Below are 53,761 nucleotides of genomic sequence, written 5' to 3'. Positions count from 1 at the left end.
ACCACCACCTCCTGCTCCAGTAAAAGGTAGCGGTTCTGTTGAAGCTGACCGGCCTCGGACTGGATCTTCCAGACACCATCGCCCCCCTCTGGGTAGAGCAGGTACACGGGTCGGGCGAACTCGGTCAAGGCGTCATCCTGGAAATGCTGCATTTGGTCGGCTGCGATCTCCGCATTGAGTCGGCCGCTGCTGTCGTAGGCGCGGGTGCGCAGACTTCGAGCGATGAAGTCGGGTTCGGTTTCCGGGCTGAGCACCGTCTGGTCGCTGCCCGTATTGAGGGAGCGCCAGTAGAGACCGGCGGCCATGGTCAACAGCAGCAGCCCGGCCAGCAGCTCTCGCTTCATACGGACATGCCCTTGGCGTCGGCCAGTTTGCCTTGGGCTTGGAGCAGCAGATCGCAGAGCTCACGGACGGCGCCGAAGCCTCCGGGCAGCTGGGTCAGGTAGTGGGCATGGGGACGCAGCGCAGGGTGTGCATCCTGAACCGCCACCGCGAGTCCAACCTGCTGCATGACGGGTAGGTCGACCAGGTCATCGCCAATGTAGGCGCACTGCTCGTCCTCCACACCCAGTTGTTGCTTGAGGGTCTCATAAGCGGAGAGCTTGTCCTCGCATCCTTGGATGATCTGCTGCACCCCCAGCGCGGACATCCGCTGTTGGACGATGGTGGAGCGTCGTCCGGTGATTACCGCCACCGGGATGCCGGCATGCTGTATCGCCTTAACACCGTAGCCGTCGCGGGTGTGGAACGCCTTGAGCTCCTCGCCATCATTGCCCAGGTAGATACGGCCATCGGAGAAGACGCCGTCGACGTCACAGATCAGCAGACGGATCGACTCTGCCCGCGCCAGAATGTCGGCGCTGACCGGGCCATAGAGGGTAACAATGGGTTCCATTACAAGACTCCCGCTTTCAGCATATCCATCATATTGAGCGCCCCTTCCGGTTTGCCGTCAACATCCAGAGTGATAAGGCCATTAATTTTACGCGATTCCATCAGTTGCAGTGCCTCAGCAGCCAGGACATGGCTGGCGATGGTGACCGGGTGACGACTCATCACCTCGCCGATGGCGGTGCTGTGGATATCGACACGGGCATCCAGCACCCGGCGCAGATCGCCATCGGTAAAGATCCCGCTTAGTCTGCCGGCGTCGTCGACCACCGCGGTCATTCCCAGCCCCTTGGCGGAGATCTCCAGCAGCGCTTCCGAGATGGTCACCTGTTCCTTTACCTGGGGCAGGCGCTCGCCGCTGTGCATCAAGTCTGACACCCGCAGTAGCAGCTTGCGTCCCAATGCCCCACCAGGATGGGAGAGGGCGAAGTCGTCGACGGTAAACCCACGGGCCTGCAACAGGGAGACCGCCAGGGCATCCCCCATCACCAGTGTCGCGGTGGTGGAGGAGGTTGGGGCCAGACCCAGCGGGCAGGCTTCCTCGGCGACGGTGATGCAGAGGTGGTGCCGGGCGAGTTTGGCCATGCTCGACTCCGGCTTGCCTGTCATGGCGATCACGGGGATACCCAGGCGCTTGATCACCGGCATCAGGGTCAGAATCTCATGCGCTTCGCCGGAGTTGGAGATGGCGATCACCACATCCTGGGGGGCAAGCATGCCGAGATCACCGTGGCTGGCTTCGCCGGGGTGGACGAAAAAGGCCGGGGTGCCGGTACTGGCCAGGGTTGCGGCGATCTTGTTACCGATATGGCCGGACTTGCCCATGCCCATCACCACCACCTTGCCCTTGCAGGCGAGCAGGGTTTCGCAGGCGGCTACGAACTGATCATTGATAAAGGTATGCAGATTGTGCACGGCCTGGGCTTCGATCTCGATGACCCGTTTGGCCCATTGATGCCACTGTGAGGCGTCAGACATCGTCTCTCCTAGGGATCATGCTGCAAATAGACTGTATTGATAGAGAATAAAGGCGCTAAGTAACGTCGCACCAGCCCATCGCCCTATGATGCGACGGCGTTTGAGCAAGAGTAACAGCAGAGGTGCCAAGCTGGTAGCCAGCATGAAGTAGAAGTCCCGCCCAGCGGCAGCGGGATCCAATGCTCCGGGGGCAATGAGGGCGGGGATCGCCAGAACAGCCAGGATATTAAACAAGTTGGAGCCGACGACATTACCGATCACCAAGTCATCTTCATTCTTGGCCAGTCCCGCCAAGCTCGCGGCCAGCTCTGGCAGGCTGGTTCCGACGGCGATGATGGTCAGGCCAATCACCAGGTCCGAAAGACCAAAATGCTTGGCGATGATAACGGCGTTGCTCACCATCAGTTCCGCGGCCAGCGGCAGCAGTATCATGCCCAGTGCCAGCCAGCCCAGAGCGTGGCTGTTAGGGACACCGATGGGGATCTCGTCATCGCTCTCCTGGATCAGGGGGTCGGTGCTGTCGCGGTTGCGCAGCGCGGCGATCACCAGGATGGCCATCACCACGGCGAAGGCCAGCGCCAGCAGCAAACCGTCGAGTCGGGAGAGCTGCAGGTCATTCATGAGGTAACCGGCCAGGACGCTGGCCCCCAGCATCAGCGGCATCTCCCGTACCAGGGCTGAACTGCCCACCAGTAGCGGACGTATCAGGGCGGTTACGCCGAGGATCAGGGTGATGTTGGCGATATTGGATCCCACCACGTTGCCGACGGCGGTATCGAGGCGGCCGTCCATGGCGGCACTGGCCGCCACCATCGCTTCCGGCGCCGAGGACCCCATGGCAACAATGGTCAGTCCGATAATCAGCGGAGGCAGTCCAACATTTCGGGCCAGCGCGGCAGCACCGTAGACAAAGCGATCGGCACTCCAGGCCAGCAGGCCGAGGCCCAGTAGCAGGATAACAGTGTTGATAATCATGCCGTTTCGACGGGAAGGTTGGCGGTGGCGCGCATTGTCCCCCGATGGCAGGGAAAAGAAAAGGGGGGAAGATTGTTAACCAATTGTTTGGCACGTAAACTGACCACCTTGCCTGCCGATAACAAAGGAGTCGACGGACACTCAGGTGACTCGTCAGATCATGCAAAACTCAGCAGACCAAAAAGCTAAGCCATTGATTGAGGTTGAGGAGATGACTTTTCGACGGGGCAGTCGTGTCATCTTCGATCGGGTCTCAATGCGCATTCCCCGGGGGGGGATCACCGCTATCCTAGGCCCATCCGGAATCGGAAAAACGACCCTGCTGAAGCTGTTCGGGGCCCAGTTGCAGCCGGACAGTGGCAGCGTGCGATTCGATGACATAGATCTTAATCGCCTCTCTCGAAGTGAGCTTTACCGGGAGCGTCGGCGCATCAGCATGTTGTTTCAATCGGGGGCGCTGTTCACCGACATGTCGGTGTTCGATAACGTGGCCTTCCCGCTGCGGGAACACACCGAGTTGCCGGAAGCTCTCATCCGCCGACTGGTGTTGATGAAGCTGGAGGCGGTCGGCCTGCGTGGCGCGGCGACGTTGATGCCGGCGGAACTTTCCGGTGGCATGCAGCGCCGGGCTGCTCTGGCCCGGGCTATGGCGCTGGAGCCGGAGTTGGTGATGTATGACGAACCCTTTGCCGGGCAGGATCCCATCTCCATGGGCGTGCTGGTCAAGTTGATCCGGGATCTTGGCCAGGCGCTGGATCTGACCTCCGTGGTGGTGACCCACGATGTCAAAGAGGTGATGGAGATTGCCGACATGGTCTTCGTGATGGCAGACAAGCAGGTGATCGCCAGCGGCACCCCAGAGGAGTTGGCGTCAATGGAGGACCCCCGTCTGAAGCAGTTTTTGCGCGGCGCCCCGGATGGCCCGGTGCGTTTTCACCATCCTGCCGAAGCCTATCTGGAGGAGTTATTGCAGTGAATCTGAGCGAAGGGATCGCCCAGTTGGGTCGACAGGGACTGAGCGCAATGACCGCCATGGGCCGCGCCCTGCTGATGCTGATCGGTGCTCTGGTGGCGCGTCCCCAGTGGGGGAAAATGCGTCCGCTGCTCGTGCATCAGCTCTATCAGATCGGCGTGCAGTCGATGCTTATCACCCTGGTTTCTGGCCTCTTTATCGGCATGGTACTGGGCCTTCAGGGCTACCTTATCCTGGTGGACTTTGGCGCCGAGGAGAGTTTGGGGCCCATGGTGGCGCTCAGTCTGCTTCGTGAGTTGGGTCCCGTTGTGACGGCGCTGCTGTTTGCGGGCAGGGCCGGGTCGGCGCTGGCGGCGGAAATCGGCCTGATGAAGGCGACAGAGCAGCTGGCGTCGATGGAGATGATGGCGGTGGACCCGCTGCGCCGGGTGATTGCGCCACGTTTCTGGGCCGGCGTTATCGCCATGCCGCTGCTGGCGATGATGTTCACTGCCGTGGGAATCTTCGGGGGACACTGGATCGGTGTGGAGTGGAAGGGGATCGATTCCGGTGCTTTCTGGTCGATCCTTAACGCCTCAGTAGAGTGGCGCCAGGACATTGCTAACTGCTTGATTAAAAGTCTTGTTTTTGCTTTCGTTGTTGTCTGGATCGCCCTCTTCAAAGGGTATGATGCGGTGCCGACGGCGGAGGGGATCAGCCGTGCTACCACGGAGACCGTGGTCCATGCCTCGCTGGCGGTGCTGGCGCTGGATTTTGTTTTGACTGCACTGATGTTTGGGTAAAGGGATGACTTCACGAAAAACCGAACTGGCCGTAGGGGTCTTTTTGCTGGCAGGGTTGCTGGCGCTGCTGGTGCTGGTGCTTAAGGTAGCCAACATAGATCTCAAGGGCAGCGGGCCTACCTATCAGCTGACCGCCCACTTCGACAACATCGGCAGCCTGAAGGTGCGCTCACCGGTGAAGGTCGGTGGTGTGGTGGTGGGACGGGTCAGTGCCATCGACCTGGATCCCGTTAGCCTGCTGCCGGTGGTCACCCTGACCATCGATGCCCGTTTTGACCAGTTTCCCGAGACCAGCAGCCTCTCCATTCTCACCGCCGGGCTGCTGGGGGAGCAGTACGTAGGCCTGAGCCCCGGCTTTTACGAGGATGAGGACGCCGTGCTGGCAGATGGTGATCAGGTCGAGGATACGCGCAGCGCTATGGTTCTGGAGGAGTTGATTGGCCAATTTCTTTATCGGGCCGGAGAGGATAAATAAGGAGTGAGCATGACCAAAATGATCAAATTCGCACTGCTGTTTCTCGCCACCTGGTGCCTGTCGGCCCAGGGGCAAAGCCCGGTGGACCATTCGGATCCCTATCGCCTGGTGGAGCAGGTCGCGCAGCAGACATTTGACCGCTTCGAGCGGGACAGGGAGAAGATTGCTCAGAGCCCGGATCACCTCAAGCTCATCGTCGATGAGCTGATGATGCCCCACGTGGATTACCGCTATGCGGCACTCAAAGTGGTGGGCCCCCAGGCGCGCCAACTCAGCAAACCTCAGTTGCAGAGGTTCACGGACGTATTCAAGCAGTATATGATTGCCACCTTTGCTCAGGCCTTCACCGAATACACCAACCAGAAAGTGCAGTTCCAGCCCGCCCAGCCGGTGGGAGAGCAGCGCATCGTGACCGTTGGGGTCAATATCGTCGAGCCGGGCCGTGAGCCTATCAGCCTCCAGTTCAAAGCCCGGCGGGATAAACGCAGCGGCGAATGGAAGGCAATCGATATGATCGCCGAAGGGGTCAGCCTGCTGGCCACCAAGGAAGCGGAGATCGGCGGTTTGATCCGTCGTGAGGGGATCGATGCGGTAAGCGATAAGCTGGAAGCGCAAAGCGCCAAGCCTCTGGTCCCGGCACGGGAGCGCTCATGAGCCTAAGCGTGGCTCGTGAGGGAGAGACGCTGGCTCTCTCGGGACAGCTGAACCAGACGTCGGTGATGGCACATTGGCCGATCCCGGAGTCCTGGCTTAGTTGCCAAAGACTCTCGCTGGCGCAGGTAGAGGAGGTCGACAGTGCCGGCCTCGCTTTCCTGATCGAGTTGACTCGCTTGAGTGAGGCTGGTCGGGCGCTTGCCTGGCAGCATTGCCCGAAACCTTTGGCCAAGCTGATGGCGCTGTACGATCTGCAGCTGGAGGATGAACGCCTGAACTCGCATACCGACATCGAGGAGTGACACGATGGAACCGAAAGAGCTCGAACACCGCCTGCAGGAAGCTCTGCAACTGGCCGAGGTGCACGTTAAGGCCGAAGGAACCCATTACACTGTGGTGGCGATTGGCGATGCCTTCGAGGGTCTGACCAAGGTGAAGCGCCAGCAGGCGGTTTACGCCCCGCTGACCGACAAGATCACGGATGGAACCCTGCACGCCCTGACCATCAAGGCGTTCACGCCAGCGGAGTGGCAGCGCGAAAAGATTTTCAACATGCCTAGCTAAACCGGCGGAGTTTCAGTGGATAAATTGCAAGTACGGGCGGCAGGCCCCTTAACCGGCGAAGTAACCATCTCCGGTGCCAAGAACGCGGCTCTGCCGATCCTGATGTCAGCGGTACTGGCGCAGGACACCATGACCCTGGGTAACGTTCCAGCCCTGCGGGATGTCAACACCACCATCGCTCTGCTGCGCCAGTTGGGTGCGGAGGTCAGCGATCTTGTAGACAACACCTTGACCATCAATCCTGCGACCATCGATAACTGCGTGGCAGAGTATGAATTGGTCAAAACCATGCGCGCCTCCATCATGTTGCTGGGACCGCTGCTGGCCAAGTATGGTCATGCGGAGGTCTCGCTGCCCGGTGGCTGTGCCATCGGTGCCCGTCCGGTGAACCTGCACATCCATGGGTTAAGAGCCATGGGGGCCGAGGTGAAGGTTGAGGAGGGGTACGTCAAGGCCAAGGTCGACGGCCGCCTCAAGGGTGCGACCATCCTGATGGATGTGGTTTCGGTAACCGGCACGGAGAACCTGATGGCAGCCGCTGCGCTGGCCGATGGGGTAACCTTCATTGAGAATGCTGCCCGAGAGCCGGAAGTGGTGGACCTCGCCTGTTGCCTCAACGCCATGGGGGCGAAGATCTCCGGTGCGGGCACCGACGTGATTCGCATCGAAGGCGTCGAGCAGCTTAAAGGTGTGCAGTTTGATGTGATGCCGGATCGGATTGAGACCGGTACTTACCTGGTAGCCGCAGCGGCGACCCGTGGCAGCATCGTCTGTCGCAAGGCTGCGCCGGAAACGTTGGAGCCGGTGCTGCTCAAGCTGGAGGAGGCGGGTGCCCGGATCGAACGGGGCGATGACTGGATCAGCCTGGATATGGCCGGTCAGCGGCCCAAGCCGGTTAATATTAAGACTGCGCCCCATCCCGCGTTTCCTACCGATATGCAGGCCCAGTTCTGCACGCTCAACGCCCTGGCCGGTGGCACTGCCAAGGTTACCGAGACCATCTTCGAGAATCGCTTTATGCACGTTCCCGAGTTGCAGCGTATGGGAGCGGCGATGGAGTTGGAGGGCCATACCTGCATCATCGAAGGACGTGAAGACCTTCAGGGAGCCCAGGTGATGGCAACGGACCTGCGTGCCTCCGCCTGTTTGGTGATTGCCGGTTTGGTTGCCAGTGGTACCACTCTGGTTGACCGCATCTACCACCTGGATCGCGGCTATGAGCTGATCGAGCACAAGCTGGCTGGTCTGGGCGCAGACGTGGTGAGGATTTCCGCCTAGCCGGACAACTGGACCGCAAGCCCGTTACCAGGGTTCGAACAGAAACGCCCGTCATGCATCGCATAACGGGCGTTTTCTTTTGCAGTCACCGGAGTTAGCGCTGGGGTGACTCAGGCATCGGCGGTTTCTCACCGATGGTGACAGGAACACTGAAGTGCTTGCCCTGGCGTATCAGGGTGAGGTTGACCTCGGTCCCCGGCGGGGTTTCGGCGATGCGATCCATCAGCATATCGGCACTGACAATGGTTTCCCCGTTAAAGGCCACCAGCACATCATTACGGCTCAGCCCGGCCCTGTCTGCGGGACCGCCTGGGTCGACCTCCGTCACCGCGACCCCCATCACCTGCGGCAGCCGCAGCAGCCGGGCGATGGTGGCGTTTACCGGGTTACCGGAGAGGCCGAGGTGGCCGCGGATCACCCGACCGTCGCGGATCAGCTTCTCCATGATGGTATAGGCCAACTCGATGGGGATGGCGAAGTTCAGTCCTACCCCGGCATCGCCCAGCCACTGGTAGTTAGCGGTGTTGACTCCGACCAGGACACCATCAGCATCCACCAGGGCGCCGCCGGAGTTGCCCTGGTTGATGGCGGCATCGGTCTGGATAAAATCTTGGTAACTGGAGCTAAGACCGTTTCGGCCCGTGGCACTGATGATCCCCTGGGTGATGGTCTGGCCCAGGTTGTAGGGGTTGCCGATAGCCAGCACCATGTCACCCACCTGGGGTTTGCGATCCAGGTCCAGCGGGATCACCGGGAGATTCTCTTCATCGATCTGCAGTACTGCCAGATCGGTGTAGGGATCGGAACCGATCATCTCCGCATTGGCCAGTCGCCCATCCTGCAGGGCGATGAAGATCTGATCCGCAGCGCTCACCACGTGGTAGTTGGTGAGCAGGTAGCCCTCTTCATGCATGATGATGCCGCTGCCGAGGCCCTGTGGCAGCAACTGGTTGTAGTTGGCGGGGCTTTGGCGGTGCGAGTAGACATTCACCACCGCCGGAGCCGCTCGGCGGACCGCATGGGCAAAGCTGACACGCTCTACCTGGCTGCGTTCGCGCTCAAGCCGGGGCAGGCGATCTCGCAGGTCGGGATTGAGCAGCACGATCACGCCGGCGACCGCAAGCCCCGCCAGCACAGGCTTGGCCAGATAACGCAAGAAGGATGGGGTTTTCATGGTATTAAAGGCCTCCGCAAGAGGTTGATCCTACCTGCCACTGTGATGGCGGACAACAAAAAAGGCGGCCTGTAGGGCCGCCTTTTGGAATCTTGAAACGGAATTCGTTATCGCATGATCATCATAATGGTGTTGTTGTCCCGCAGCACCGAGGCGGCGAAGGGGCCCTCATAACCTTCTAGCAATTCACGCAGCTGGCCCAGGTCGGTCAGCACTGCGCGACCTCTATCCATCAGGCTGATGCCCAATATGATGTCATCCGGCTGTAAGCCGTTGCGAGCCGCGGGTGAGCGCTCCTCGACATCGGTAACTGCGACCCCTTTTACGTTGCCTTCGGCGTAACTGGAGAGTTTGGCTCCCTCCAGGGCGGGGTGAATGAGGCTGGCCTGAACATTTTCACCTGGAGCCTCATTCAGCGTTACGGTGACACTGCGCTCTTTGCCTTCACGGATCAGGCCAAGCTGAACCGTGGCTCCGGCCCCCCTGGTGGCGATCTTGGCGCGCAGCTCCTGGAAGGTTCGGATCTTCTTACCGTTCATGCTGATGATAATGTCACCGGCTTCCAGCCCGGCCTTGGCGGCGGCGGAGTCCGGCATCACCTGGCTGACGTAGGCGCCATGTTTGGTATCGAGGCCAAACAGCTTGGCGGTCTCGTTATTCAACTCGCCACCCAGGATCCCCAGCACGCCTCGACGCACCTCACCGTATTCCAGGATTTGTGCGGTCAGGCTCTGCACCATGTTGACGGGGATGGCAAAACCGATACCGACGTTGCCGCCACCGGGGGCGATGATGGCAGTGTTGATGCCGATCAGTTCGCCATCAAGATTCACTAGGGCCCCCCCAGAGTTACCGGAGTTGATGGCCGCATCGGTCTGGATGAAGTTCTGGTATCCGTCCCCGTCAAGGCCCCGGGAGAGGGCCGAGACAATACCCGTGGTGACCGTTTGGCCGAGACCGAAAGGGTTACCAATGGCGACCGTATAGTCGCCAACCCTGAGGGTATCGGAGTCTGCCAGCTTGATGGCGGTCAGTTTGGTGGCCTTGATCTGCAAAACGGCCACATCGGTATCCGGATCTGAACCGATTAACTTGGCGTCAAATTCCCGACCATCGCTGAGATTGATCAAGATCTTATCGGCGTTGTCGATCACGTGGTGATTGGTGATCACATAACCTTTGTCGGCATCAATGATCACGCCGGAGCCAAGGCCGCGGAAGGGACGGGTCTGTTCACGACCATGGGGATTGTTCGGGCCAAAGAAATAGCGAAACGGCTCGGGTATGACGCTCCGTGCGGTCTGCGTGCCCTCCACAGAAACGGAAACCACCGCCGGAGAGACCTGCTCAATCATGGGTGCAAGGCTGGGTCTCTCCTTATCGCCGAAAGAGATTGGCCAGTCGGCGTAGGCGGGGAGGGCAGAGAGAGCAGAGCACAGTACTGCTGCGGACATCAAAGTGCTGGTTTTTTTCATTTACAATCAATCTCCTGCAATCAAATGGTGTCACTCCATATCACTGCGACCCTGCTGCCCCGGAAAAAGTTCCCAATCCTACTTGGGAGCGCCTGATCAGCCGTTGACCGCCTTGATGGGCTTGGTGATGATCCCATGGGAGCCTTGAACATAGTCGTTGGGCGGCAGACTCTCTACTACGCCACCGTTGTGCTCCTGTGTCAGGGGGGCGCTGGGCAGTGGAGGCAATTGGTGATCTCCCAGCAGGCTTTGGGCTGAGTCGTTCCAGTAACGGTTTGCCTTATCCAGACTGCCGGAGAGTTGCGCCATCACTTCGCGGGATTGCTCGAAGTAGTCCGCGACCTCCTGACGCTGCTGCTCGAGATCGAAGCGGGCCTGGGCCAGCTCCCGCTGCAGCTTTGCTTGATCTCCGCCGGAGGAGCGGAAGCGCCACCGGATCAGGTAGCCGATGGCCAGCCCCAACAGAAAGAAAAATAGACTCGGGATCCAGGACATGGTTACTCCTTTATAGGCCTGCTCAGTGTGGTTTCAATATACATCGGCTTTTACGGGCATGATACACTTGCTCGCCCCGAAAATGGCATTTAAACCCGGGCATTGTGAGGGTCCAAGGACAGTAGGATGACGACGCCGTTTGAACGATATCAACAGGATTTGACCCGGCCCGAGTTTCTGGCCGATCCCGCCCAGCATCACGCCGTGACCCACCTCCAGCGGCTTTACGATGAGCTGGTACGACGGGAGCAGCGCCAGCCCGGACTGGCCTTTCGCTTGCGACGACTGCTTGGCAAGGGAACGCCGGAGCCAGAAGTTAAGGGCCTCTATTTCTGGGGAGGCGTGGGCCGCGGCAAAACCTACCTGGTGGACACCTTCTACGAATGCCTTCCCCTGCAGCGCAAGCTGAGGATCCATTTCCATCGATTCATGCACCGGGTACACGCCGATCTTAACCGCCTCAAGGGGCAGCCAGACCCGCTTGTCAGCATCGCCCGTCAGCTCTCGCAGGAAGCACAGGTGATCTGCTTCGACGAGTTTTTTGTTTCTGACATCACCGATGCGATGTTGCTTGGAGGCCTTTTCGAGCAGCTTTTTCGCCACGGCGTGGTGCTGGTGGCGACCTCCAACATTCCCCCGGAAGAGTTGTACCGAAACGGCCTGCAGCGGGACCGTTTCCTGCCTGCGATCGCGGCGATACAGGCGCACTGTGATGTGGTCAATGTCGACAGCGGAGTTGACTATCGACTGCGGACCCTGGAGCAGGCGGAGATCTACCACTATCCGCTGGATCCAGAAGCGGAGCATAACTTGCACCTCTACTTCGAGCAGTTGGCCCCGGAGGCCGGGCGCCGCGATGGCGAGCTGGAGTTGCTGGGCCGTACCATCCCCTTCCGCCGTGAGGCGGATGGAGTCTTGTTAGTGTCGTTCCTGGCCCTATGTGATGGCCCCCGCAGTCAGAGCGATTACATCGAACTGGCACGCCTCTATCACACCGTGCTTCTCAGTGGGGTTGTTCCCATGGGCGCCGCGGGGCGGGGCGATGATGTGGCTCGTCGCTTCATCGCCATGGTGGATGAGTTCTACGAACGGGGGGTTAAGCTGATCATCTCCGCCGATGTGCCGATGGCGCAGCTCTACTCCCAGGGACAGCTGGAGTTCGAGTTTCGTCGCTGTCTCAGCCGCCTGACCGAGATGCAGAGTCACGAATACCTGGCCAGACCCCACCAGCCGTAATGAAAAGGGCAAAAAAGCGGGTGATTTTTACATCGCCCTGCTTTATAATTCGCGCCCTGCCTACGTTACAGAAGGTCGTTTAACGACCAAAACCAGCGTCTTGTCCCATTCGAAGGGATGGGTGGAAGGCCGAATAAGGTTGTCTCGCCGACCGGCGGGGCGCACATGTAACAGCTCAATGGGTTTTTAATCTAATGAAAACTTTTACTGCTAAGCCAGAGTCCGTACAACGCGACTGGTTTATCATCGATGCCGAGGGTAAAACCCTGGGTCGCCTGGCCACCGAAGTGGCTCGTCGTCTGCGTGGTAAGCATAAGCCGGAGTACACTCCGCACGTTGACACCGGCGACTACATCGTAATCGTGAACGCCGAAAAAGTAACCGTAACCGGTAACAAGGCTCAGGATAAGATGTACTACCGTCACTCCGGTTACCCGGGTGGCATCAAAGAGATCAACTTCGCTGATCTGCAGGTTCGCAATCCTGAAATGATCATCGAAAAAGCGGTTAAGGGCATGCTGCCGAAAGGCCCTCTGGGTCGTGCCATGTTCCGTAAGCTGAAAGTGTACGCTGGTGCCGAGCACAAGCACGCTGCACAGCAGCCTCAGGTTCTGGACATCTAAGGGGATATAGGCAATGACTCAATACTACGGTACTGGCCGCCGCAAGACCTCCACTGCTCGTGTTTTCATCAAGCAGGGTTCCGGCGAAATCATCATCAACAAGCGCTCCATCGAGCAATTTTTCGGTCGCGAAACTGCCCGCATGATCGTTCGTCAGCCGCTGGAACTGGTTGATATGTTGGACAAGCTGGACATCTACGTGACCGTTTCTGGCGGTGGTATCACCGGCCAATCCGGCGCGATCCGTCACGGTATTACCCGTGCCCTGATGCAGTACGACGAGTCTCTGCGCCCGACTCTGCGCGAAGCTGGTTTCGTTACCCGCGACGCCCGTGAAGTTGAGCGTAAGAAAGTCGGTCTGCGTAAAGCACGTCGCCGTCCGCAGTTCTCCAAGCGTTAATTCGCTGGAACTTCGGTTCGCAAAATCAAAACCCGGCCTTGGCCGGGTTTTTTTATGCCTGTTGATCCAAGAGAAATATCTCCCCGTGAACCGCACCATCTTAACGAATAAAGCATCCACAAAGAGGCTTTAGTCACTACCGTTTGAGGATGAGCCTTACTTTTACCAGTTTGGCCTCACCGAATGCCGTTTATTGGCTGTGATTTAAGTCAATGGCCAAATCCAAACTATGAACTATGTCTCCTTTTTCTATATAATGGGCCCGCCTCGACCTTGGGTAACTATCAAAAAGATGGTTCTGGCACCAAACAAAGTCCAAGGTACGTAAAAACGCAGAACCCCTACGGGAGATAAGTGGATGAGCAATGCGCCTGTCGATACTGGACGTCGCAGATTTCTGACCCTGGCCACCGCGGCCGTTGGCGGGGTTGGCGCGGTCGCTACTGCGGTTCCCTTCATCAAGTCATGGAACCCCAGCGCCAAAGCGAAAGCCGCCGGCGCACCAGTAGAAGTCAATATTGGAAAGTTAGAGCCGGGCCAGATGCTGCGCGTCGAATGGCGTGGCAAACCGGTTTGGGTGGTACGCCGCACTGCCGCAGTCCTGGAACAGCTGGCCGGTCTCAATGACCAGCTGCGCGATCCGGACTCGGAAGAGCCGCAGCAACCCACCTACGCACAAAATCCGACTCGAGCCATCAATGAAGAGTTTTTCATTGCGGTGGGTCTGTGCACGCACCTGGGATGTTCACCCACCTACATGCCGGACTCCTTCCAGCAGCAGGTTCAGGGGATTCAGTCCGGGTTCTTCTGTCCCTGCCACGGCTCCAAGTTCGATATGGCCGGCCGGGTCTTCTCCGGCGTTCCTGCGCCGCTGAACCTGGAAGTTCCGCCGCACAGCTACGTCAATAAAGATACCGTAGTGATCGGTGTCGATGGGGAGGCGACGGCATGAAAAAGCTGATCGACTGGATCGACGAACGGATCCCGATGACGGCGACCTACAACAAGCATGTGGGTCAGTATCCGGCACCGAAAAACTTCAACTTCTGGTACTTCTTCGGCTCCTTGGCGATGCTGGTTCTGGTGAACCAGCTGCTCACCGGGATCTGGCTGACCATGAATTACGTCCCCAGCGCCGAAGGAGCGTTTGCCTCGGTGGAGTACATCATGCGGGACGTCGAGTACGGCTGGTTGCTGCGTTACATGCACTCCACCGGCGCCTCGGCCTTCTTCGTGGTGATCTACCTGCATATGTTCCGCGGTCTCATCTACGGCTCCTACCAGAAGCCCCGTGAGTTGCTGTGGATCTTCGGCATGCTGATCTTCCTGGTTCTGATGGCTGAAGCCTTTATGGGCTACCTGCTGCCTTGGGGCCAGATGTCCTACTGGGGTGCCCAGGTGATCATCTCCCTGTTCGGCGCCATTCCGGTGATTGGTGATGATCTGACTCTCTGGATCCGAGGCGATTACGTCGTTTCCGGCGCTACCCTGAATCGTTTCTTTGCCCTCCATGTGATCGCCTTGCCGCTGGTTCTGGTGGTGCTGGTATTCCTGCACATCATCGCCCTGCACGAAGTGGGTTCCAACAACCCCGATGGCATCGAAGTGAAGAAGAATAAGGGCCCGGATGGCTGGCCTGTGGACGCGATCCCCTTCCATCCTTACTACACGGTGAAGGATATCGTTGGTGTTGCCGGCTTCCTGATTCTGTTCTGCTACGTGCTCTTCTTCATGCCGGAAGGCGGTGGCTACTTCCTTGAGCCGCCGAACTTTGAAGCGGCGAACCCGTTGAAGACACCGGAACATATCGCCCCGGTTTGGTATTTCACCCCTTTCTACGCCATCCTGCGCGCGGTGCCGGATAAGTTGCTGGGTGTGATCGCCATGGGTGCGGCCATTGTTGTGCTGTTCCTGCTGCCTTGGCTGGATCGCTGCAAGGTGAAGTCTGTGCGTTATCGCAGCGGCATTCACAAGCTGAACATTGCCCAGTTTGTGGTGTGCTTCATCGCCCTGGGGATCCTGGGTGCCTTGCCGGCAACCCCGACCTACACCCTGCTGGCTCGGATCTTCTCCCTGGGTTACTTCGGCTTCTTTGTCTTCCTGTTTGTTTACAGCAAGAACGAGAAGTGCAAACCGGTTCCGGAAAGGGTGACAGGCTAATGAAGAAGTTTATTATCGCAATCCTGGCCTGCCTGCCGACACTCGGCTTTGCCGCAGGTGGTAACAACCCCCACGTGGTGCACGCCGAAATCGACCTGCACGACAAGGCATCACTGCAGCGTGGAGCCCAGACCTTCATGGAAAGCTGCCTGGGTTGTCACAGCACCCAGTATCAGCGTTACGGTCGTGTGGCCGATGACCTGGGCTTTAGCACCGACGAGATGATGGCGATGATCCATACCGATGCCAAGATCGGGGATCTCATGGTCAGCAGCATGCCGCAGGAAGCGGCCGCCAACTGGTTTGGTGCGCCGCCGCCGGATCTCACCATGGTGGCCCGGGTCCGTGGCAGTGACTGGCTCTACTCCTACCTGATCAGCTTCTATCAGGATGAGTCCCGTCCGTTCGGCGTCAATAACCTGGTGTTCCCCTCCGTGGGCATGCCTCATGTCCTGGAGCGCTTCCAGGGGGTTCCCGTGTTGCAGGAAGATGGCACCATCGTCGCCACCGGCGGCAGCATGAACGATGAAGAGTTCAAGCAGATGGCGCTGGATCTCACCAACTTCCTGACCTACTCCGCCGAGCCGATTCGTACGACTCGCGAGGCGATGGGGGTCTGGGTGCTGGGCTTCCTGGTGGTGTTCTTTATCCTGGCCTACCTGCTCAAGCGGGAATACTGGCGAGATGTACACTAATCCACGATAACAGGTTACAATCTGTTGCTTGTGCAAATGTGGGGGCCGATGGCCCCCCTTTGCGATTTCCGCTATCTGAATATCTCGGAGGGTATCAATGGCTGTCGCTGCCAACAAACGCTCTGTCATGGCCCTGTACTCCGGTGCCAGCGATCTTTACAGTCACCAAGTTCGAATCGTTCTGGCCGAGAAAGGGGTCGGGGTCGAGGTGATGCAGGTCGATCCGAACCAGCTGCCGCAAGACCTGGCTGAGCTCAACCCCTATAACAGTGTACCTACACTGGTGGACCGTGAACTGGTTCTGTATAACGCCCGAATCATCATGGAGTACCTGGACGAGCGTTTCCCGCACCCGCCGTTGATGCCGGTCTACCCCGTTTCCCGTGGTCAAAGCCGTCTGATGATGCACCGCATCAAAAACGACTGGTATGCCCTGGCGGATCGCATCACCAATGGTGATGGGGCGACCGCGGCGCGCAAGGAACTGACCGAGAGTATTCTGGCCCTGGGCCCCATCTTTGCCGAGGCTCCCTACTTCATGAGCGAAGAGTTCACCCTGGTGGACTGCTACCTGGCGCCGCTGTTCTGGCGTCTGCCTTCGCTGGGTATTGAGTTGTCCGGCCGTGGCAGCGCCGAAGTGAAGGCCTACATGACCCGGATCTTCGAACGTGACTCCTTTAAGGCGTCCCTCACCGAAGCAGAACGCGAGATGCGTATCGGCTTATGAGCCAAGCAGTCAGCCCAACCCGCCCCTACATGCTGCGCGCCTTCTATGAGTGGATGGCAGACAACGATCTGACGCCGCATCTGGTGGTCAACGCCGAATTGCCCGGTGTTCAGGTGCCGACCCAGTTCGTCGAGGATGGCCAGATTGTCCTCAACATCGCCTCACATGCTGTTGGCAATCTGCAACTGGGTAACGAGGCGGTGCTGTTCAATGCCCGCTTCGGCGGTAAGCCGTTCGCCCTGCAGATCCCCCTCGCCGCTGTTGAGGCGATCTACGCCCGGGAAAATGGTGCCGGCACCGCTTTCCCGCCGGAGGAGGCGTACGAGCAGCAAGCCGAGGTGGTACTCGAGACGGCCTCAGAGGGGCAGCCTGAAGCAGAGGCTGTGACGCCGAGCGCGCCGCGCCCGGCGGGTCGCCCGACCCTCACGGTGGTGAAGTAAGCAAGGCCATATAAAAAAGGCGCTCTTTGAGCGCCTTTTTTGTGCCTGGAGCCCGGTTACCGGTACTCAAATACCTTAACGACCTTACGCACACCGGCGGTGGTGCGGGCGATCTCGACGGCCTGGTTGGCTTCTTCCTGGTCGACCAGGCCAAGCAGGAAGACCTCTCCGTTTTCGGTGATCACCTTGATTCGCATCGCATCCAGCTCCCCGTCGGAGAACATTCGAGATTTCACCTTGGTGGTGATCCAACTGTCCTGACTGCTGATCCCCAAGCCGATCGGGGTGCCCCGTCGCAGTTGATCATGCAAAACCTCCACCTCATCGAGCTCTTTGAGGACCTTGATCGCCTTGTCATGCAGCATACGGTTGGGGACCTGGCCTACCAGCAGCACCTGTCGGTTCATGCTGATGGCACTGATCCGGGTTTGATCCGCCAGGTCATCGTGCTCGCGGATGGCGGAGGCCATCTTCACCTCCAGGGCGTGGTCATCGATCTGGCTGCCCAGTGTGCGACGGTCATTGGCGACAACCGCCCCTCCTACGGCTCCGGCCATCAAAAGGCCGGCACAGCCACTCAATTGTGTCACCAGCAGCAGTGCTGCGAACCAGCGTCCATGCATCAGAATTCCTCCTGGGGGAATAGGGTTTGATCGATGTTATCGCACAGGCAGTGGATGGCCAGCATGTGCACCTCCTGGATCCGGGCGGTCCGGTTGCTCGGTACCCGAACCTCCACGTCGTTTTCGCTCAGTAGACCCGCCATAGCACCGCCATCTTTACCGGTCAGCGCGATGATGGTCATGTCACGGTTTACCGCCGCTTCCATCGCCTTAATGACATTCTGCGAGTTACCACTGGTGGAGATCGCCAGCAGGATGTCTCCAGGTTGCCCGAGAGCGCGCACCTGCTTGGAGAACACCTCATCAAATTGGTAGTCGTTGGAGATGGCGGTCAGGGTAGAGGCGTCGGTGCTCAAAGCGATGGCCGGTAGACCGGGACGCTCAATCTCAAAGCGGTTAAGCAGGCCACTGGAGAGTTGCTGCGCACCGCCGGCGCTGACCCCGTTGCCGCATGCCAGGATCTTATTGCCGCCCAGCAGGCACTGAACCATGGCCATGGAGGCCTTCTCCAGTGACTCCGGCAACGCTTCCAAGGCATCGATCTTGGTCTGAATACTCTCGGTAAACGTCTCTTTTATACGCTCCAGCATAGTGGCGTGATCCTCTTAAAACGCGTCTTGAATCCAGTTAATTTGTTCGCCATCAATGGCGACCACATCGAAGCGGCAGGGGGGCTCTCCCCAGGTTTTCTGTTGCAGGTACCACTGGGCGGTCAGTCGTATCTTCCGCTGTTTACTGGCAGTGACCGAGGCGGCCGCACCCCCGAAGCCCGGCCGCTGGCGATACTTGACCTCAATAAACAGCAACTGCTCGCCCTGTTGCATGATGAGGTCGATCTCACCAAACCGGCAATGGACGTTGCGGTCGATCAACCGAACGCCGTGAGACTGCAGAAAGTCACACGCCTGTTGCTCCGCCCAAGCTCCCTGCGTCCGCATCCGTCACTCTCCCTGGAGGGCGCCCCGGCGATACTTGCCCCAGCTCAGCTGGCGCAGCAACTGGCCCTTGCTGTCGACGGTGAACTGGCCGGAGAGACCTCGCATCTGGTAGCCGGTGAACACCCGCATCTGGGCCAGGCGGTCGATCAGGCCCCAACTGTCGTAGCCCATCGCGTAGAGGCGTTGAAGCGCCAGCGAGCGCTCAGGCCACAGGGTGACGGCCTGCTGGCGTTGGGCATTGTCGCTCAACAACCAGGGCATGTCACTGAGGCTCAGCCCCTCCAGTTCACCGGCGATCTGCTGGTTGGCCAGCTCGCCATGGGCCCGGCTGCTGCCATAGAGGGCGAGGGGGTCGGCAAATACGGCGATATTGGCATCCACGAAGGGCTTGAGCAGACGAACTTCATCCCCATTGGCGACCAGGTACAGCCCATCAATGTCCCGCCGGGAGCGGAAGTCGGCCTGGGTCGTGTTGCCAAACAGCTTACGGATACTCGCGATGCGAGCCTCGCTTTCATCGACGTGGAGGGCGGACTGCACGGTGCCACGGATCTGGTCGTTATTGCGGAAATAGTGGATCTCCACCGGATCGTCGCTGTGTGCCTGCCACTGGGCCTGGAACTGCTCCGCCATCCGTTGCCCGGTAGTGTTGCCCGAGGCCAGGATCAGTGGGTGGGTGATGCCGTCATGCCACATCCGGTCGGCGGCCTGACGCGCCTCGGTTTCCGGATCCAGCGAGAAGAAGAACAGGTGCTCCTCGCTGTTGCCGTTGGGGGCCTGGTTGAGGGCCAACAGGGGAACCTCCTGCCCATATACCTCCAGTAAGGCATCGACGTTGCCGCGCAGCAGGGGCCCGATCACGAACTCGGCGCCTTCATCCAGAGCCAGACGATAGGCATCGGCAACCGGCATCGTTTCCGTGTCATAAAACCGCATGGTGCGGGATTCAGGTTGTGCCAGCAGGTTGGCCAGCAGCCCCTGCTGGATCGCTTTGGCCTGGTTGGCAAACTGGCCGCTCAAGGGAAGGAGCACGGCCACGGTGTTTGGGCGGTAGGGCTGAACATTGAGGGCCCGCTCCAGATCATCCGGCAGTCTGCGCGCTGCGGGGTGACGGGGGTGGGCGGATTGCCACCGGGCCAGCTCGGACAGCATGGTGTTCGGTTGTACCCCGTAATGCTGGGCCAGCCAGGCCAGCTCCAGCCAGGCTCGCCATTCCGCCTCCTGAGTAGCGGCCATCGCCGCTTTCAGGGACTCATCCGGCAGGCCGGAGAGCAGCGACCAGATCCGGTCGTCGTTCTGTGACAGCAGGTCGGGGGTCAGGTAGCGGCCCAGTTGATAATGTCCCAGTGCCTGCCCAAGGGGATCACCACTTTGCTGAGAGTAGCGAATGCTAATGGCATAGCGGTCGCGCCATTGAGCGGGGGAGAGCGCCCAACCTGCTGGCCAGTTTAGCCAGCTCATGACGCTGTCTCGGGCACCGCTCTCCAGTGCCAAGCGAGCCCGCAGCAATCGATACTCCGCCTGCAGCGCCCCTTGCTGGGGTAGCCGCGCTTCAATGGCGTCGAGCAGATTACTGGCGGCGCCGAGCTGGCCCTGCTGAAGTTGGTCCCGGGCGGCAAGAAGCAGGTAGCTGAGCTGCTGCGTCCCCTCGCTGCTTTCCGCCAGCGCCAGGTAGTCGTCGGCGGACTGGGTGGCGCTGCCCAGGGTAATGCTGGGTTTTCGAGCCGGTGGTGGTGAGTCCGGAGCGCTGGCACACCCTCCCAGCGTCAGCAGCAGTAGGGCGATAACACCTCGGCGGCCACCGTGACACGCAGGGTGCGACAGCAAGTTAAAACAATGACTTTTCACCGGCTCAATCCCGTCTGATAGAATAAGTGGGATAGTTTAACCGCCCGGTTGACGTAAACCAATCGCCGCACTTCCCCGCCACTATGAAGGTACCCCGTGTTATGCCTGCCGATTCCGTTTCTGCCGTGCTTTATATCGTTCCGACCCCCATCGGCAACCTTGGCGATATTACCCAGCGTGCCCTCGAGGTTCTGGAGTCCGTGGCCCTGATCTGCTGTGAAGATACCCGCCATAGCGGCAAGTTGTTGAGCCATTTCGGGATAAGTACCAAGACAATGGCGTTGCATGACCACAACGAGCGCCAGCGTGCCGCCAGTATCATCCATCGCCTCGATGCGGGTGAGAGTGTGGCTTTAATCTCCGATGCGGGTACGCCACTCATCTCTGATCCCGGCTACCACCTGGTCACCCAGGTGCGCGAGGCGGGCCACCAGGTGGTGCCCCTGCCCGGGGCCTGTGCCGCGACAACGGCGCTGTGCGCCGCTGGCCTTCCCTCGGACCGCTTCGCTTTCGAGGGCTTTCTACCGGCCAAGAGCAAGGCCCGGCAGGAGCGGCTGCAGAGCCTGGCCGAGGAGCCGAGGACACTGATCTTCTACGAGTCTCCACGGCGGGTCCTGGATACCTTGGCGGACCTCATTGTTGCCATGGGCGCCGAGCGACCGGTGGTACTGGCCAGGGAGCTGACCAAGAGCTTCGAAACTATCCATGGGGCGCCGGCGGCGGAGCTCAAGGCGTGGTTGGAGGAGGATGAGAACCGGACCCGCGGGGAGATGGTGATGATGGTGGGGCCCTACCGGGCTCCGGCGGACGCCTTGCCCAGTGATGCCCTGCGCACTACGGAGCTGTTGTGCCAGGAACTGCCATTGAAGAAGGCGGCTGCCCTGGCCGCCCAGATCCACAACGTTAAGAAGAACGCGCTTTACAAGTATGGCCTGGAGGCCGGCTGGTAGGGGCTTATTCAAACCTGAACGGAATAAAATCGCCGTGGTTGCCGCAAAATGATGCCTTGGTGGTGGAGCAGGGGCGCCACAGCGGTTATACTCCGCGGCCTTGGAGTTGGCCAGGCAATCGCTGCTTCGTCGTTGTGCCGGTAGATCTTCGGATTAAAAGCAGACGGGCGAGGGGGAGGAAAGTCCGGGCTCCATAGGGCAGGGTGCCAGGTAACGCCTGGGGGGCGAAAGCCTACGACCAGTGCAGCAGAGAGTAGACCGCCGATGGCCCTCTTCGGAGGGCACAGGTAAGGGTGAAAGGGTGCGGTAAGAGCGCACCGCGCGGCCAGTAATGGTTCGTGGCACGGTAAACTCCACCCGGAGCAAGACCAAATAGGCCCCCATTGGCGTGGCCCGCGTTGGGGGCGGGTAGGTTGCTTGAGCCTGGGAGCGATCCCAGGCCTAGAGGAATGATTGCCGCCTCGCAAGAGGAGACAGAACCCGGCTTATCGGCCAACTCCAACCTCATTGATGACAAAGACCCGATCCCAGGATCGGGTCTTTGTTTTTTAACTCTGAACCCCACTTCTACGGCCGATCTTTGGCATGGCAAATTCGTCGTGAACCCGCTTCGGTAGCGGGCCCGCTGGCTTGACAATATTTGCACCCTGTCCATACACTGAATCGTTGTGGGAAAAAGTGGATATATGTGGATCAAAATGGATCAATAGGACAGGGAAGACGCAATTTATGTTCCGTGGTGCCAATGCCATCGCGCTCGACAACAAAGGACGCTTGACGGTACCGACCCGGTATCGCGAGATGTTGCGCGCGCAATGTGATGGACAGATGGTGTGCACCGTCGATCTGGCTTCCCCCTGCCTGCTGCTCTATCCCCTCCCTGAGTGGGAGCGCGTCGAACAAAAGCTTCTGCAGCTCTCCGATACACTGCCTACCGAGCGTGCCTTCAAGCGCCTGCTGCTGGGCTATGCCACCGAGGTGGAGATCGACAAGGCCGGCCGCCTGTTGCTGTCGGCACCACTGCGAGACTACGCCCAACTGGAAAAACCGCTGATGCTGGTGGGGCAGCTCAACAAGTTCGAGATCTGGTCTGATACCCTTTGGCAGAGCCAGATCGCCGAGTCCCACCAGGCGGTGGGCTCCGAAGAGATTCTCAATCATCCCCGGTTACAGGACTTTTCTCTCTGATGACAGAGTCATACAAACACATCACCGTTCTGCTGGAGGAGGCCGTTAACGGCCTCAACCTGAAACCGGACGGGATCTACATCGATGGCACCTTTGGCCGTGGCGGCCATTCGCGCCATATTCTCTCTCAACTGGGGCCCCAAGGGCGCCTGATCGGTATCGACCGGGATCCCCAGGCGATCGCGGTGGGGGAACGCCTCGCCAGCGAGGATCCGCGCTTCTCCATCATCCATGGCCCCTTTTCTGGCCTGGCGGAATACGTTGAGCAGCTGGGGCTGACTGGAAAGATCGACGGCGTACTGCTGGATCTTGGGGTCTCCTCTCCTCAGCTCGATGATGCCGAGCGGGGATTCAGCTTCCTGCGTGACGGTCCCCTGGATATGAGGATGGATAATAGCCGGGGGGAGACCGCAGCCCAGTGGTTGGCCCGGGCAGAGGCCAATGACATTGCCTGGGTACTCAAAACCTTCGGCGAGGAGAAGTTTTCACGACCCATCGCCCGAAAGATCAAGGAGCACCTGGCCGAGGGACTGCCGATGGAGCGCACCAGTCACCTGGCCAAACTGATTGAGACGATGACGCCGGCGCACAAGCGGGATCAGGGCAAGCACCCGGCCACCCGCAGCTTCCAGGCGATCCGCATCTACATCAACAGTGAATTGGAGGAGATCGAATCTGCCCTCAAAGGGGCGGTATCGGTGCTGGCATCCGGCGGTCGCCTGTCGGTGATCAGCTTCCATTCGTTGGAAGACCGCCTGGTGAAGCGCTTCATGCGCAAACAGAGCCAGGGGGCGGATGCGCCCCGAGGCCTACCGCTGACCCAGGCGGAGCTCGACAAGTCCAAGGTGCTGACACTGGTGGGCAAGGCGCTCAAACCCAGTGACAGTGAGGTGGGGGATAACACCCGGGCCCGCAGTTCCGTGCTGCGGGTGGCGGAGAAACGCTAACGCCATGGCAACCCCGAATCTTGCCCGACTGATCCTGGACGACCTCTGGCACCACAAGGGCCTGCTGGCTTTGGCGTTGCTGGTGTTGCTTAGCGCGCTGGCGGTCGTGTGGTCGGCGCAGGAGTCCCGGCGCCTGACTGCGCAGTGGAATACGTTGCTGCAGCAGCGGGATCTGCTGGATGTGCAGTGGCGCCATCTGCTGCTGGAGGAGCAGACGCTGGCGGAGCACAGCCGTATCGATACGGTCGCGCGCAAACAGCTGCAGATGCATCGACCCAGCCCGGGTAAAGAGGTGGTGGTGAGGTTGCCATGAGTCGTCAGGCCAAGCAGAAACTCAAACCGACGCCGTTTCGCTGGCGCTTGCAGCTGGTATATGCGGTGATCCTGACCGTGTTCGGTGGGATCGGCGCCCGCGCGGCCTGGATCCAGGTGGTCGAGCCGGAGCGTCTGCGATACGAGAGCGATCTGCGTACCCTGCGCACCACCACCAGCGAGGTGCAACGGGGCATGATTACTGACCGTCACGGTGAAATGCTGGCGGTAAGCGTTCCGGTGATGGCGGCCTTTGCGGACCCCAAGATGGTGCGCGATGGCAACGGCTTTTCTGATCTACGGCGCTGGCGGGCACTGGCAGACGTATTGGAGCTGGACCCGGACACCTTGGTCCGACGGGTACGGGACAATCGAGGCCGTTTCCTCTATCTCAAGCGCCAGGTGACACCGGCGGTGGCGGATTACATCCGCGAACTCAAGATCCCCGGCATCGCCCTGAAGCCGGAGTCCCGCCGATACTACCCGGCGGGAGAGATCACCGGCCAGCTGATAGGGCTGACCAATATCGATGATCGGGGTATCGAGGGGCTGGAGCGCAACTTCGATGACTGGCTGACCGGTTCGCCCACCAAGACACAGATCCGTCGCGCTCGGCGTGGCGAAGTGGTGGAGACCCTGTCGGTTCTGGAGGAGGGGGAACACCCCAATGATCTGGTGCTCAGTCTCGACATGCGCCTGCAGACCCTGGCCTACAAGGCGTTGAAAAAGGCCACGGCGCTGCATATGGCCACCTCCGGCTCCCTGGTGATCATTGATGTGCCCACCGGCGAAATCCTCGCTATGGCCAATACACCCAGCTTTAACCCCAACCAGCGCAGCGACATTCAACCCTACCAGATGCGTAACCGTGCCATGACCGATGCCTATGAGCCAGGCTCCGTGGTGAAGCCCCTGGTGGTGGCGGCGGCCCTTGAAAAGGGACTGGTGCGGCACGATGACATCCTGGATACCAGCCCCGGTTGGATGCGGGTCAGCGGTGGTCTGGTGCGGGATGGGCGCAATCACGGTAAGCAAGATGTGGGCACCCTGCTGGTCAAGTCTTCCAACATCGGCATGACCAAGCTGGCCCTGCAGATGGATGTGGAGGAGCTGCTCGCCTTCTATGCCGATTTCGGTCTGGGGACCTACAGCGGGGTCAATCTTGATGGCGAGGCGACGGGAAATGTGCCTAAGCGCCATCGCTGGTCTGAACATGAGCGAGCCACCCTCTCCTTTGGCTACGGCCTCACCGCCACACCGTTGCAGCTGGCTCGGATCTACGCGGTGCTGGGAGCCGGCGGCATCGCCCGTCCCGCTTCCATCCTCAAGCAGCGGGTGGTGCCGGAGGGGGAACGGGTGTTGTCGGAACAGGTGGCTCACCAAGTCGTGGATATGCTGACCCGGGTGACGGAGCCCGGAGGAACAGCCCGTCGCGCCGCCATCGATGGTTACCGTGTGGCTGGCAAAACCGGCACCAGCCGAAAAGCGGTCGCCGGTGGGTATGGTGAAGATTACGTGACGCTCTTCGGCGGCCTGGCGCCGGCCCATAACCCTCGCCTGGCAATGGCGGTGGTGATCAATGAGCCTCAGGGTGACAGTTACTATGGCGGGACCGTCGCTGCTCCGGTGTTTGCCGAAGTGATGGCTGGCGCGCTGCAATTATTGAATGTTGAGCCGCAACTGAACCCGGCATCGGGAAGGTTGGCGGCAGTGGAACGTAGAGGGGGCGGCGATGAAGTCACTCGATGAGATCCTGGCCCTCTGGGTCGCAGCAGAAACCCGGATCCGGTTTCATCATCTGGCATTGGACAGCCGGGACGTGACGCCGGGGGACCTTTTTTGTGCGGTGGTCGGCCATCAACAGGATGGCCGCCGCTTTATCGATAGCGCCGTGGCCCAGGGGGCGGTCGCGGTGCTGTGCGAGGCGGAGCATGATGCCCGCCTTGCGGACAGGATCGGGCCCGAGGGGCAAGCGGTGCCCGTCATCGGCCTCAAAGGACTGAATGCTCGCCTCTCAGCCCTGGCGCTGCGCGCCTATCCGGACGCCGGATTGCCCAGGCTGATCGGGGTGACCGGCACCAACGGTAAGACTACGGTGACCCAGTTGATCGCCCAGTTACTGACTGCGTTGGGCCAGCGCACTGGTGTGATGGGAACCGTGGGGAACGGCTTATGGGGCGCGACGAGCCCCTCGGTGAACACCACTTCCGATGCCGTCACCGTGGCCCGCAGCATCGCCGACATGGCGAAGCAGGGCGCCGGTACGGTGGCGATGGAGATCTCAAGCCATGGCTTGAGCCAGCAGCGGGTGGCTGCGCTGCCCATTGCCTTGGGGGTGTTTACCAACCTGAGCCGGGATCACCTCGACTACCACGGCGACATGCAAAGCTACGCCGAGGCGAAGCGCGCCCTGTTCGAGATGCGCAGCCTCAATGCGGCGGTGCTCAACCTCGATGACGAGTACGGTATCCGCTGGTACTCGGAACTGCAGGGGCGACTTAGGGTGCTGGGTTACAGCGTGGATGGCGCCCATTGTGAGGGTGACCGTCTGCAGCTGAGTGATATCCGCTACCAGTCTGATGGCGTTCGGGCCCGGCTCGACTCCAGTTTTGGTCAGGGAGAACTGCACAGCCCCTTGCTGGGCAAGTTCAATCTCGCCAACCTGCTGGCGGCCCTCGGTGCCCTTCTGTTGCAGGGCTATCCGCTGGCGGAGCTGCTGGCGGTGGTGCCAAAACTCGCCCCGGCGCCAGGGCGCATGGAGTGCTTTCACCCCGATACCGGGCCTGGCCTGGTGGTAGATTACGCCCACACCCCGGACGCGCTTGAGCAAGCGTTGCAGGCATTACGGCAGCACTGCGAGGGGCAGTTGTGGTGCGTGTTCGGCTGCGGCGGTGAGCGGGACCGGGGCAAACGTCCCATCATGGCGCAGAGTGCGGAGCACTATGCCGATCGCCTGGTGATCACCGCGGATAACCCCCGCAGTGAAAGGTTTGAAGATATCGTTGCCGACATGATGCCGGGGCTGAAGCGGCCAGGGGCGGCGACAGTCATCGCCGAGCGGGCCGAAGCGGTGCGTTTCGCCTTTACGCAGGCGAGGCCTGAGGACCTGATCCTGCTGGCTGGCAAGGGGCACGAAGATTACCAACTGCTGGCCGGTGAGCGGCTCAGTTACGACGAGCGGGCTTTGGCCCGCTCCCTGGCGCAAGCTCCGGATGGGGTGGACGGCAGCAAATCGATGGAGAGGTTCTGATGATGCGAGTTTCGTTGCCGCAACTGGCTGAAGTCGTTGGCGCACAAGTGGTGCCGGATAAGGCCAGATGCCAGATAGAACGGGTCAGTACCGATACCCGAACCCTCGGAGAGGGGGCCCTGTTTGTCGCCCTGGTCGGGGAGCGCTTCGATGGCCATGACTTCATCGCACAGGCTGAGCAGGCCGGAGCTTCGGCCCTGCTGGTGAGCCGCCCGGTGGAGAGCACCCTGCCCCAACTGCGGGTGCAGGACACCCTACTGGCGCTGGGGCAGCTGGGGGCCTATTGGCGTCAGCAGGTGAACCCCTACTGCGTGGCACTCACCGGTTCCGTGGGCAAAACCTCGGTGAAGGAGATGACCGCATCCATCTTCGCCCTGGCCGGTGAGACCCTGGCTACCCGGGGTAATCTCAATAACACCATCGGTGTGCCTCTGACTCTACTTGAGCTGACGCCCGCTCATCGGTATGCGGTGATCGAGATGGGGGCCAATCATCAGGGTGAGATCCGTTACACCAGTTCACTGGTGCAGCCGGATGTGGCGATGATCAACAACATCCAGCCGGCTCACCTGGAGGGATTCGGGGGCATCGAGGGCGTCGCCAAGGCGAAGTGTGAGATTTTTGAGTACCTGGCTGACGACGGCAAGGCGGTGGTTAACCTGGATGATGATCATTGCGAAAAGGTGCTGGCGACGGTGGCAGAGCGTGACGTGATCCGCTTTTCCAGTCGTCAGGTGGCGGATATCTGGGCCGATAACGTCACCCGGGATCCCCTCAGTGGGAGCTATCACTTCCTGCTGCATCGTGGCGAGGCCTCGGTCCCGGTGCAACTGCCGGTACCCGGCCGCCACCAGGTGGACAATGCCCTGGCCGCAGCAGCGCTGGCATCGGCGGCGGATCTCAGCCTGGACCTTATCGCCGAAGGGTTGCGGGCGACGCCCCAGGTGCCCGGCCGGACCCAGTTTTATCGCCTTAGTGCCACCTTGACGGTGGTGGATGACAGCTACAACGCGAATCTCGCTTCTACCAAGGCAGCACTGGACCTGCTGTCGGAGCAGGCGGGACAGACCTTGCTGGTGTTTGGTGACATGGGGGAACTGGGGGAAGATGCTGAGTCGCATCATCGGCTGGTGGGGGAGTACGCTGCCGAGAAAGGGATTGATTACTTACTCACAGTGGGTACATTAAGCGCCTTCGCCACCGAAACCTTTGCCGGTGCCGAACATTTTTCTGGGCATGGGGAACTGATTGCCCGTCTGGAGTCCTTGGTGTCGCAGACCGATGCTCCGCTCACCGTTCTGATTAAAGGTTCACGCAGTGCCCGCATGGAGCAGATAGTGTCCGCGCTGCGTGAACGATTTTGGGAAAGCACATAATGCTGGTTTATCTCGCCGAGTACCTAACGCAGTATTACAGCGCGTTTAACGTTGTCTCCTACCTGACCTTCCGGGTCATCATGGCCCTGTTGACGGCGCTACTGTTCTGCCTGTGGAGCGGACCTAGGATGATCCGATACCTGCAGAACATGCAGATCGGCCAGGTGGTGCGTAACGACGGTCCCGAATCCCATTTCTCGAAGCGGGGTACACCCACCATGGGCGGAGTGATGATCCTCGCCGGGATCTTCGTCTCGACCCTACTGTGGGGCGATCTCACCAACCACTACGTGCTGGTGATGCTTTTTGTGCTGGGGGCTTTTGGCCTCATCGGCTACATCGATGATTACCGCAAAGTGATTCGAAAGGACCCCGCAGGGCTGATCGCACGCTGGAAATACTTCTGGCAGTCGTTGGCTGCCCTGGTGGTGGCCGTCTGGCTCTACCGTGTTACCGACCCTGCCCAGACCGTTCTGGTGGTGCCCTTTTTCAAGGATGTCATGCCTCAGTTGGGCTTGCTGTTTGTTGCCCTGGCCTATTTCACCATCGTCGGCAGCTCCAATGCGGTGAACCTGACCGATGGGCTGGACGGCCTGGCCATCGTTCCCACGGTGATGGTGGCGGCGGCCTTTGCTCTGGTGGCCTACCTCTCCGGGAACGTCAATTTCTCCGAATACCTGCACATCCCGCATCTACCCGGTGCCGGCGAGATGGGCGTTGTGGCCACCGCCATGGTGGGGGCGGGGCTTGGCTTTCTCTGGTTTAACACTTACCCCGCCCAGGTGTTTATGGGTGACGTGGGCTCCCTGGCCCTGGGTGCCGGACTCGGCGCGATGGCGGTTCTGACCCGGCAGGAGATCCTCCTGGTGATCATGGGTGGGATCTTCGTGGTGGAGACGCTCTCGGTGATTCTGCAGGTGGGATCGTTCAAAACACGGGGTAAGCGGATCTTCCGCATGGCCCCTATCCATCACCACTTCGAACTGAAGGGGTGGCCGGAGCCGCGGGTGATCGTGCGTTTCTGGATCATCTCCCTGTGCCTGGTGCTGTTGGGTCTGGCGACCCTGAAGGTGCGCTAAGATGATGCCCGCTACCCTGGTTCTCGGTTTAGGGCTGACTGGCCTCTCCTGCGTGCGCTTCCTGCACCGGCAGGGTGAGGCGGTGGCGGTGTGGGATACCCGCTCTGTCCCGCCCGGGGTAGATCAGCTCGCCGACGAGTTCCCTGGGGTGGCGCTCTATACCGGCCCCTTCGATGAGCAGCAGCTGTGTCAGGCGAAGCGACTGGTGGTCAGTCCCGGGATCCCGCTTGCTATGCCTGCCCTGGTGCGGGCCGCACAGGCCGGGGTGGAGATCCTCGGGGATATCGAACTCTTTGCCCGACATGCGGACGCCCCTGTGGTGGCGATCACCGGTTCCAACGGGAAATCCACGGTCACCCGCTGGGTGGGCGAGATGGCTTCGGCCGCAGGCTGGTCTGTCGGGGTCGGGGGCAATATCGGTACTCCGGCGCTGGATCTGCTGGGCCAGGGCCATCGGCTCTATGTGCTGGAGCTTTCCAGCTTTCAACTGGAAACCACGCACAGCCTCGATTGCGTTGCCGCCACCGTACTCAATGTCAGTGATGACCACCTGGATCGTTACGACAGCTACCAGCACTACCGAGATACCAAGCTCAGGCTTTATGAGCAGGCCCGTCTCTGTGTCACTAACCGTGCTGATCCGGATACCCAGGCGCCAGAGGGCGCGGCGCAGCTGAGCTTTGGCCTCTCTGCCCCGGAGGGGGAGGAGGATTACGGGATCCTCGATGCTTGGTTATGCCAGGGGGCGATCCCGCTGTTCCCCTGTTCCGAGCTGGGACTGGTGGGCGAGCACAACCAGGCCAACGCCTTGGCAGCGATGGCACTGGCCCGCGCTGCCGGGATTCCCATGGCCGGCATAGAGCAGGCACTCAGAGGGTATCGTGGCCTGCCCCACCGTTGCGAGCTGGTGGCGGTCCGCCACGGGGTGACATACATCAACGATTCCAAAGCCACTAACGTCGGGGCGACACTGGCAGCCCTGGAGGGGCTGCTTGGGGGACCAGGCAGGCTTATTTTGATCGCCGGTGGGGATGCCAAGGGGGCGGATCTCGGTGCGCTGGCGCCGGCGCTGGCTCGGGTCCACAAGCTCTATACCCTGGGCCAGGATGGTGAGGCTCTGGCAAGTCTCAAGCCTGGGGCCGTGAGGGTGGACTCCCTGACCGAAGCAGTCTCCCTGGCTTCGGCCGAGGCTAAAGCCGGAGACCGGGTCCTTCTTTCCCCCGCGTGTGCCAGTCTGGACATGTTCAATAACTTTGAACACCGTGGCGCCTGTTTTGTCGCCGCGTTAGAGGCGCTGTCGTGATGGTCGGTCTCGGGCAACGTCTGGAGGGCCTGGCCCGGGCCAGCGCCGGGGTGGCGGTAGGCTCCAAAGAGGAGGCCAGAGCGCTGTATGACCGTGGCCTGCTGACGCTGGTTCTGACCCTGATGGCGCTGGGGCTGCTGATGGTGGCTTCCGCATCCATGCCGGAAGCCACCCGGCTGACCGGCAACCCTTATTACTTCATTCAGCGCCAGCTCATTTTCCTGCTTGGGGCGGTGGTGATCTTGGCGATGGTGGTGCAGATCCCGATCCGTTTCTGGGAGCGCTACAGCGCCTTGTTGATGCTGGTCGGGATGGCCAGCTTGGTGGCGGTGCTGCTGATTGGTCGCACCGTTAACGGGGCGACGCGCTGGATCCCGCTCGGGCCCATCAACTTTCAGGTGGCCGAGCTGGCCAAGCTCTCCCTGCTGGTGTTCCTGGCCGGTTACCTAGTTCGGCGTCATCAGCAGGTGCGAGAGAACCTGAGCGGTTTTGCCAAACCCCTGGTGGTGTTCGCGCTATACGGCGTCTTGCTGATTGCCCAGCCGGATCTGGGTAGCACCGTGGTGCTGTTCGTGACCGCCACCGGGATGCTGTTTCTTGGCGGCGCCCGGGTGGTGCATTTCGTCGGGTTGATCGTGGCGGGGGGATTGAGCATCGTCGCGCTGATCTACACCTCGCCCTACCGGGTGAAGCGGATGACCTCCTTCACCGACCCCTGGGAGGATCCCTTCGGCGCCGGCTACCAGCTGACCCAGTCGCTGATGGCCTATGGGCGGGGCGACTGGTTTGGCGAGGGGCTGGGTAACAGCATCCAGAAGATGGATTACCTGCCGGAGGCCCACACCGATTTTATCTTCGCCGTGCTTGGCGAGGAGCTGGGTTTTGTCGGCGTCATCACGGTGATGGCGCTGCTGCTGTTCCTGGCGCTGAGGGCGCTGAGGATAGGCCACCTGGCACTCAAGCATGATCAGGCCTTTGCCGGGTATCTCGCCTACGGCATCGGGATCTGGTTCAGTTTTCAGACTGCCGTCAACATCGGTGCCAGCGTCGGGGCCCTGCCCACTAAGGGGCTTACCCTGCCGCTGGTTTCCTACGGTGGCAGTAGCTTATGGATCATGACGGTTGCCGTAGCACTGTTGCTGAGGATCGATCATGAGCGGCGAATGGCGAATGTTTCCCACGCCAGCCCGGAGAGGGCAAAGAAGCAACGTAAACGGAGAGGCAGTGCGAATGAACAAGTCGCCTAAACGCCTGATGGTCATGGCTGGCGGCACCGGGGGACACGTGTTCCCGGCGCTGGCGGTGGCCCGCCGCCTGCGGGAGCAGGGATGGGAGGTGCTCTGGTTGGGCACCGAGGAGCGGATGGAGGCACGGCTTGTCCCTCAGCACGGCTTCGCGATCCGCTTCATCGATATCAAGGGGGTGCGGGGCAATGGCTTGTGGCGCAAGTTGCAGGCTCCGCTGCAGATCCTCAAGGCCATTGGCCAGGCGCTGTCGATCCAGCGCGAATTTAAGCCGGATGTGGTGCTGGGAATGGGGGGCTACGCCGCTGGCCCGGGAGGGATCGCCGCCTGGTTGCGTCGTACCCCGCTGGTCCTGCATGAGCAGAATGCGGTGGCCGGTGCCACCAACCGGATCCTGGCCCGCTTTGCCCGCCGCGTCCTGACCGCCTTTGATGGCGTGTTGCCCAACGCCGAGCGGGTGGGGAACCCGGTCCGGGAGGAGCTGGTGGCCATTGGCCAACAGGCCAGCGAGGCCCCTGGCGAGCAGCTGAAGATCCTGGTGGTGGGGGGCAGTTTGGGGGCCAAAGTGCTGAACGAAACTGTGCCCGCAGCAGTGGGCAAGATCGCCTCCGAGGCCAGCATTACCGTTTGGCACCAGGTGGGTCGCGGCAACCGCAATGCGGTGGCGCAGATCTGGCAGGAGCGGGCCCCCGGTGTTGGTGCCCAGATTGCCGAGTTTATCGATGACATGGCGGCGGCGTACGCCTGGGCCGACCTGGTGATCTGTCGTGCCGGCGCCCTGACCGTCGCGGAGCTTGCGGCCGCCGGCCGGCCCTCGGTGCTGGTCCCCTTTCCGCACGCGGTGGATGACCACCAGACCCGCAACGCCCAGGCGTTGGTGGACGATGGAGCAGCGGTGTTGATCCCGCAGTCCGAATTAACCCCTCAGGTGCTGGCGGACCAGCTTCAGCAGTGGCTGCAGCAGCCGCAGCGCCTGCAAGCGATGGCCCGGGCGGCGCGACTGAGCGCCGTACCGGATGCCACCGAAAGAGTGGCCAGGGTGTGTGAGTCCCTGGCCCGGAGAAAGCAGTAATGAGTCAATACAGAGCCAAGGGGCCAACTCCGGCCGGTGCCATGGGCCGGGTCAAGCGGATCCATTTTGTTGGGATCGGCGGTGCCGGCATGGGCGGGATAGCCGAAGTCCTGGCGAACGAGGGTTACCAGATCAGTGGATCCGACATCGCCCAGAACCCGGTAACCAAGCGCCTGGTTGAGGTCGGTGCCAAGGTCCATATCGGTCACGACGCCCGCTGGGTCGATGGGGTCGATGTGGTGGTGGTTTCCACCGCCATTAACGAAGCCAACCCGGAGATCGCCGCCGCCCGGGCCGCCCGCATCCCGGTGGTGCGCCGCGCTGAAATGCTGGCTGAGCTGATGCGGTTTAGGCACGGCATTGCCATCGCCGGTACCCATGGAAAAACCACCACCACCAGCCTGACCGCCAGCCTGTTTGGCGAAGCGCAGCTGGACCCCACCTTTGTCATCGGTGGCAAGCTCAACAGCGCCGGCACCAACGCCAAGCTGGGCCAGAGCCACTACCTGGTGGCGGAGGCAGATGAGTCTGACGCCAGCTTCCTGCACCTGCAGCCGATGCTGTCGGTGGTCACCAACATCGAGCCGGATCACATGGATACCTACGGGGGGGACATCAACACCCTGTATGACACCTTCGTCGAGTTCCTGCACAACCTGCCCTTCTACGGCACCGCGGTGATGTGCCTGGATGATCCCGGTGTGCAGGCGGTACTGCCCAGGGTTTCCCGTCGGGTGGTGACCTACGGGTTCTCTCCGGAGGCGGATATCCGGGCCGAGGAGTTTGTCCAGGTGGGGACACGCAGCCAGTTCACCCTGGTGCGGCCTCAGCGGGAGCCACTGCGACTGGTTCTGAATCTGCCGGGTCGACACAACGTTCAGAACGCGCTGGCCGCCATCGCTGTGGCGATGGAGGAGGGGGTCGAGGATGAGGTGCTGCTCAAGGTGCTTTCCGAGTTCCAGGGCATTGGCCGCCGCTTCCAGCAGTATGGTGAGTTTGATACCGGAGTCGGCCAGGTTCGCCTGGTGGACGATTATGGTCACCACCCCAGCGAAGTACTGGCCACCGTACGTGCCGCCCGTGCCAGCTGGCCGGAAAGACGGCTGGTAATGGTGTACCAGCCCCATCGCTACAGTCGTACCCGGGATCTTTACGAGGACTTCTGTGCCGTCCTGGCGGAGGTAGATCTGCTGCTGCTGATGGAGGTTTACAGTGCCGGTGAGGATCCCATTCCCGGCGCCGACAGCCGTGCTCTCTGCCGTTCCATTCGCCTGCGGGGTCTGGATCCCGTATACGTGCCCGGGCCTGAGGCGCTGCCGGCACTGCTGGCTGCACAGCTGCAGGATGGGGATGTGGTCCTGACCCAGGGCGCCGGCAATGTGGGGGCGGTGGCCAAGCAGTTGGCCGATCTGGGCATGTCGGTAGAGAAGATGAAGCAGGAGCCTGAAGGTGAGTGAAGTAATGAAGATTTCGGCGGGTAAAGTCGCCGTACTGTTCGGCGGCAAGAGCGCCGAGCGGGAGGTTTCCCTGAACTCCGGTACCGCAGTCCTTCAGGGGCTTCAGCGGGCGGGTGTGGATGCCTACCCCTTCGATCCCGCAACCCGGCCACTGGCAGAGCTGGCGGCCTTCGATACGGCGTTCGTGGTACTGCATGGCCGTGGGGGCGAGGATGGCAGTGTCCAGGGGGCCCTGGAGCTGATGGGGATCCCCTATACCGGTTCTCGCATCATGGGCTGCGCGGTGGCGATGGACAAGGTGCGAACCAAGTGGTTGTGGCGAGGCTTGGACCTGCCCACCGCCAAGTTCGAGGTTGTTGAAAAAGAAAAGTTTTGTGATAAAGACGCGGCCGCTATAATGGCCCGCCTGGGTAGCCCTGTGATGGTCAAACCTGCTAACGAGGGCTCCTCGGTGGGAATGGCCAAGGCGTCGGATCCCGATGCGCTGCTGGGCGCTGTCCAGTCCGCACTCAAGTACGACAACACCGTGCTGATCGAGGCCTGGATCCATGGTCCGGAATACACGGTGGCGATTTTGGATGGTCAGGCACTGCCGGTGATCCGGATGGAAACGGACCACGAGTTCTACGACTACGACGCCAAGTATGTGACCGGCGATACCCGCTATCTCATCCCCTGCGGTCTGTCGCAGGCTGAGGAGTTGGCGATGCAGGAGCTGGCGCTGAAGGCATTTGCCTCCGTAGGTGGCGGGGGCTGGGGCCGGGTGGACGTGATGCGCGATGCCGAGGGTAATTTCCAACTGCTGGAGGTGAATACGGTACCGGGGATGACCGAAACCAGCCTGGTGCCCAAAGCGGCGGCAGCGGCGGGGATCGATTTTGATTCCCTGGTGGTTCGCATTCTGGACTTGGCTCGGTAAACCGATGAGCGGTCACGCGTTGCCCCAACTGCACACCGACAGGGTCAACTGGACACTGTGGGGGGGGCTGCTCTTCCTACTTATGGTGTTGGCGATCCTGGTCCTGGGAGCGCGTTGGCTGACGGCCTTCGCCGCAAATGCGGATCGCCTGCCGGTGGAGGAGCTGGCGCTGATCGGAGAGCGACGCTTCACCGCCGATGAGGAGGTGCGTGAGGCAGTCCGTGAGTTGGAGCAGTGGTCGCTCTTTACCGCCGATGTGGCGCAGATCCGTGAGGCCCTGACCGCCCTGCCCTGGGTGGACCGGGCAGCGGTGCGGCGGGAGTGGCCTAACCGGCTCAGGGTTTACCTGGTGGAGCAGGTGCCGGTGGCTCGCTGGCACAACGGCGATTGGTTGAATGACCGGGCGGAGCCTTTTGCTGCGCCGCCGAGGCCGGACCTGTCCCACCTTCCCCTCCTGGCCGGGCCGGATGGCAGCGCGGAGAAAGTTTGGCAAATGTGGCAGCAACTCTCTGAGTTACTGGCTTTAAATGGTCTTACAGGGCAAGCTCTACAGCTGAACCATCGCCACGCCTGGACCCTGCGTCTGGACAGTGGCATCGAGCTGGCCCTGGGGCGTGAAGACACCCTGGCGCGCGCTCAACGATTTATTGATCTCTGGCCGAGGCTGGAGCAGGAAGGGAAACCCGTTCAGCGGGTGGATTTACGGTATGACACGGGACTGGCCGTGCGTTGGCAGGATGAGGATCAATGACCAATAGCCAAGACAGCAACGTCTTTATTGTCGGGTTGGACATCGGCACCGCGCAGACGACTGCGGTGATCGGTGAAGTGCTGCCGGATGGTGAGATCAGCATCGTCGGCATGGGCACTCAGCCCTCGCGTGGCATGGACAAAGGCGGTGTTAACGATCTCGACTCGGTAACGCGCAGCGTCAGCCTGGCCCTGAACCAGGCGTCCAGTATCGCCGAGTGCGAAGTGGCGTCGGTCTACCTGAGCATTTCGGGTCACCATATCAGCGGCCAAAACGAGAAGGGGATGGTGCCCATCGGTGGTGTGGAGGTGTCCCAGGACGAGGTCGATGAGGTGATCCATACCGCGCAGTCGGTGAAGATCCCCACGGAGCGCCAGATCCTCCATGTGCTTCCGCAGGAGTACACCATTGATGAGCTGGAGGGGATCCGCTCCCCGGTCGGGATGTCCGGAATGCGGATGGAGGCCAACGTTCACCTGGTGACCGGGTCAAGCGACTGGGCTCGCAACATCACCAAGTGTGTTGAGCGCTGCGACGTGACTGTGGACGAGTTGGTGTTTTCCGGTATCGCCTCGGCCCAGGCGGTGCTGACCGAAGATGAAAAAGACCTTGGTGTCTGCGTCGTGGATATCGGCGCCGGGACCACCGACATCGCCATCTACTCAGGTGGTGCCCTGCGGTTTTGCGCGGTACTGCCGGTAGCGGGTAACCAGGTGACCAGTGACATCGCCAAGATCTTCCGCACGCCGCTCAACCATGCGGAGCAGATCAAGGTGGAGTTTGCCTGCGCCCGCTCCGCCCTGGTCAGTCAGGAGGAGAACATCGAGGTACCCTCCGTAGGTGGCCGGCCCGCCCGCAGTATGTCCCGCCACACGCTGGCGGAGGTGGTGGAACCCCGGTACCAGGAGCTGTTTGAACTGGTGGCTGACACACTGCGCAGCAGTGGCCTGGAGGATCAGATCGCCGCAGGCATTGTTCTGACCGGTGGTACCGCGCAGATCGAAGGTGCGGAAACCGTGGCAGAGGAGATGTTTGGCATGCCGGTGCGCATGGCCCAGCCTTTGCCGCTGAAAGGCTTGAATGAATACATACGGGAGCCCAGTTACGCCACGGCGGTGGGGCTCTTGCACTACGGGGCCGAACGGCTGCGCAAGAAAGCGCAGTATCAGGCGCCAAAGAACGGATTTGGCCAGTTGCTGGGCAGGATGCAGAGCTGGTTCAAAGGTGAGTTTTAAACAGGACGCGGGCAAATGGAGAGAAACATATGTTTGAGATCGTAGACAGTCACAGTGATGACGCGGTCATCAAAGTCGTTGGGGTCGGCGGGGGCGGCGGTAATGCCGTCGAGCACATGGTGGAGCAGACCATAGAAGGGGTAGATTTTATCTGCGCCAACACCGATTCCCAGGCACTGCGCAAGTCGTCGGCGCAGACCACCATCCAGCTGGGTAAGAACGTCACTAAGGGCCTGGGAGCGGGTGCCAACCCGGAGATCGGCCGCGAGGCGGCGCTTGAGGATCGGGAAACCATCCGCGCCGCCATCACCGGTTCCGATATGGTGTTTATTGCTGCCGGCATGGGGGGCGGAACAGGCACCGGCGCTGCGCCGGTCGTGGCGGAGGTGGCCAAGGAGGAGGGGATCCTCACGGTTGCCGTGGTCACCAAGCCGTTCTCCTTCGAAGGCAAGAAGCGCTCCGCTTTTGCCGACCAGGGTATCGAGCAGTTGTCGAAGCAGGTGGACTCTTTGATCACCGTGCCCAACGACAAGCTGATGAAGGTGCTGGGTGGACGTACCAGCCTGTTGGATGCTTTTAAGGCCGCCAACAACGTGCTACTGGGCGCGGTGCAGGGGATCGCCGAGCTGATCACCCGTCCGGGCCTGATCAACGTCGACTTTGCCGATGTGAAGACCGTGATGTCCGAAATGGGGAACGCCATGATGGGCACCGGTGTCGCCCGTGGTGAAGATCGTGCCGAGGAAGCGGCGGAGGCGGCGGTCGCCAGCCCACTGCTGGAAGATATCGACCTGTCCGGTGCCCGGGGCGTGCTGGTGAACATCACCGCTGGCCTGGATATCAGCATCGAAGAGTTTGAAACCGTCGGTAACCATGTGAAGGCTTACGCGTCCGAAAACGCTACCGTCGTGGTGGGCGCGGTGATCGATCCTGAGATGAGCGATGAGCTGCGGGTCACCGTGGTCGCCACAGGTATCGGTGCCGAGCGCAAGCCGGATATCCAACTGGTGAGCAAGCCGGTGACCAAGGCGGCGGAAAACCGTGCGGCCCAGCCTGCTGAACGTCAGCTGGAAACTCCCGCGGTTGCAGCCACTGCCCAAGGTGCAGTGACCAAGGAAACCCAGGTAGAGACCCCACGTTCCGCTGCACCGGGACATGGTAACGGCAGTGCGGCGGCGGCCAAGCAGCCGCAGAGCTCGGAGCATTACCTGGATATCCCGGCATTTTTGCGCCGTCAGGCGGATTGATGCCTTAAGACTGCCTGGCAGCAAAGATGGACAGGGATAATTGCCCTTTTGGGGTGGTTGGTCTGGCCAGTCTTTGGTCATGTCAGCAGTCTGTGGTAATCTATGCGCCGTTTGTTATGCCGTATCAGATAGCAGGAGCACAGTCTCTATGAGTAAACAGCTGACGCTTCAACGTCCAATCCAAGCTTCCGGTGTGGGTTTGCACTCCGGTAAGAAGGTGACGATCGTGATGAAGCCTGCCCCGGTTGATACCGGGATCGTCTTCCGACGGGTCGATTTGACGCCGGCGGTGGAGGTCCCTGCTCGCGCGGATCTGATTAAGGAGACCACCCTCTGCTCCGGCCTCGCCAACGAGCAGGGTGTTAAGGTCCTGACGGTAGAGCACCTGATGGCGGCCCTGGCCAGCCTGGGCGTGGACAACGCCTATATCGAGGTGGATGCTCCTGAAATCCCGATCATGGATGGCAGTTCGAGCCCCTTCCTGTTCCTGTTGCAAAGCGCCGGCATCGCAGAGCAGTCCGCGTCCAAGAAATACCTGCGTCTGCGTAAAACCGTGCGTGTGGAAGAGGGTGACAAGTGGGCGGAGTTCCGTCCCTACAACGGCTTCCGGCTCGACTTCTCCATTGATTTCCAGCACCCGGCCATCAGCCAGAGTGCCCAGCGACTGGCCCTGGATTTCTCCGCCCGGGCCTTTAGCCGGACCATCAGCAAGGCCCGTACTTTCGGCTTCATGAAAGATATCGAGTTCCTGCGTGCCAACAACCTCTGTCTTGGCGGCAGCATGGAAAATGCCATCGTGCTGGATGAGTACCGGATCCTCAACCCGGACGGTCTGCGGGACCCGGATGAGTTTGTGAAGCACAAGATCCTGGATGCCGTGGGGGATCTCTACCTGGCTGGTCATGCCATCCTGGGTGAGTTCCGCGCCCATAAGTCGGGTCATGCGCTTAACAACGCTCTGGTGCGTGCTGTGCTGGAGGATGCATCCGCTTGGGAGATGGTCAGCTTCGACCGACCCCAGGAGGTGCCGATGGACTACCTGGCACCATCACTGGCTTAATCGGATCTTTTTGTTGGCCGTCCCCCGTGGGCGGCCAACTTTTTCAGCTTCTCCCCCAACTCTCCCCCGATGCTGTCGGCCAAGGCTTCAAGGTGGCTGCTGGCGTTGACGCTTAAGGTTTTGGAAGCAGGCGCCTTTTTCGGCTGAGAAAGACGCGAAAGCGCCGGGTTGACTTTAAACTCGATAGTCGTGAGCATGGGGAACCCTTGTTGGCGCAGCTGTGACAAGATATCCAGGCGCTGATACTGCAGTCGGGTAGCCCAGGCGGCGGAGGTCAGTTCAAGTACAAGCTTGCCATCCCGCAGATTGGCGATACGAAACTGCGTATGCATGGCGGGATCGAGCAGGGGAAGCAGGGCCTCCCTGAGGCGGTCAAGTTGGCCGCTGTGCCGCTGCAGTTGACCGAAGCGTTTGCTGGCCAGTTTGGCCATGTCTTGCGGTTTGGTTTTCATTAATGATGGAACATTAGATTTGTAGGCCTGATGAGTGTAACAGTCTTTCTTCGAACAAAGCAGGGCGTTCGCCGCTTCGAGCCGGGCAAGCGCTGGTTGCTGCTGCCCGTAGTACTGGTGGCCGCGGGGATTAGCCTCTGGCAGCACCAGAGTGAGCAACTGCGACTGAGCTACCAGGAAAGCCAGGGTGAAGCCAAGAGTCAGCAGGCACAGCAACAGCTGCGGCAGCTGCGGGAAGAGACCGAGGCTCAGCTTTCCCTGTTGGCGGCGCGTTTGGGGCGTATCCAGGCTCGGATGAATCGTGTCGAAGCGGTGGGCTCCGCCCTGGCTGATCGGGCTGAGATGTCCGATCAGTTCGACTTCGAAAGTGATGTCGGGATCGGCGGTGTCGATGCACCCGGCCGGGATGATATCCAGTTGGATCTTTTGATTAGTGAGATGGATCAGCTGTTGAAGCGACTGGATCGTGTCGATAGTCAGCTTCCCCTACTTGAAACCCTCGATCGTCATCACCATATCGATAATGATCGTTTCCTGAGTGGCCGTCCCGTCGACAAGGGGTGGCAGTCCTCCTCATTCGGTTACCGTAATGATCCCTTCACCGGCCAGCGTCGCAAACACCGCGGCGTGGACTTTGCCGGCTCTGAAGGGGGGAATATCATTGCCACTGGCGCCGGCGTGGTCTCCTATGTGGGCACCATGTTCGGCTATGGCAAGCTGGTCGAGATTGATCATGGTAACGGCTTGAAAACCCGTTATGCGCACAACAAGGAAAATCTGGTCGAACTTGGCCAGGTGGTGGATAAGGGAGAGGTCATCGGCCTGCTGGGTAATACAGGTCGCTCTACCGGTCCCCACGTGCACTACGAAGTGTTAAAAAACGACAAACAGGTGGATCCTGCGGCTTACGTTTACCGCAAGCCTCTCCGTTGAGCAGGATCCGAGAAACCCATTACGGCGCTGGCATGAAGCTGGCGCATGCCGTGTTCAGTAGCGATGTAAGGCAATGTTAGCGAAACTCCTGACCAAAGTATTTGGTAGTAAAAACGAAAGAACCCTCAAGCAATTACGCAAAGTTGTCGAGCAGATCAACGCCATGGAAGCGGATTGGTCAGCTCTGAGCGACGAGCAGTTGAAGCAGAAAACCGAGGAGTTTAAGCAGCGAATTGCCGATGGCAGCCCCTTGGACGAGATCCTGCCGGAAGCGTTTGCCACCGTGCGTGAGGCCTCCAAGCGGGTGTTCGAGATGCGCCACTTTGACGTCCAGTTGATGGGCGGCATGGTGTTGCAGTCCGGCCGTATCGCCGAGATGCGCACCGGGGAGGGGAAAACCCTCACCGCAACGCTACCGGCCTACCTCAACGCCTTGACGGGCAAAGGGATCCACGTCATCACCGTCAACGACTACCTGGCCCGTCGTGACGCCGAATGGAACCGTCCACTGTTCGAGTTCCTGGGAATGACCGTTGGCATCAACCTGTCCGGGATGGCTCACCAGGACAAACAGGCGGCGTACGCCTGTGACATCACCTACGGCACCAACAACGAATTTGGCTTCGACTACCTGCGGGACAACATGGCGTTTTCCGCCGGGGAGCGGGTACAGCGTGAACTGCATTACGCCCTTGTGGATGAGGTGGACTCCATCCTCATCGATGAGGCCCGGACCCCCCTTATCATCTCCGGTGCCGCCGAAGACAGCTCTGAACTCTATATTCGCGTCAACACGCTGATCCCGAAACTGATCCGTCAGGACAAAGAGGACACCGAAGAGTACACCGGTGAAGGTGACTTCAGCGTCGATGAAAAAGCCAAGCAGGTGAACCTGACCGAACGTGGCCAGGAGAAGGTGGAAACCCTGCTGGCGGAGATCGGCCTGCTGCAGGAGGGGGACTCCCTCTACAACGCTGGCAACATCGCCCTGCTGCACCACATCAACGCGGCCCTGCGCGCTCACATGCTGTTTGAGCGTGACGTGGACTACATCGTCGATGACGAGGGCCAGGTGGTGATCGTGGACGAGCACACCGGCCGCACCATGCCGGGCCGTCGCTGGTCTGAAGGTTTGCACCAGGCGGTGGAAGCCAAGGAGGGACTGCGGATCCAGAACGAGAACCAGACCCTGGCCTCCATCACCTTCCAGAACTACTTCCGCATGTATGACAAGCTGGCGGGGATGACGGGGACAGCGGACACCGAGGCGTTCGAATTCCAGAGCATCTACGGCCTGGATACCGTGGTGGTGCCGACCAACAAGCCGATGGTCCGTAAGGATATGGCGGACCTGGTCTACCTGACTGCCGAAGAGAAGTACGAGGCGATCATCGCCGATATCCGTGACTGCATGGAGCGAGGCCAGCCGGTGCTGGTGGGGACCATCTCCATCGAGACCTCCGAGTACCTCTCCAACCTGCTGCGCAAAGAGAAGATCAAGCACAACGTGCTGAACGCCAAGTTCCACGAGAAGGAGGCGGAGATCGTCGCCCAGGCGGGCCGTAAAGGTGCCGTCACCATCGCCACGAACATGGCGGGCCGAGGCACGGATATCGTGCTGGGCGGTAGCTGGCAGGCGGAGATCGATGCCCTGGGTGACAAGGCCACCGAGGAGAAGATCGCCAAGATCAAGACCGACTGGCAGCAGCGTCATGAAGAGGTCCTTGAGGCCGGCGGCCTGCACATTATCGCTTCCGAGCGCCACGAATCCCGTCGTATCGATAACCAGCTCCGGGGCCGTTCCGGTCGTCAGGGGGATCCGGGTTCCACCCGCTTCTACCTGTCAATGGAGGACAGCCTGATGCGGATCTTCGCGTCTGATCGGGTCTCCAACATGATGAAGAAGTTGGGGATGGAGCGCGGTGAGGCGATTGAACACCCCTGGGTGAACCGCGCCATCGAAAACGCTCAGCGCAAGGTGGAAGCCCGCAACTTCGATATCCGTAAGCAGTTGCTGGAATACGATGACGTGGCCAACGACCAGCGTCAGGTGGTCTACGCCCAGCGCAATGAGCTGATGGAAGGTGAAGATATCCGGGAGACCATCGACGCGGTGCGTGAAGACGTACTCAACAACGTGATCTCCCAGTACATCCCGCCACAATCCCTGGAGGAGATGTGGGATGTTCCGGCTCTGGAGGAGCGTCTGGCCCTGGACTTCGAACTGGCCCTGCCCATCGGCGAGTGGCTGGAGAAGGAGGAGGATCTGCACGAGGAGACGCTGCGCGAACGCATCGTGGCGGCCTGGGATGAAGCCTACAAGCTCAAAGAGGAGCAGGTCGGTGAGAAAGTACTGCGCCAGTTTGAAAAGGTCGTGATGCTGCAGACCTTGGATAACCTTTGGAAGGAGCACCTGGCGGCGATGGACCACCTTCGCCAGGGGATCCACCTGCGTGGCTACGCTCAGAAGAACCCCAAGCAGGAGTACAAGCGTGAGTCCTTCGAGCTGTTCCAGGGGATGCTGGAAGCCTTGAAGAGCGACGTGATCTCGCTGCTCTCCAAGGTGAAGGTGCAAGCCCAGTCCGATGTGGATGCCATGGAGCAGAAGCGTCGGGAGCAGGAGGAGCAGTTGGCCCGTCAACGCGCTTTCCAGCATCAGCAGGCTGAGCAGTTAGGCCAGAGCGAGCAGGCGGCCCAGGCCGCGACAGCGCAGCGCCAGGGCCCCAAGGTGGGTCGTAATGATCCTTGCCCCTGTGGCTCCGGCAAGAAGTACAAGCAGTGCCACGGGAAGCTGGCGTAAGCGCCGTTCCCTGGAAGAGCGGTTCCTAGGCAGAGCGGTTCCTGGTTCCTAGGGAAGAGCCTAGGTACTAGGAAAGAGCCTAGGTTCTAAGAGCAAAGAGCAGGAATGAGCTCCTAAAACCCCGCTCTTAGAACCTAGAACCTAGAACCTAGAACCTAGAACCTAGGTTCTAGCATCCTGCTCTCAGGAACTAGGAACTAGGAACTAGGAACTAGGAGCTAGGAGCTAGTTCCCGCTCTAAGAACCGGCTCCTTGAACCTGGCTTACAACAGCCCCAAACGGGCAACCCCATCGGGTTGCCCGTTTTGTTATCGGAGAAAGAGATGAAAGCGATTCAGGTGGCCATCGGAGTGGCTGTGAATGGCAATGCTGAGGTGTTGGTGGCGCTGAGAGCCCCTGAGCAGCACCAGGGGGGGCTGTGGGAGTTCCCGGGGGGCAAGGTGGAGCCTGGCGAAGACGTCGAGTCTGCCCTGGCCAGGGAGTTCCTGGAGGAGGTCGGGCTACGGGTGCTTCAGAGTGAGCTGCTGTATGAGATAAGCCATGACTATGGTGATCGCCGGGTGGCGCTGACGGTTTTTCTGATCACCAGCTTCGAGGGCGAGCCTAGGCCTAAAGAGGGCAACCCTATTGAATGGGTTACCCTCGAGCAGCTTAAAGCGCTGGCGATGCCGGCGGCGAACCGGCCGATTGTTGAGGCGGTGCTGGAGCGGCTTGGCTTGGAGCGCGTTGTCGAGTAGCCGAGGAGCGCTCAGGAGTCCTCGTCGTCGTCACTCAGGAAAAAGTCCGGTTCGCTGATATCAAACTCGTCGGGTAGCTCTGTTTTACCCGGAATGGTGTTGCGCTCTTCGGCCCACTCGCCCAGGTCGATCAGCTTGCAGCGTTCGCTGCAGAAGGGACGAAAGGGGTGCTGGGCGTCCCAGGTAACCTCAGCTTGGCAGGTGGGACAGGGAACTTTGAGGGTCATTAACGCTCCGTCGACAGGTGAATCTGGATCGGCAGGTTACGCGGATCCGCTTTGCCTGTCTCGTTGTTGATGAGGTGGATGGTGAATCGGTTTCTGTGGGCGCTGATGGCGGGGTAGACGCCGTACTCCTGTTTGAGTTTCACCCTGAGCAGATCAACCTCCTGTGGGCTGCTCGCCTGATAAGCGCCATTGATGGCCATCTGTTCCTGCCACTGTCCCCGATCCCGCAACAACATCAGCAGGTTTTCCACCGAGGCGGTGATGGGCGCCAGCAGTTTCAGCCAGTATTGGGCGTCTGCCGCTTTCTGTTCCGCCGGGCGAGCCAACCAGTGGTGAAGCTGGGGCAGGTCGAAGCTGCCGTAACCCCCTGGGATGCTCAGACGTTGTCTCAGGGCTCCCAGGAAGCGATCTTCCTTCAAAGGTTGGGTAGGTCGGGTGAGTTGTTGAAGCTCCCGGCTCAGCCGCTTAAGGCGCTGCTCAAGCCGGTCCAACTGTTGATGGTCAACACTGGGGAGGGGGCGCCAACTGTCGATATGCTGGAGTTGGCGATCAAGGTCTTTAATGAGGTCACTGCGCAGGTCCGTTCTTTCCATCAGCTCACCCAGTTCAAACAGGGTACGGAAAAAGGCCACTTCCGTGCCCGGATAGGGAAAGAGGGCGTGGGCTCCGGCTTGCTGGTAAACCGCCTCGATTCTCAGGTAACTGCGGATGGTTTCATTGAGGGGTTGTTCGTATACCAGCCACATTCGCCTTCTCCGCTTGATCGAGATAAAACTGATGCAAAGGAAGCAGTTGTGCCTTTAATGCTTCCTTGGTTCCGCTATTGTCGATCACATCGTCGGCGATGGCCAGACGTTGTTTGCGGCTGGCCTGGCGGGCAAGGATACGTTTTACCTGTTCGATGTCATTGCCATCCCGGACAGAGGTACGGGTGATCTGTACCGACTCAGGGACATCCACAACGAGGATGCGTTGAAAGAGTGGCTGCATGTCACCTTCGGCCAGCAGGGGGACCACGACGATGACATAGGGGCTGGTGGCGGCGCGGCACTGGGCCAGCATTGCCTCACGGATCAGGGGGTGGGTCAGCTGGTTCAGCCACTGCCGCGCCTGCTCATCGGCAAACACCCGTTGGCGCAGCTTTGCCCTGTCCAGGCTGCCATCGGGATGCAGTACCTCTGGGCCGAAGTGGTCTGCGATGGCGGCCAGGCCCGGCGTACCGGGGGCAACCACCTCCCGGGCAATCAGGTCGGTATCCACCACGGTGATGCCCAGATCCGCAAAGGCATTGCTGACCTGGGTTTTTCCGGAGCCGATGCCGCCGGTCAGGCCGATCCAGTAATGGCTCATCGCCATCCATTCTCCGTATTGCAAAGCCGAAAACGCAGTTCCTGGGAAGAGCGATTCCGAGCTCCTAAAGAAGGCCCCGGGCGCTAGGAAAAAGCCTAGGTTCTAAGAGCAAGAGCCGGCTGCTAGGTCCTAGGATGGAGCCTAGGTCCTAGGAAGAGCAGTTTCTAGGAAGAGCAGTTTCTGGGAAGAACAGTTCCTAGTTCCTCGACTTTTAGCTCTTAGGACCTAGAACCTAGTATCTAGTATCTAGTATCTAGTACCTAGTACCTAGTACCTAGTACCTAGTACCTAGTACCTAGTACCTAGTACCTAGAACCTGCTCTTAGGAACCAGGAACTAGGAACTCGCACCTGCTCTTAGAGCCCCACCATTCGGGTCAGGTACCAAGCTACCAGCTGCTGACCAAAGCAGAGGTAGACAAAACCACCGAAGGCGATCCAGGGTCCGAAGGGCATCGGGTTTTCCCGGTTGAGCTTGCCGCTAACTATCATGGTGATGCCAAACAGGGCGCCGCCGAAGGAGGCGATCAGCATTACTGTCAGCAGGCACTGCCAGCCAAACCAGGCACCGAACAGCGCCAGCAGTTTGAAGTCACCATAGCCCATCCCCTCTTTGCCGGTAAGCAACTTAAAGCCTTGGAAGATGATCCAAAGCGATAGATAGCCGGCTGCTGCGCCGATCACCGCATCTTCAAGGGGCACGAAGAGGCCGCTGAGGTTCACCAGCAAACCAAGCCAAAGCAGCGGCAGGGTGATCTGATCCGGCAGCAGCAGGGTGTCCATGTCGATAGCCGCCAGGGCGATCAGCCCCAGGGTCAGAACCCAGGCCGCCAGAAACTCCGGCGTCGGGCCGAGCAGCCAGGCCAGCCCCAGAGTGACGACGCCGGTGGCCAGTTCTACCAGGGGATAGCGCGCCGAGATGGGTTTATCACAGTGATGGCAGCGCCCCTTCTGCAGCAGGTAGCTCAGAAGAGGGATGTTGCGCCAGGCGGGGATGGCGGTTTTACAGTGGGGGCAGGCGCTGCCGGGAACCAGCAGGTTGTAGCGCGGCTCCTCCTCTTGCGCAGGAACTGCACGGGCAGGGGAGGGGGCGGTGGCGCTCCCATCCTCGGCCAGAAACTCCGAGCACTCGGCGCGCCACTCCCGCTCCATCATGATCGGCAGTCGGTGGATCACCACATTGAGGAAGCTGCCGAGAATCAGTCCCGTCAGGCCGGTTAGCAGAAGAAACAGCCAGGGGTAGAGAGTAAAAAGATCAAGCCAGAGGGTCATGCATACCGCCAAATTGAAGCAAGGACATATTCATTAGAGCACCAAGACATGGACATTATCCGACAACGTCACCCAGCTGGAAGATGGGCAGGTACATGGCGATAACAAGACCACCCACCAGGGTGCCCAGGACCACCATCATCATGGGTTCGATCAGTGTGGAGAGGCCATCTACCGCATCGTCCACCTCCATCTCGTAGATGTTGGCAACCTTGTTGAGCATGTCGTCCATGGAGCCGGACTCTTCGCCGATGGCGACCATCTGGATCAACATGTCGGGGAAGAGGTTGACAGTGCGCATCGCGACGTTCATCTGCAGCCCGGACATCACCTCCTCCTTGATCTGAAAAATCGCATTTCGGTAGACGGCGTTACCGGAAGCACCGGCAGAGGCGTCCAGCCCCTCGGTCAGCGGAACCCCGGCGGCGAAGGTGGTGGCTAGGGTGCGGGCAAACTTGGCCATGGCCGCCTTGTGCAGGATTTGCCCGATTACAGGCAGCTTCAGCTTGTACTCATCCACCTTGTCTCTAAATTTTGCCGAGTTGCGAAAGGCTCGGACCCATAACCAGACGAATACGACAACGATGGCAAAAAAGTAGTACCAGCTCGATTGGACGAACTTGGAGAGATTGATCACCATCTGGGTAAAGATGGGTAAATCTGCGCCGAAGCTTGAAAAGATCGCTTCAAACTGCGGCACCACAAACAGCAGCAAAATTAGCGTAACCCCAATTGCCACGGTAACAACGGCAGCGGGATAAAACATCGCCTTCTTGATCTTGGACTTAAGGGCTTCCGCCTTTTCCCGATAGGTGGCGATGCGATCAAAAACGGTATCGAGGGTACCGGATTGCTCGCCGGAAGCGACCAGGTCACAGTAGAGCTCATCAAAATACTGTCGATGGGGTCGCAGAGCCTGGGCCACGGGAGTACCCGATTGCAGCTCCTCCAGTACCGAGCCGAGAAGCTGACGCATCGCCTCCTTTTCATGTCCCTTGGCCACCATCTCCATGGCGGTGACCAGGGGGACGCCGGCCAGCAACATAGTCGCAAGCTGGCGGGTGATCACGGCGATATCTGCTTGGGTGACTTTGCTTTTCCTCTGGAACGTCGGCTTGGGTTTGCGCACCACCTTCAGAGGCGTGACCCCCTGCTTGCGCAGCATCGCTTTCACTTCCAGGGCAGATTTGCCCCGCAGCTCACCATTGATCATCTTGCCGTTGCGATTACGGCCTTTCCACACAAAGTCGGCGACCTCTCCCTGGGTAATTTTCTTGTGCCGCTCGATGGATTTATCGCGAGTTTTAAAAATGGTGGACATGTTCAGTTCCTTCTTGATTCAGCCAAGGGCCGACCCTGTTGTGCTCTATTCTGCCCGGTTTGCCTAGTGGCTGGTGACCCGGTTGATCTCGGTAAGGGAGGTGACGCCATCAAAGGCCTTTTGCAGACCGGATTGCCTCAGGGTTTTCATGCCATCTTTCTGGGCCTGTTTGCCCAGTTCGATGGCGCTGCCCCCCTCCATGATCAGGGAGGCCATGTTCGGTGTCATGGAGAGCATCTCGTAAAGCCCCACCCGGCCCTTGTAGCCGTTGGTGCAGGCATCGCAACCCTTGGGTTTGAAGAGGTTCACTCCTTCGGCGATCTGAGCCTCCGTGAACCCCTCTCTGAGCAGCTCCTCGGTGGGGATGGTTTCCGGCTCCTTGCACTTGGGGCAGAGCTTTCGCGCTAGTCGCTGGGCAATAATCAGGCTGACGGAGCTGGCAATGTTGTAGGCGGGGACGCCCATGTTGAGCAGTCGGGTCAGGGTTTCCGGGGAGGAGTTGGTGTGCAGGGTGCTCATCACCATGTGTCCGGTCTGGGCGGCTTTTACCGCGATCTCCGCGGTTTCCAGGTCCCGGATCTCCCCCACCATGACGATATCCGGATCCTGGCGCAGGAAGGAGCGCAGGGCGCCGGCGAAGGTCAGGCCCGCTTTCGGGTTTATCTGCACCTGGTTGATCCCGGGCAGGTTGATCTCCACCGGGTCTTCCGCCGTGGAGATGTTGCGCTCCTCGGTGTTGAGGATATTTAGGCCCGTATAGAGGGAGACGGTTTTCCCGGAGCCGGTGGGGCCGGTGACCAGAATCATCCCCTGGGGGAGCTGCAGGTTCTGCAGGTAGAGCGCTTTTTGCTGGTCGCTGAAGCCCAGGATATCGATATTCAGGGCGGCGGCGGAGGAGTCCAGGATCCGCATCACCACCTTCTCTCCGAACAGGGTGGGCAGAACCGAGACCCGGAAATCCACGGACTTTTTGTTGCCTACCCGAAGCTTGATGCGGCCATCCTGGGGCAGGCGGCGTTCGGCAATGTTGAGCTTGGACATCACCTTGATGCGGGCGGCTATGCGCGGGCCGAGACTCTGGGGGGGCTTGGTAATGGTGGTCAGGATGCCATCGATGCGAAAACGGACCCGGAACTGGTCCTCGTAGGGTTCGAAGTGCAGATCCGACGCCCCCTTGCGGATCGCTTCGGTCATCAGTTTGTTGATAAAGACGACGATAGGCGCATCGTCGGCGCCCTTGGTGGCATCTTCCGCCTGATTATTATCGCTTTCTGGCTCATCGGTGCCGATGTTGGCCAGGCGCTGCTCATCGTCCTCGCTGATCTCGAGTTGGTCGAGGTCATCTTCCAGCACCTTTTCGATCACCCGATCCAGGGCTTCCTGGACCACGATAACCGGCTCCACATGGAGTCCAATATTGAACTGGAACTCCTCCAGGGCGATAAGGTTGTTGGGGTTAGAGGTGGCGAGGATGAGGCGGTTGTTGCGCTTGGCTAATGGTAGGCAGCGATGTTTCTCAATGAGTTTTTTGTTTTTGATGTCGTCAGGCAGGGACGATACGTCAAACCAGGCAATATCCAGGGTAGGGAGGCCGTAGCTAGTAGCAAAAGAGTTCATTCAATCCCACTAAATTTTCCAACCATCAAAAACAGATGTGCCAACCACTTTAATGCGGTTGGCACATCATTACACTTACACTGTCAAAGTGCAGCCAGTGGAAGCTATCACGGGCAATAGTCAGTTACAGTGTTAGTGCCATCGCTACAGGCACCAGTCCACTGAATCGCACCAGTCGCTGTGTCAACTACACCTGTGAGAGTGTATGTGTGACCAGTGACCAGTGGCCAGAGGGCCAAGGCCACCTGTCGGAACAGTGGCGGTGATGGTGACTGCATCCGCGGCTGAAAAAAGGGTGGCAATACCCATGGTGGTGGTGCCTACGGCGATGTCAGTGGGCACGCCATTTTTCGCTTGAAGACAGTTTACATCACCAGTTCCCGGGTAGGTTTGAGAGCAAACTTCAACAGCAGTTTTTGCGCCCCCGGTTGCTGCAGTCACTTCGGTGTACTGAGCTTTCTTGGTGTAGTTGGAATAGGCAGGTAAGGCAATGGCTGCCAGGATACCGATAATGGCCACCACGATCATCAGTTCGATCAGGGTAAAGCCCTGTTGTTGCTTCCGTTTCATAACTCTTCCTCGATTTGTAAAAACTAAACCCTAAAACATCTGTGATGGCCGAAGCTTCACAGCTCTCAGGTGGTGCCCCGCTCACCTTATGGCTGGTGAGTGGGGAGACGCGGACATCGTCTGCATCCACTTTGAACTTAATACACCACTGAGTGTATGCAAGTGAATGCAGCTAAACAATACGCATAAAAATCCGTTAGTTCAAAGGCTTTACGCCGGTTTTGCGGGCTGGGAAGCCTGCCGAATTTGGGCCTTGGAAGGCGGTTGTGCTGCAAGACAAAGTTTTGGCGTGTTTTTACCGCCTGACAGCACTGAATTTGAAACCGGTTCGGCCTGAGCTGTCAATCTTTTGACCTCCCGTGGCGGCGGGAAAATCGGTGGAAAAAATTTTAAATTTTTTTGAAAATTTTTATGCCAAGCCCGTTGCCGGAAGATCACATCATCCCGGCAACGGGTTTCCGAGGGGAGTGTTCAGGCCTTAAAGCGCATGGAGAGATCCATCGCGCGGAGGTGCTTGGTCAGAGCGCCGACGGAGATGTAGTCGATGCCGGTGTTGGCAAAATCGCCGATGGTTTGCAGGGTGACGTTGCCAGACACCTCCAGCTTGGTGTCCGGGCGTACCTGGTTACGCAGACGCACCCCGTTGACCATCATGGTGACGTCGAAGTTGTCCAGCATCACGATATCCGCCCCCGCTTCCAGCGCCAGGGCCAACTCCTCCAGATTCTCCACCTCCACCTCCACCGGGGCCTCCGGTTTCAGTTGCCGTGCGGTGGCGATAGCCTGGATGATCCCGCCGCAGGCAGCGATATGGTTCTCCTTGATCAGGAAGGCGTCATAGAGGCCGAGTCGGTGGTTGTGGCCGCCGCCGCAGGTGACCGCGTACTTCTGGGCGGTGCGCAGGCCCGGCAGCGTTTTTCGGGTGTCCAGCAGGCGGCAGCCGCTGTCATTGATCCGCACCACATACTGGTTGACCAGGGTGGCGACGCCGGAGAGGGTCTGGATAAAGTTCAGGGCCGTGCGTTCGCCGGTCAGCAGAGCCCGGGCCGGGCCGGCCAGCTCCAGCAATGTCTGGTTGGCGACCACCATGTCACCGTCGTCCACATGCCAATGCAGGGCCACGCTGCCGCCAAGCTGGTTGAATACCTGCTCGACCCAGGCTTTGCCGCAGAACACCCCATCTTCCCGGGTGATCACCCGGGCTTCGGCGTAGCGGTCGACGGGGATAAGGCGGGCGGTGATGTCCCCTTCGTCGGGACCCAGACCACCAAGATCCTCTTCCAGGGCGGCGCTGACCGCCAGGCGAATATCGTTCTCTAACATCAGTACTTCCGTAACGTTAAGGTGTCTCCACGCTGGACCAGTTCCAGGTCTTTAAGGGCGTTCATGCCCAGCAGTATGGTGCTGTCGTCCAGGCCGGGATTAATGTTGGCAGAGAGATCATACAGGGTTAGCACGCCGATGGAGAGGCTATCGATCCGTGTCTGGTACACCTCTATGGTGCCGTTGGCGGTGCTGACCGGGAAGGGGCGCCCCTTCTTCAGCCCCAATCGGGCGGCCACGGATTCCGGGATGGAGATCTCGGTGGCACCGGTGTCCACCAGCATCACCACCTCATGGCCGTTGATGGCGGCGGTGGCGACATAGTGCCCGTGGCGGTTTCGCAGCAGCTGGATCTCACTCATCGCCCCCTCGACCCGCCCCGCGACCTGTTGGTTGGGGTTGTGCCGCTTGCTCAGCTGGCTGTCAAAGTAGAGGTAGAGCAGAGCCGCCAGGGCGATCCAGGCGAGCAGAAACATCATTCTGCCCGGTCGCTGCAGTGCTCGCTGCAGTGCTCGCTGAGGGTGAGAGGCCATGATTCTCCTTTGCCGATGGGCGTGTCGGGAAGGCTTGCCAGCCCGGTGTTAATGGTTTCATTATTTGCAATCGACAGGCAAATTGCCACGGAATGAAGAGCGAGGCCCTGGGAGGAGCGGTTCCTGATCTCTAGGAAAAGCCTAGGTACTAGGGAAAAGCCTAGGTCCTAAAAGCAAAGCAGGGTCGATTTCCTTGGGGTGAGCGGTTCCTGGTTCCTAAGAGCGCTAAAGCCGGCTACTCGGTACTAGGGAGAAGCCTAGGTCCTAAAAGCAAAGCGGGGTCGAGTTCCTTGGGAGGAGCGGTCCCTGGTTCCTAAGAGCGGTAAAGCCGGCTACTGGGTACTAGGGAAAAGCCTAGGTGCTAAGAGCAGGGTCGAGCTCCTTGGGAGGAGCGGTTCCTGGTTCCTAAGAGCGGTAAAGCCGGCTACTAGGTACTAGGGAGAAGCCTAGGTCCTAAAAGCAAAGCGGGGGCGAGTTCCTAGGCTCTAAACCTCTTGGCTCTTAGGACCTAGTACCTGCTTTTAGGAACTAGGAACTCGTATCTCGTTGCCGCTCTTACGGCCTAGAACTTAGTCCCTGCTCTTAAAACCCAGAACCTGCTCAAAAGACCCTAAGGTGATTCGTTTGGACGTTGGGCTTGGCTTCGCTCTGCCCAACCTACATCGGGGATCTGCTCTTAGAACCTAGCGCCTAGAACCTAGGCTCTTAGGAACTAGGAACTAGGAACTAGGAACTAGGTGTAATCTTTCAGGAGGTTGTTCACTCCCGTGCGAGTCGGAATACTGTTGGTCGACCAAAACTAACAGCCGACCCACAAAGGAGTGAACATGGCG

General features: G+C 60.0%; 56 protein-coding genes, 1 other RNA gene and 1 pseudogene (1 of these 58 cut by a window edge). 37 read left to right on the top strand and 21 right to left on the bottom strand.

Annotation, left to right across the window (positions count from 1 at the left end):
- The 4 genes in view from lptC to ABD997_RS14010 are tightly spaced (at most 15 nt apart) and all read right to left on the bottom strand, a layout consistent with a single transcriptional unit that may run on beyond the window.
- A protein-coding gene (lptC, locus tag ABD997_RS14025; protein ID WP_345317736.1) for an LPS export ABC transporter periplasmic protein LptC crosses the window boundary here: on the bottom strand, nt 1-344 show its 5' portion. Its footprint begins 208 nt before the window's first position; the window shows 344 of its 552 coding nt (coding positions 1-344); its start codon is at nt 342-344; its stop codon lies beyond the left edge, outside the window.
- Nucleotides 341-895 carry a 3-deoxy-manno-octulosonate-8-phosphatase KdsC gene (kdsC, locus tag ABD997_RS14020; protein ID WP_345317735.1) on the bottom strand — a complete coding sequence of 185 codons (555 nt, stop codon included), beginning with the start codon at nt 893-895 and terminating at the stop codon, nt 341-343. The genes lptC and kdsC overlap by 4 nt, the downstream gene beginning before the upstream one ends.
- A complete protein-coding gene (locus tag ABD997_RS14015) occupies nt 895-1,869 on the bottom strand; it encodes a KpsF/GutQ family sugar-phosphate isomerase (protein WP_345317734.1) in 975 nt (324 codons plus the stop codon). Before ABD997_RS14015 ends, kdsC begins: the two co-directional genes overlap by 1 nt.
- A 15-nt stretch (nt 1,870-1,884) precedes the next feature.
- Nucleotides 1,885-2,844 carry a calcium/sodium antiporter gene (locus ABD997_RS14010; RefSeq protein ID WP_345317733.1) on the bottom strand — a complete coding sequence of 320 codons (960 nt, stop codon included), beginning with the start codon at nt 2,842-2,844 and terminating at the stop codon, nt 1,885-1,887.
- Between the two features lie 160 nt (nt 2,845-3,004).
- Between ABD997_RS14010 and ABD997_RS14005 the strand changes: the two genes are divergently transcribed.
- From ABD997_RS14005 to murA, 7 genes are read left to right on the top strand one after another with little or no spacing between them, the layout of a single operon-like run.
- On the top strand, nt 3,005-3,820 hold the full coding sequence (locus tag ABD997_RS14005) for an ATP-binding cassette domain-containing protein (protein WP_345317812.1): 816 nt from the start codon (nt 3,005-3,007) through the stop codon (nt 3,818-3,820).
- Complete coding sequence (gene mlaE, locus ABD997_RS14000) at nt 3,817-4,599, top strand: lipid asymmetry maintenance ABC transporter permease subunit MlaE (protein WP_425557076.1); 783 nt, start codon at nt 3,817-3,819, stop codon at nt 4,597-4,599. The genes ABD997_RS14005 and mlaE overlap by 4 nt, the downstream gene beginning before the upstream one ends.
- A 4-nt stretch (nt 4,600-4,603) precedes the next feature.
- Complete coding sequence (gene mlaD / locus ABD997_RS13995) at nt 4,604-5,074, top strand: outer membrane lipid asymmetry maintenance protein MlaD (protein ID WP_345317732.1); 471 nt, start codon at nt 4,604-4,606, stop codon at nt 5,072-5,074.
- A gap of 9 nt (nt 5,075-5,083) precedes the next feature.
- Nucleotides 5,084-5,728: an MlaC/ttg2D family ABC transporter substrate-binding protein gene (locus ABD997_RS13990; protein ID WP_345317731.1), complete on the top strand. Its 645-nt coding sequence runs from the start codon at nt 5,084-5,086 to the stop codon at nt 5,726-5,728.
- On the top strand, nt 5,725-6,030 hold the full coding sequence (locus ABD997_RS13985) for an STAS domain-containing protein (protein ID WP_345317730.1): 306 nt from the start codon (nt 5,725-5,727) through the stop codon (nt 6,028-6,030). The genes ABD997_RS13990 and ABD997_RS13985 overlap by 4 nt, the downstream gene beginning before the upstream one ends.
- A gap of 4 nt (nt 6,031-6,034) precedes the next feature.
- Nucleotides 6,035-6,292, top strand: a complete 258-nt coding sequence (locus tag ABD997_RS13980; RefSeq protein WP_345317729.1) for a BolA family protein — start codon at nt 6,035-6,037, stop codon at nt 6,290-6,292.
- Between the two features lie 15 nt (nt 6,293-6,307).
- Nucleotides 6,308-7,570, top strand: a complete 1,263-nt coding sequence (murA, locus tag ABD997_RS13975) for a UDP-N-acetylglucosamine 1-carboxyvinyltransferase (RefSeq protein WP_345317728.1) — start codon at nt 6,308-6,310, stop codon at nt 7,568-7,570.
- A 94-nt stretch (nt 7,571-7,664) separates the two neighbouring features.
- Here the strand turns inward: murA and degS are convergent, their stop codons facing one another.
- The 3 genes from degS to ABD997_RS13960 all read right to left on the bottom strand — a co-directional run bounded on the left by degS (nt 7,665) and on the right by ABD997_RS13960 (nt 10,714).
- Entirely contained in the window at nt 7,665-8,744 is a 1,080-nt protein-coding gene (gene degS / locus ABD997_RS13970) for an outer membrane-stress sensor serine endopeptidase DegS (protein ID WP_345317727.1), read from the bottom strand.
- A 107-nt stretch (nt 8,745-8,851) separates the two neighbouring features.
- Nucleotides 8,852-10,219, bottom strand: a complete 1,368-nt coding sequence (locus ABD997_RS13965; RefSeq protein WP_345317726.1) for a Do family serine endopeptidase — start codon at nt 10,217-10,219, stop codon at nt 8,852-8,854.
- Nucleotides 10,220-10,315: 96 nt separating this feature from the next.
- Nucleotides 10,316-10,714, bottom strand: coding sequence for a Z-ring associated ZapG family protein (locus ABD997_RS13960; protein WP_345317725.1), 399 nt, complete (start codon nt 10,712-10,714; stop codon nt 10,316-10,318).
- Nucleotides 10,715-10,840: 126 nt separating this feature from the next.
- Between ABD997_RS13960 and zapE the strand changes: the two genes are divergently transcribed.
- From zapE to ABD997_RS13920, 8 genes are all read left to right on the top strand, one after another.
- Nucleotides 10,841-11,950 (top strand): cell division protein ZapE, encoded by a 1,110-nt coding sequence (gene zapE, locus ABD997_RS13955; RefSeq protein WP_345317724.1) that lies wholly within the window; start codon nt 10,841-10,843, stop codon nt 11,948-11,950.
- A gap of 194 nt (nt 11,951-12,144) precedes the next feature.
- A complete protein-coding gene (gene rplM / locus ABD997_RS13950) occupies nt 12,145-12,573 on the top strand; it encodes a 50S ribosomal protein L13 (protein WP_345317723.1) in 429 nt (142 codons plus the stop codon).
- Between the two features lie 13 nt (nt 12,574-12,586).
- Nucleotides 12,587-12,973 carry a 30S ribosomal protein S9 gene (gene rpsI / locus ABD997_RS13945; RefSeq protein WP_345317722.1) on the top strand — a complete coding sequence of 129 codons (387 nt, stop codon included), beginning with the start codon at nt 12,587-12,589 and terminating at the stop codon, nt 12,971-12,973.
- Between the two features lie 358 nt (nt 12,974-13,331).
- Complete coding sequence (gene petA, locus ABD997_RS13940; RefSeq protein ID WP_345317721.1) at nt 13,332-13,925, top strand: ubiquinol-cytochrome c reductase iron-sulfur subunit; 594 nt, start codon at nt 13,332-13,334, stop codon at nt 13,923-13,925.
- Nucleotides 13,922-15,133 carry a cytochrome b gene (locus ABD997_RS13935; RefSeq protein ID WP_345317720.1) on the top strand — a complete coding sequence of 404 codons (1,212 nt, stop codon included), beginning with the start codon at nt 13,922-13,924 and terminating at the stop codon, nt 15,131-15,133. Before petA ends, ABD997_RS13935 begins: the two co-directional genes overlap by 4 nt.
- Nucleotides 15,133-15,828 carry a cytochrome c1 gene (locus ABD997_RS13930; protein ID WP_345317719.1) on the top strand — a complete coding sequence of 232 codons (696 nt, stop codon included), beginning with the start codon at nt 15,133-15,135 and terminating at the stop codon, nt 15,826-15,828. The genes ABD997_RS13935 and ABD997_RS13930 overlap by 1 nt, the downstream gene beginning before the upstream one ends.
- A 97-nt stretch (nt 15,829-15,925) precedes the next feature.
- On the top strand, nt 15,926-16,555 hold the full coding sequence (sspA, locus tag ABD997_RS13925) for a stringent starvation protein SspA (protein WP_345317718.1): 630 nt from the start codon (nt 15,926-15,928) through the stop codon (nt 16,553-16,555).
- The gene (locus tag ABD997_RS13920) at nt 16,552-16,995 is read left to right on the top strand and encodes a ClpXP protease specificity-enhancing factor (protein ID WP_345317717.1); all 444 of its coding nucleotides are present in this window, start codon (nt 16,552-16,554) and stop codon (nt 16,993-16,995) included. The genes sspA and ABD997_RS13920 overlap by 4 nt, the downstream gene beginning before the upstream one ends.
- Nucleotides 16,996-17,051: 56 nt before the next feature.
- Here the strand turns inward: ABD997_RS13920 and dolP are convergent, their stop codons facing one another.
- From dolP to ABD997_RS13900, 4 genes are read right to left on the bottom strand one after another with little or no spacing between them, the layout of a single operon-like run.
- Nucleotides 17,052-17,618 carry a division/outer membrane stress-associated lipid-binding lipoprotein gene (gene dolP / locus ABD997_RS13915; RefSeq protein ID WP_345317716.1) on the bottom strand — a complete coding sequence of 189 codons (567 nt, stop codon included), beginning with the start codon at nt 17,616-17,618 and terminating at the stop codon, nt 17,052-17,054.
- Complete coding sequence (locus tag ABD997_RS13910; RefSeq protein ID WP_345317715.1) at nt 17,618-18,208, bottom strand: phosphoheptose isomerase; 591 nt, start codon at nt 18,206-18,208, stop codon at nt 17,618-17,620. The genes dolP and ABD997_RS13910 overlap by 1 nt, the downstream gene beginning before the upstream one ends.
- Before the next feature lie 15 nt (nt 18,209-18,223).
- Nucleotides 18,224-18,556 carry a YraN family protein gene (locus ABD997_RS13905; RefSeq protein WP_345317714.1) on the bottom strand — a complete coding sequence of 111 codons (333 nt, stop codon included), beginning with the start codon at nt 18,554-18,556 and terminating at the stop codon, nt 18,224-18,226.
- 3 nt (nt 18,557-18,559) lie between these two features.
- Nucleotides 18,560-20,404, bottom strand: a complete 1,845-nt coding sequence (locus ABD997_RS13900) for a penicillin-binding protein activator (RefSeq protein ID WP_345317713.1) — start codon at nt 20,402-20,404, stop codon at nt 18,560-18,562.
- A gap of 101 nt (nt 20,405-20,505) precedes the next feature.
- Between ABD997_RS13900 and rsmI the strand changes: the two genes are divergently transcribed.
- The 18 genes from rsmI to lpxC all read left to right on the top strand — a co-directional run bounded on the left by rsmI (nt 20,506) and on the right by lpxC (nt 39,794).
- Nucleotides 20,506-21,354, top strand: coding sequence for a 16S rRNA (cytidine(1402)-2'-O)-methyltransferase (gene rsmI / locus ABD997_RS13895; protein WP_345317712.1), 849 nt, complete (start codon nt 20,506-20,508; stop codon nt 21,352-21,354).
- A 102-nt stretch (nt 21,355-21,456) separates the two neighbouring features.
- An RNA gene (gene rnpB / locus ABD997_RS13890) (RNase P RNA component class A) lies at nt 21,457-21,858 on the top strand.
- A 225-nt stretch (nt 21,859-22,083) separates the two neighbouring features.
- The gene (gene mraZ, locus ABD997_RS13885; protein WP_345317711.1) at nt 22,084-22,542 is read left to right on the top strand and encodes a division/cell wall cluster transcriptional repressor MraZ; all 459 of its coding nucleotides are present in this window, start codon (nt 22,084-22,086) and stop codon (nt 22,540-22,542) included.
- On the top strand, nt 22,542-23,489 hold the full coding sequence (rsmH, locus tag ABD997_RS13880; protein ID WP_345317710.1) for a 16S rRNA (cytosine(1402)-N(4))-methyltransferase RsmH: 948 nt from the start codon (nt 22,542-22,544) through the stop codon (nt 23,487-23,489). Before mraZ ends, rsmH begins: the two co-directional genes overlap by 1 nt.
- A 4-nt stretch (nt 23,490-23,493) precedes the next feature.
- On the top strand, nt 23,494-23,802 hold the full coding sequence (gene ftsL, locus ABD997_RS13875; RefSeq protein ID WP_345317709.1) for a cell division protein FtsL: 309 nt from the start codon (nt 23,494-23,496) through the stop codon (nt 23,800-23,802).
- On the top strand, nt 23,799-25,550 hold the full coding sequence (locus ABD997_RS13870; RefSeq protein WP_345317708.1) for a peptidoglycan D,D-transpeptidase FtsI family protein: 1,752 nt from the start codon (nt 23,799-23,801) through the stop codon (nt 25,548-25,550). Before ftsL ends, ABD997_RS13870 begins: the two co-directional genes overlap by 4 nt.
- Complete coding sequence (gene murE / locus ABD997_RS13865; protein WP_345317707.1) at nt 25,534-27,051, top strand: UDP-N-acetylmuramoyl-L-alanyl-D-glutamate--2,6-diaminopimelate ligase; 1,518 nt, start codon at nt 25,534-25,536, stop codon at nt 27,049-27,051. Before ABD997_RS13870 ends, murE begins: the two co-directional genes overlap by 17 nt.
- The gene (locus ABD997_RS13860) at nt 27,051-28,427 is read left to right on the top strand and encodes a UDP-N-acetylmuramoyl-tripeptide--D-alanyl-D-alanine ligase (RefSeq protein WP_345317706.1); all 1,377 of its coding nucleotides are present in this window, start codon (nt 27,051-27,053) and stop codon (nt 28,425-28,427) included. Before murE ends, ABD997_RS13860 begins: the two co-directional genes overlap by 1 nt.
- Nucleotides 28,427-29,506, top strand: coding sequence for a phospho-N-acetylmuramoyl-pentapeptide-transferase (mraY, locus tag ABD997_RS13855; RefSeq protein WP_345317705.1), 1,080 nt, complete (start codon nt 28,427-28,429; stop codon nt 29,504-29,506). Before ABD997_RS13860 ends, mraY begins: the two co-directional genes overlap by 1 nt.
- Nucleotide 29,507: 1 nt before the next feature.
- Entirely contained in the window at nt 29,508-30,809 is a 1,302-nt protein-coding gene (gene murD / locus ABD997_RS13850; protein ID WP_345317704.1) for a UDP-N-acetylmuramoyl-L-alanine--D-glutamate ligase, read from the top strand.
- Nucleotides 30,809-32,056, top strand: coding sequence for a cell division protein FtsW (gene ftsW / locus ABD997_RS13845; RefSeq protein WP_425557080.1), 1,248 nt, complete (start codon nt 30,809-30,811; stop codon nt 32,054-32,056). Before murD ends, ftsW begins: the two co-directional genes overlap by 1 nt.
- A complete protein-coding gene (gene murG / locus ABD997_RS13840) occupies nt 32,040-33,125 on the top strand; it encodes an undecaprenyldiphospho-muramoylpentapeptide beta-N-acetylglucosaminyltransferase (protein WP_345317702.1) in 1,086 nt (361 codons plus the stop codon). The genes ftsW and murG overlap by 17 nt, the downstream gene beginning before the upstream one ends.
- Entirely contained in the window at nt 33,125-34,582 is a 1,458-nt protein-coding gene (gene murC, locus ABD997_RS13835) for a UDP-N-acetylmuramate--L-alanine ligase (RefSeq protein ID WP_345317701.1), read from the top strand. Before murG ends, murC begins: the two co-directional genes overlap by 1 nt.
- 4 nt (nt 34,583-34,586) lie before the next feature.
- Entirely contained in the window at nt 34,587-35,501 is a 915-nt protein-coding gene (locus ABD997_RS13830) for a D-alanine--D-alanine ligase (protein WP_345317810.1), read from the top strand.
- Between the two features lie 4 nt (nt 35,502-35,505).
- Entirely contained in the window at nt 35,506-36,252 is a 747-nt protein-coding gene (locus ABD997_RS13825) for a cell division protein FtsQ/DivIB (RefSeq protein ID WP_345317700.1), read from the top strand.
- Nucleotides 36,249-37,487 (top strand): cell division protein FtsA, encoded by a 1,239-nt coding sequence (gene ftsA / locus ABD997_RS13820; protein WP_345317699.1) that lies wholly within the window; start codon nt 36,249-36,251, stop codon nt 37,485-37,487. Before ABD997_RS13825 ends, ftsA begins: the two co-directional genes overlap by 4 nt.
- A gap of 29 nt (nt 37,488-37,516) precedes the next feature.
- Nucleotides 37,517-38,734: a cell division protein FtsZ gene (ftsZ, locus tag ABD997_RS13815; protein ID WP_345317698.1), complete on the top strand. Its 1,218-nt coding sequence runs from the start codon at nt 37,517-37,519 to the stop codon at nt 38,732-38,734.
- Nucleotides 38,735-38,882: 148 nt separating this feature from the next.
- Entirely contained in the window at nt 38,883-39,794 is a 912-nt protein-coding gene (gene lpxC / locus ABD997_RS13810) for a UDP-3-O-acyl-N-acetylglucosamine deacetylase (RefSeq protein ID WP_345317697.1), read from the top strand.
- Here the strand turns inward: lpxC and ABD997_RS13805 are convergent.
- Nucleotides 39,791-40,246: a DUF721 domain-containing protein gene (locus ABD997_RS13805; protein ID WP_345317696.1), complete on the bottom strand. Its 456-nt coding sequence runs from the start codon at nt 40,244-40,246 to the stop codon at nt 39,791-39,793. The genes lpxC and ABD997_RS13805 overlap by 4 nt on opposite strands.
- A 30-nt stretch (nt 40,247-40,276) precedes the next feature.
- Between ABD997_RS13805 and ABD997_RS13800 the strand changes: the two genes are divergently transcribed.
- The 3 genes from ABD997_RS13800 to mutT all read left to right on the top strand — a co-directional run bounded on the left by ABD997_RS13800 (nt 40,277) and on the right by mutT (nt 44,716).
- Entirely contained in the window at nt 40,277-41,179 is a 903-nt protein-coding gene (locus ABD997_RS13800) for a M23 family metallopeptidase (protein ID WP_345317695.1), read from the top strand.
- 73 nt (nt 41,180-41,252) lie between these two features.
- Nucleotides 41,253-43,979, top strand: coding sequence for a preprotein translocase subunit SecA (secA, locus tag ABD997_RS13795; protein WP_345317694.1), 2,727 nt, complete (start codon nt 41,253-41,255; stop codon nt 43,977-43,979).
- Nucleotides 43,980-44,302: 323 nt separating this feature from the next.
- Nucleotides 44,303-44,716 carry an 8-oxo-dGTP diphosphatase MutT gene (gene mutT / locus ABD997_RS13790; RefSeq protein ID WP_345317693.1) on the top strand — a complete coding sequence of 138 codons (414 nt, stop codon included), beginning with the start codon at nt 44,303-44,305 and terminating at the stop codon, nt 44,714-44,716.
- A gap of 11 nt (nt 44,717-44,727) precedes the next feature.
- On the opposite strand, the gene yacG is transcribed toward mutT, so the two are convergent.
- From yacG to ABD997_RS13755, 7 genes and pseudogenes are all read right to left on the bottom strand, one after another.
- Entirely contained in the window at nt 44,728-44,943 is a 216-nt protein-coding gene (gene yacG, locus ABD997_RS13785) for a DNA gyrase inhibitor YacG (RefSeq protein WP_345317692.1), read from the bottom strand.
- Nucleotides 44,943-45,689: a cell division protein ZapD gene (locus ABD997_RS13780; protein WP_345317691.1), complete on the bottom strand. Its 747-nt coding sequence runs from the start codon at nt 45,687-45,689 to the stop codon at nt 44,943-44,945. The genes yacG and ABD997_RS13780 overlap by 1 nt, the downstream gene beginning before the upstream one ends.
- Entirely contained in the window at nt 45,658-46,293 is a 636-nt protein-coding gene (gene coaE / locus ABD997_RS13775) for a dephospho-CoA kinase (RefSeq protein ID WP_345317809.1), read from the bottom strand. The genes ABD997_RS13780 and coaE overlap by 32 nt, the downstream gene beginning before the upstream one ends.
- 356 nt (nt 46,294-46,649) lie before the next feature.
- On the bottom strand, nt 46,650-47,564 hold the full coding sequence (locus ABD997_RS13770) for a prepilin peptidase (RefSeq protein WP_345317690.1): 915 nt from the start codon (nt 47,562-47,564) through the stop codon (nt 46,650-46,652).
- A gap of 55 nt (nt 47,565-47,619) precedes the next feature.
- Nucleotides 47,620-48,885, bottom strand: a complete 1,266-nt coding sequence (locus tag ABD997_RS13765; RefSeq protein ID WP_345317689.1) for a type II secretion system F family protein — start codon at nt 48,883-48,885, stop codon at nt 47,620-47,622.
- Between the two features lie 63 nt (nt 48,886-48,948).
- A pseudogene (gene pilB / locus ABD997_RS13760) lies at nt 48,949-50,481 on the bottom strand (type IV-A pilus assembly ATPase PilB); the annotation flags it as partial.
- A gap of 204 nt (nt 50,482-50,685) precedes the next feature.
- Nucleotides 50,686-51,072, bottom strand: coding sequence for a pilin (locus ABD997_RS13755; protein ID WP_345317687.1), 387 nt, complete (start codon nt 51,070-51,072; stop codon nt 50,686-50,688).
- A gap of 166 nt (nt 51,073-51,238) precedes the next feature.
- Here ABD997_RS13755 and ABD997_RS13750 point away from each other — a divergent pair, with 166 nt between their 5' ends.
- A complete protein-coding gene (locus ABD997_RS13750) occupies nt 51,239-51,409 on the top strand; it encodes a hypothetical protein (RefSeq protein WP_345317686.1) in 171 nt (56 codons plus the stop codon).
- A 134-nt stretch (nt 51,410-51,543) separates the two neighbouring features.
- On the opposite strand, the gene nadC is transcribed toward ABD997_RS13750, so the two are convergent.
- On the bottom strand, nt 51,544-52,395 hold the full coding sequence (nadC, locus tag ABD997_RS13745; protein WP_345317685.1) for a carboxylating nicotinate-nucleotide diphosphorylase: 852 nt from the start codon (nt 52,393-52,395) through the stop codon (nt 51,544-51,546).
- Nucleotides 52,395-52,928: a retropepsin-like aspartic protease family protein gene (locus ABD997_RS13740; protein ID WP_345317684.1), complete on the bottom strand. Its 534-nt coding sequence runs from the start codon at nt 52,926-52,928 to the stop codon at nt 52,395-52,397. The genes nadC and ABD997_RS13740 overlap by 1 nt, the downstream gene beginning before the upstream one ends.
- Nucleotides 52,929-53,761 lie beyond the last annotated feature (833 nt).

Source organism: Ferrimonas gelatinilytica (assembly GCF_039544205.1).
Classification (GTDB): Bacteria; Pseudomonadota; Gammaproteobacteria; order Enterobacterales; family Shewanellaceae; genus Ferrimonas; species Ferrimonas gelatinilytica.
This window is presented reverse-complemented; position numbering and strand designations above follow the sequence as displayed.

Excerpts from the sequence above, each read along its gene's own strand:
- rpsI (WP_345317722.1), top strand. The coding sequence starts at position 12,587 with ATGACTCAATACTACGGTACTGGCCGCCGCAAGACCTCCACTGCTCGT.
- rplM (WP_345317723.1), top strand. The coding sequence starts at position 12,145 with ATGAAAACTTTTACTGCTAAGCCAGAGTCCGTACAACGCGACTGGTTT.
- ABD997_RS14010 (WP_345317733.1), bottom strand. The coding sequence starts at position 2,844 with ATGATTATCAACACTGTTATCCTGCTACTGGGCCTCGGCCTGCTGGCC.
- rsmH (WP_345317710.1), top strand. The coding sequence starts at position 22,542 with ATGACAGAGTCATACAAACACATCACCGTTCTGCTGGAGGAGGCCGTT.
- ABD997_RS13750 (WP_345317686.1), top strand. The coding sequence starts at position 51,239 with ATGCAGCTAAACAATACGCATAAAAATCCGTTAGTTCAAAGGCTTTAC.
- kdsC (WP_345317735.1), bottom strand. The coding sequence starts at position 895 with ATGGAACCCATTGTTACCCTCTATGGCCCGGTCAGCGCCGACATTCTG.
- ABD997_RS13870 (WP_345317708.1), top strand. The coding sequence starts at position 23,799 with ATGAGTCGTCAGGCCAAGCAGAAACTCAAACCGACGCCGTTTCGCTGG.
- mraZ (WP_345317711.1), top strand. The coding sequence starts at position 22,084 with ATGTTCCGTGGTGCCAATGCCATCGCGCTCGACAACAAAGGACGCTTG.
- ABD997_RS13770 (WP_345317690.1), bottom strand. The coding sequence starts at position 47,564 with ATGACCCTCTGGCTTGATCTTTTTACTCTCTACCCCTGGCTGTTTCTT.
- ABD997_RS13740 (WP_345317684.1), bottom strand. The coding sequence starts at position 52,928 with ATGGCCTCTCACCCTCAGCGAGCACTGCAGCGAGCACTGCAGCGACCG.
- ABD997_RS13920 (WP_345317717.1), top strand. The coding sequence starts at position 16,552 with ATGAGCCAAGCAGTCAGCCCAACCCGCCCCTACATGCTGCGCGCCTTC.
- nadC (WP_345317685.1), bottom strand. The coding sequence starts at position 52,395 with ATGTTAGAGAACGATATTCGCCTGGCGGTCAGCGCCGCCCTGGAAGAG.
- ftsL (WP_345317709.1), top strand. The coding sequence starts at position 23,494 with ATGGCAACCCCGAATCTTGCCCGACTGATCCTGGACGACCTCTGGCAC.
- coaE (WP_345317809.1), bottom strand. The coding sequence starts at position 46,293 with ATGAGCCATTACTGGATCGGCCTGACCGGCGGCATCGGCTCCGGAAAA.
- degS (WP_345317727.1), bottom strand. The coding sequence starts at position 8,744 with ATGAAAACCCCATCCTTCTTGCGTTATCTGGCCAAGCCTGTGCTGGCG.
- ABD997_RS13990 (WP_345317731.1), top strand. The coding sequence starts at position 5,084 with ATGACCAAAATGATCAAATTCGCACTGCTGTTTCTCGCCACCTGGTGC.
- ftsW (WP_425557080.1), top strand. The coding sequence starts at position 30,809 with ATGGTCGGTCTCGGGCAACGTCTGGAGGGCCTGGCCCGGGCCAGCGCC.
- ABD997_RS13800 (WP_345317695.1), top strand. The coding sequence starts at position 40,277 with ATGAGTGTAACAGTCTTTCTTCGAACAAAGCAGGGCGTTCGCCGCTTC.
- ABD997_RS13980 (WP_345317729.1), top strand. The coding sequence starts at position 6,035 with ATGGAACCGAAAGAGCTCGAACACCGCCTGCAGGAAGCTCTGCAACTG.
- mutT (WP_345317693.1), top strand. The coding sequence starts at position 44,303 with ATGAAAGCGATTCAGGTGGCCATCGGAGTGGCTGTGAATGGCAATGCT.
- ftsZ (WP_345317698.1), top strand. The coding sequence starts at position 37,517 with ATGTTTGAGATCGTAGACAGTCACAGTGATGACGCGGTCATCAAAGTC.
- ABD997_RS13805 (WP_345317696.1), bottom strand. The coding sequence starts at position 40,246 with ATGAAAACCAAACCGCAAGACATGGCCAAACTGGCCAGCAAACGCTTC.
- ABD997_RS13985 (WP_345317730.1), top strand. The coding sequence starts at position 5,725 with ATGAGCCTAAGCGTGGCTCGTGAGGGAGAGACGCTGGCTCTCTCGGGA.
- murC (WP_345317701.1), top strand. The coding sequence starts at position 33,125 with ATGAGTCAATACAGAGCCAAGGGGCCAACTCCGGCCGGTGCCATGGGC.
- rsmI (WP_345317712.1), top strand. The coding sequence starts at position 20,506 with ATGCCTGCCGATTCCGTTTCTGCCGTGCTTTATATCGTTCCGACCCCC.
- ABD997_RS13830 (WP_345317810.1), top strand. The coding sequence starts at position 34,587 with ATGAAGATTTCGGCGGGTAAAGTCGCCGTACTGTTCGGCGGCAAGAGC.
- ABD997_RS13960 (WP_345317725.1), bottom strand. The coding sequence starts at position 10,714 with ATGTCCTGGATCCCGAGTCTATTTTTCTTTCTGTTGGGGCTGGCCATC.
- ftsA (WP_345317699.1), top strand. The coding sequence starts at position 36,249 with ATGACCAATAGCCAAGACAGCAACGTCTTTATTGTCGGGTTGGACATC.
- mraY (WP_345317705.1), top strand. The coding sequence starts at position 28,427 with ATGCTGGTTTATCTCGCCGAGTACCTAACGCAGTATTACAGCGCGTTT.
- ABD997_RS13935 (WP_345317720.1), top strand. The coding sequence starts at position 13,922 with ATGAAAAAGCTGATCGACTGGATCGACGAACGGATCCCGATGACGGCG.
- dolP (WP_345317716.1), bottom strand. The coding sequence starts at position 17,618 with ATGCATGGACGCTGGTTCGCAGCACTGCTGCTGGTGACACAATTGAGT.
- sspA (WP_345317718.1), top strand. The coding sequence starts at position 15,926 with ATGGCTGTCGCTGCCAACAAACGCTCTGTCATGGCCCTGTACTCCGGT.
- ABD997_RS13860 (WP_345317706.1), top strand. The coding sequence starts at position 27,051 with ATGATGCGAGTTTCGTTGCCGCAACTGGCTGAAGTCGTTGGCGCACAA.
- secA (WP_345317694.1), top strand. The coding sequence starts at position 41,253 with ATGTTAGCGAAACTCCTGACCAAAGTATTTGGTAGTAAAAACGAAAGA.
- ABD997_RS14005 (WP_345317812.1), top strand. The coding sequence starts at position 3,005 with ATGCAAAACTCAGCAGACCAAAAAGCTAAGCCATTGATTGAGGTTGAG.
- ABD997_RS13825 (WP_345317700.1), top strand. The coding sequence starts at position 35,506 with ATGAGCGGTCACGCGTTGCCCCAACTGCACACCGACAGGGTCAACTGG.
- ABD997_RS13755 (WP_345317687.1), bottom strand. The coding sequence starts at position 51,072 with ATGAAACGGAAGCAACAACAGGGCTTTACCCTGATCGAACTGATGATC.
- ABD997_RS13965 (WP_345317726.1), bottom strand. The coding sequence starts at position 10,219 with ATGAAAAAAACCAGCACTTTGATGTCCGCAGCAGTACTGTGCTCTGCT.
- yacG (WP_345317692.1), bottom strand. The coding sequence starts at position 44,943 with ATGACCCTCAAAGTTCCCTGTCCCACCTGCCAAGCTGAGGTTACCTGG.
- zapE (WP_345317724.1), top strand. The coding sequence starts at position 10,841 with ATGACGACGCCGTTTGAACGATATCAACAGGATTTGACCCGGCCCGAG.
- ABD997_RS13905 (WP_345317714.1), bottom strand. The coding sequence starts at position 18,556 with ATGCGGACGCAGGGAGCTTGGGCGGAGCAACAGGCGTGTGACTTTCTG.
- murE (WP_345317707.1), top strand. The coding sequence starts at position 25,534 with ATGAAGTCACTCGATGAGATCCTGGCCCTCTGGGTCGCAGCAGAAACC.
- mlaD (WP_345317732.1), top strand. The coding sequence starts at position 4,604 with ATGACTTCACGAAAAACCGAACTGGCCGTAGGGGTCTTTTTGCTGGCA.
- ABD997_RS13910 (WP_345317715.1), bottom strand. The coding sequence starts at position 18,208 with ATGCTGGAGCGTATAAAAGAGACGTTTACCGAGAGTATTCAGACCAAG.
- murG (WP_345317702.1), top strand. The coding sequence starts at position 32,040 with ATGAACAAGTCGCCTAAACGCCTGATGGTCATGGCTGGCGGCACCGGG.
- petA (WP_345317721.1), top strand. The coding sequence starts at position 13,332 with ATGAGCAATGCGCCTGTCGATACTGGACGTCGCAGATTTCTGACCCTG.
- ABD997_RS13780 (WP_345317691.1), bottom strand. The coding sequence starts at position 45,689 with ATGTGGCTGGTATACGAACAACCCCTCAATGAAACCATCCGCAGTTAC.
- lpxC (WP_345317697.1), top strand. The coding sequence starts at position 38,883 with ATGAGTAAACAGCTGACGCTTCAACGTCCAATCCAAGCTTCCGGTGTG.
- murD (WP_345317704.1), top strand. The coding sequence starts at position 29,508 with ATGATGCCCGCTACCCTGGTTCTCGGTTTAGGGCTGACTGGCCTCTCC.
- ABD997_RS13765 (WP_345317689.1), bottom strand. The coding sequence starts at position 48,885 with ATGTCCACCATTTTTAAAACTCGCGATAAATCCATCGAGCGGCACAAG.
- ABD997_RS14015 (WP_345317734.1), bottom strand. The coding sequence starts at position 1,869 with ATGTCTGACGCCTCACAGTGGCATCAATGGGCCAAACGGGTCATCGAG.
- ABD997_RS13930 (WP_345317719.1), top strand. The coding sequence starts at position 15,133 with ATGAAGAAGTTTATTATCGCAATCCTGGCCTGCCTGCCGACACTCGGC.